This is a genomic window from Streptomyces sp. NPDC048718 (assembly GCF_043198875.1).
GTDB lineage: Bacteria > Actinomycetota > Actinomycetes > Streptomycetales > Streptomycetaceae > Streptomyces.
In genome coordinates, this window is sequence record NZ_JBICVG010000010.1 from 245,255 (window position 1) to 292,210 (window position 46,956).

At 73.3% G+C, this 46,956-nt stretch carries 30 protein-coding genes, 6 tRNA genes and 1 riboswitch; of the genes, 20 read left to right on the forward strand and 16 right to left on the reverse strand.

Features of this window, described 5'->3' with window-relative positions; translation table 11 throughout:
- Nucleotides 1-103: 103 nt before the first annotated feature.
- A tRNA-Asp gene (locus tag ACGFRB_RS21110) sits at nucleotides 104-177 on the reverse strand.
- A gap of 152 nt (nucleotides 178-329) precedes the next feature.
- Nucleotides 330-4,349 carry an ATP-dependent RNA helicase HrpA gene (hrpA, locus tag ACGFRB_RS21115; protein WP_393244876.1) on the reverse strand — a complete coding sequence of 1,340 codons (4,020 nt, stop codon included), beginning with the start codon at nucleotides 4,347-4,349 and terminating at the stop codon, nucleotides 330-332.
- 107 nt (nucleotides 4,350-4,456) lie between these two features.
- On the opposite strand from hrpA, the gene ACGFRB_RS21120 reads away from it, so the two are divergent.
- Nucleotides 4,457-4,906, forward strand: a complete 450-nt coding sequence (locus tag ACGFRB_RS21120; RefSeq protein ID WP_393244878.1) for a hypothetical protein — start codon at nucleotides 4,457-4,459, stop codon at nucleotides 4,904-4,906.
- A gap of 45 nt (nucleotides 4,907-4,951) precedes the next feature.
- On the opposite strand, the gene ACGFRB_RS21125 is transcribed toward ACGFRB_RS21120, so the two are convergent.
- On the reverse strand, nucleotides 4,952-5,092 hold the full coding sequence (locus ACGFRB_RS21125; protein ID WP_393244880.1) for a hypothetical protein: 141 nt from the start codon (nucleotides 5,090-5,092) through the stop codon (nucleotides 4,952-4,954).
- On the opposite strand from ACGFRB_RS21125, the gene ACGFRB_RS21130 reads away from it, so the two are divergent.
- Nucleotides 5,073-5,879, forward strand: a complete 807-nt coding sequence (locus ACGFRB_RS21130; RefSeq protein WP_393244882.1) for a DsbA family protein — start codon at nucleotides 5,073-5,075, stop codon at nucleotides 5,877-5,879. The genes ACGFRB_RS21125 and ACGFRB_RS21130 overlap by 20 nt on opposite strands.
- The gene (locus ACGFRB_RS21135) at nucleotides 5,876-6,754 is read left to right on the forward strand and encodes a cytochrome c biogenesis CcdA family protein (RefSeq protein ID WP_393244884.1); all 879 of its coding nucleotides are present in this window, start codon (nucleotides 5,876-5,878) and stop codon (nucleotides 6,752-6,754) included. The genes ACGFRB_RS21130 and ACGFRB_RS21135 overlap by 4 nt, the downstream gene beginning before the upstream one ends.
- A gap of 147 nt (nucleotides 6,755-6,901) precedes the next feature.
- On the opposite strand, the gene ACGFRB_RS21140 is transcribed toward ACGFRB_RS21135, so the two are convergent.
- From ACGFRB_RS21140 to ACGFRB_RS21155, 4 genes are all read right to left on the reverse strand, one after another.
- Nucleotides 6,902-6,975: transfer RNA gene (locus ACGFRB_RS21140), tRNA-Phe, on the reverse strand.
- Between the two features lie 22 nt (nucleotides 6,976-6,997).
- Nucleotides 6,998-7,071 (reverse strand) — tRNA-Asp (locus tag ACGFRB_RS21145).
- 37 nt (nucleotides 7,072-7,108) lie between these two features.
- Nucleotides 7,109-7,181: transfer RNA gene (locus tag ACGFRB_RS21150), tRNA-Glu, on the reverse strand.
- Nucleotides 7,182-7,534: 353 nt separating this feature from the next.
- Nucleotides 7,535-7,885 carry a metallopeptidase family protein gene (locus tag ACGFRB_RS21155; RefSeq protein WP_363003297.1) on the reverse strand — a complete coding sequence of 117 codons (351 nt, stop codon included), beginning with the start codon at nucleotides 7,883-7,885 and terminating at the stop codon, nucleotides 7,535-7,537.
- 337 nt (nucleotides 7,886-8,222) lie between these two features.
- On the opposite strand from ACGFRB_RS21155, the gene ACGFRB_RS21160 reads away from it, so the two are divergent.
- From ACGFRB_RS21160 to ACGFRB_RS21175, 4 genes are all read left to right on the forward strand, one after another.
- On the forward strand, nucleotides 8,223-8,873 hold the full coding sequence (locus ACGFRB_RS21160; protein ID WP_393244886.1) for a hypothetical protein: 651 nt from the start codon (nucleotides 8,223-8,225) through the stop codon (nucleotides 8,871-8,873).
- Between the two features lie 199 nt (nucleotides 8,874-9,072).
- Nucleotides 9,073-11,373: a DEAD/DEAH box helicase gene (locus ACGFRB_RS21165; RefSeq protein ID WP_393244887.1), complete on the forward strand. Its 2,301-nt coding sequence runs from the start codon at nucleotides 9,073-9,075 to the stop codon at nucleotides 11,371-11,373.
- Between the two features lie 301 nt (nucleotides 11,374-11,674).
- Complete coding sequence (locus ACGFRB_RS21170; RefSeq protein WP_393244889.1) at nucleotides 11,675-13,987, forward strand: FlgD immunoglobulin-like domain containing protein; 2,313 nt, start codon at nucleotides 11,675-11,677, stop codon at nucleotides 13,985-13,987.
- A gap of 325 nt (nucleotides 13,988-14,312) precedes the next feature.
- Nucleotides 14,313-14,388: transfer RNA gene (locus ACGFRB_RS21175), tRNA-Lys, on the forward strand.
- A 425-nt stretch (nucleotides 14,389-14,813) separates the two neighbouring features.
- Here ACGFRB_RS21175 and ACGFRB_RS21180 read toward each other — a convergent pair.
- Nucleotides 14,814-15,896 carry a protein kinase family protein gene (locus ACGFRB_RS21180; protein WP_393244891.1) on the reverse strand — a complete coding sequence of 361 codons (1,083 nt, stop codon included), beginning with the start codon at nucleotides 15,894-15,896 and terminating at the stop codon, nucleotides 14,814-14,816.
- A 258-nt stretch (nucleotides 15,897-16,154) separates the two neighbouring features.
- Here ACGFRB_RS21180 and ACGFRB_RS21185 point away from each other — a divergent pair.
- From ACGFRB_RS21185 to ACGFRB_RS21215, 7 genes are all read left to right on the forward strand, one after another.
- Nucleotides 16,155-16,228 (forward strand) — tRNA-Met (locus ACGFRB_RS21185).
- Nucleotides 16,229-16,467: 239 nt separating this feature from the next.
- Nucleotides 16,468-16,884 (forward strand): hypothetical protein, encoded by a 417-nt coding sequence (locus ACGFRB_RS21190; RefSeq protein ID WP_393244893.1) that lies wholly within the window; start codon nucleotides 16,468-16,470, stop codon nucleotides 16,882-16,884.
- A 269-nt stretch (nucleotides 16,885-17,153) separates the two neighbouring features.
- Nucleotides 17,154-18,311 (forward strand): PLP-dependent cysteine synthase family protein, encoded by a 1,158-nt coding sequence (locus ACGFRB_RS21195; protein ID WP_393244895.1) that lies wholly within the window; start codon nucleotides 17,154-17,156, stop codon nucleotides 18,309-18,311.
- Nucleotides 18,308-19,678 (forward strand): MFS transporter, encoded by a 1,371-nt coding sequence (locus ACGFRB_RS21200; protein ID WP_393244897.1) that lies wholly within the window; start codon nucleotides 18,308-18,310, stop codon nucleotides 19,676-19,678. Before ACGFRB_RS21195 ends, ACGFRB_RS21200 begins: the two co-directional genes overlap by 4 nt.
- Nucleotides 19,679-19,763: 85 nt before the next feature.
- A complete protein-coding gene (locus tag ACGFRB_RS21205; protein WP_393244899.1) occupies nucleotides 19,764-21,152 on the forward strand; it encodes a PP2C family protein-serine/threonine phosphatase in 1,389 nt (462 codons plus the stop codon).
- A 201-nt stretch (nucleotides 21,153-21,353) separates the two neighbouring features.
- Nucleotides 21,354-21,500, forward strand: a riboswitch (cyclic di-AMP (ydaO/yuaA leader).
- An 11-nt stretch (nucleotides 21,501-21,511) separates the two neighbouring features.
- Nucleotides 21,512-22,750 (forward strand): M23 family metallopeptidase, encoded by a 1,239-nt coding sequence (locus tag ACGFRB_RS21210; protein WP_393244901.1) that lies wholly within the window; start codon nucleotides 21,512-21,514, stop codon nucleotides 22,748-22,750.
- 179 nt (nucleotides 22,751-22,929) lie between these two features.
- Nucleotides 22,930-23,874, forward strand: coding sequence for an aldo/keto reductase (locus tag ACGFRB_RS21215; protein WP_393244903.1), 945 nt, complete (start codon nucleotides 22,930-22,932; stop codon nucleotides 23,872-23,874).
- Between the two features lie 139 nt (nucleotides 23,875-24,013).
- On the opposite strand, the gene ACGFRB_RS21220 is transcribed toward ACGFRB_RS21215, so the two are convergent.
- From ACGFRB_RS21220 to ACGFRB_RS21240, 5 genes are all read right to left on the reverse strand, one after another.
- Complete coding sequence (locus ACGFRB_RS21220) at nucleotides 24,014-24,898, reverse strand: hypothetical protein (RefSeq protein ID WP_393244905.1); 885 nt, start codon at nucleotides 24,896-24,898, stop codon at nucleotides 24,014-24,016.
- Between the two features lie 148 nt (nucleotides 24,899-25,046).
- Nucleotides 25,047-26,360 (reverse strand): PrsW family intramembrane metalloprotease, encoded by a 1,314-nt coding sequence (locus tag ACGFRB_RS21225; protein WP_393244941.1) that lies wholly within the window; start codon nucleotides 26,358-26,360, stop codon nucleotides 25,047-25,049.
- A 184-nt stretch (nucleotides 26,361-26,544) separates the two neighbouring features.
- Nucleotides 26,545-27,342 (reverse strand): tRNA (guanosine(46)-N7)-methyltransferase TrmB, encoded by a 798-nt coding sequence (gene trmB / locus ACGFRB_RS21230; protein ID WP_393244907.1) that lies wholly within the window; start codon nucleotides 27,340-27,342, stop codon nucleotides 26,545-26,547.
- A gap of 182 nt (nucleotides 27,343-27,524) precedes the next feature.
- Nucleotides 27,525-28,724 (reverse strand): L-2-hydroxyglutarate oxidase, encoded by a 1,200-nt coding sequence (lhgO, locus tag ACGFRB_RS21235; protein WP_393244909.1) that lies wholly within the window; start codon nucleotides 28,722-28,724, stop codon nucleotides 27,525-27,527.
- 279 nt (nucleotides 28,725-29,003) lie between these two features.
- On the reverse strand, nucleotides 29,004-30,500 hold the full coding sequence (locus tag ACGFRB_RS21240; protein WP_363012407.1) for an MFS transporter: 1,497 nt from the start codon (nucleotides 30,498-30,500) through the stop codon (nucleotides 29,004-29,006).
- A gap of 549 nt (nucleotides 30,501-31,049) precedes the next feature.
- On the opposite strand from ACGFRB_RS21240, the gene ACGFRB_RS21245 reads away from it, so the two are divergent.
- The 3 genes from ACGFRB_RS21245 (at nucleotide 31,050) to ACGFRB_RS21255 (ending at nucleotide 37,452) form a co-directional block, all read left to right on the forward strand.
- Nucleotides 31,050-33,176 (forward strand): asparagine synthase-related protein, encoded by a 2,127-nt coding sequence (locus tag ACGFRB_RS21245; RefSeq protein WP_393244911.1) that lies wholly within the window; start codon nucleotides 31,050-31,052, stop codon nucleotides 33,174-33,176.
- Between the two features lie 115 nt (nucleotides 33,177-33,291).
- Nucleotides 33,292-33,735, forward strand: a complete 444-nt coding sequence (locus tag ACGFRB_RS21250) for a Uma2 family endonuclease (protein ID WP_393244913.1) — start codon at nucleotides 33,292-33,294, stop codon at nucleotides 33,733-33,735.
- Nucleotides 33,736-34,059: 324 nt separating this feature from the next.
- Nucleotides 34,060-37,452, forward strand: a complete 3,393-nt coding sequence (locus tag ACGFRB_RS21255; RefSeq protein ID WP_393244915.1) for an ATP-binding protein — start codon at nucleotides 34,060-34,062, stop codon at nucleotides 37,450-37,452.
- On the opposite strand, the gene ACGFRB_RS21260 is transcribed toward ACGFRB_RS21255, so the two are convergent.
- Together ACGFRB_RS21260 and ACGFRB_RS21265 are read right to left on the reverse strand one after the other, a co-directional pair.
- A complete protein-coding gene (locus ACGFRB_RS21260) occupies nucleotides 37,447-39,576 on the reverse strand; it encodes a sigma-70 family RNA polymerase sigma factor (RefSeq protein WP_393244917.1) in 2,130 nt (709 codons plus the stop codon). The two genes, ACGFRB_RS21255 and ACGFRB_RS21260, sit on opposite strands and share 6 nt — an antisense overlap.
- Before the next feature lie 239 nt (nucleotides 39,577-39,815).
- Entirely contained in the window at nucleotides 39,816-40,583 is a 768-nt protein-coding gene (locus tag ACGFRB_RS21265) for a TetR/AcrR family transcriptional regulator (RefSeq protein WP_393244919.1), read from the reverse strand.
- A gap of 403 nt (nucleotides 40,584-40,986) precedes the next feature.
- Between ACGFRB_RS21265 and ACGFRB_RS21270 the strand changes: the two genes are divergently transcribed.
- Nucleotides 40,987-42,522 carry an NAD(P)/FAD-dependent oxidoreductase gene (locus tag ACGFRB_RS21270; protein WP_393244943.1) on the forward strand — a complete coding sequence of 512 codons (1,536 nt, stop codon included), beginning with the start codon at nucleotides 40,987-40,989 and terminating at the stop codon, nucleotides 42,520-42,522.
- Between the two features lie 106 nt (nucleotides 42,523-42,628).
- Nucleotides 42,629-44,362, forward strand: coding sequence for a SpoIIE family protein phosphatase (locus ACGFRB_RS21275; RefSeq protein WP_393244921.1), 1,734 nt, complete (start codon nucleotides 42,629-42,631; stop codon nucleotides 44,360-44,362).
- 107 nt (nucleotides 44,363-44,469) lie between these two features.
- On the opposite strand, the gene ACGFRB_RS21280 is transcribed toward ACGFRB_RS21275, so the two are convergent.
- Nucleotides 44,470-45,753 carry an MFS transporter gene (locus ACGFRB_RS21280; RefSeq protein WP_393244945.1) on the reverse strand — a complete coding sequence of 428 codons (1,284 nt, stop codon included), beginning with the start codon at nucleotides 45,751-45,753 and terminating at the stop codon, nucleotides 44,470-44,472.
- A gap of 143 nt (nucleotides 45,754-45,896) precedes the next feature.
- Between ACGFRB_RS21280 and ACGFRB_RS21285 the strand changes: the two genes are divergently transcribed.
- On the forward strand, nucleotides 45,897-46,463 hold the full coding sequence (locus ACGFRB_RS21285) for a MarR family winged helix-turn-helix transcriptional regulator (RefSeq protein WP_393244923.1): 567 nt from the start codon (nucleotides 45,897-45,899) through the stop codon (nucleotides 46,461-46,463).
- Nucleotides 46,464-46,956: the final 493 nt, after the last annotated feature.

Consider the following 46,956-nt stretch of genomic DNA (forward strand, 5'->3'; position numbering starts at 1 on the left):
CCGGCCGGCCCCCCCCCCCCCCCCCCGCGCCCCCCCGCCCCCCCCCCCCCCCACCAACCCCCCCCCCCCCCCCCCCCCCCCCCCCCCCCCCCTTCTCTGTCGGCGATCCTGACGGGACTTGAACCCGCGACCTCCACCTTGACAGGGTGGCGAGCTAACCAACTGCTCCACAGGACCCTCGCAGACTCTTGCGAGTGGCTGCGAAGAAAACTGTACAGCAGGTCAGGGGGTGCGGTCGAACCGGCCCCGGGACCGGAGCCGGTCCACGGGCCGGCGGCAGTGGATCCACGGGATGACGGCAGTGGATCCACCGGACGGCCGACGCGGATCTACGGGACGGCCGCGTCGATCGCCTTCACGATCCGCTTGTCCGACACCGGGTACGCGGTGCCCAGCGCGTGGGCGAAGTAGCTGACCCGCAGCTCCTCGATCATCCAGCGGATGTCCGTCACCGAGGACGGCACCGGCCGCCCCTTCGGGAGCTGTTCGAGCAGCCACGCGTACTCGTCCAGCATCTCGTGCACCTTCTCCATCCGGGTGGTGTCCCGCTGCACGCCCGTCGGCATCTGCTGGAGCCGCCGGTCCGCCGCCACCAGATAGCGCATGAGGTCCGGCAGCCGCCCCAGCCCCGTCCGGGTGACGAAGCCGGCGGGCATCAGCCACGACAGCTGCTCGCGCACGTCCTTGAGGTTCGCGAGCAGCGCCGGGCTGGAGGCGGACTTCAGCCGCCGCTCACAGGCCTGCCAGGCCGCCAGGACCTGTTGGACCTGCCCGACCGTACGCACCGTCAGCTCGACGAGATCGGCGCGGACCTTGTCGTACAGCTTCCGGAAGGACTCCTCGTCCCAGGCGGGGCCGCCATGGTCCGCGATCAGCTTGTCGGCGGCGGCGGTCGCGCAGTCGTCGAACAGCGCCTGGACGGAGCCGTGCGGATTCGCGGACAGGGCGAGCTTTTGCTGGTTGGACAGCCGGTCGGAGGCGAACTTCGCCGGGTTCACCGGGATGTTCAGCATGATCAGCTTCCGGGTGCCCCGCCACATCGCGAGCGCCTGCTCCTCCTCGCTGTCGAAGAGCCGTACGGCCACGCTCGCGCCCTCGTCGACCAGCGCCGGGTACGCCTTGACCGGCTGGCCGGCCCGCTTGGTCTCGAAGACCTTCGTCAGGGTGCCGATCGTCCAGTCCGTGAGCCCGGTGCGCTCCAGGGACGGCCCGGAGCCGTCCGGGCCCGCCGTCGCCGCCTTGGCGGCCTGGGAGAGCGCCTGGCGGGCCTTGGGGCGCAGCCGCAGCCGCAGTGTCTCCAGGTCCTTGTCCTCGGCGAGCTTGCGGCGCCGCTCGTCGGTGATCCGGAAGGTGACCTTGAGGTGCTCGGGGACCTTCGCCCAGTCGAAGTCGTCGGGGGTCACGGGGACGCCGACCATCCGCTGGAGCTCGCGCGCCAGCGCCGTCGTCAGCGGCTCCTGCACCGGCACCACCGCGTCGAGGAAGCGGGCGGCGAAGTTCGGCGCCGGGACGTAGTTGCGGCGGATCGGTTTGGGGAGGGAGCGGATCAGCTCCGTCACGACCTCCTCGCGCAGACCCGGGATCTGCCACTCGAAGCCCTCGTCCGTCACCTGGTTGAGCACCTGGAGCGGGATGTGCACGGTCACGCCGTCGGCGTCCGCGCCCGGCTCGAACTGGTACGTCACCCGGAACTTCAGCTGTCCCTGCCGCCACGAGTCCGGGTAGTCGTCCTTGGTGACGGCCCCCGCCTTCTCGTTGATCAGCATCTCGCGCTCGAAGTCGAGGAACTCCGGCGCCTCGTGGCGCTTGTGCTTCCACCACGAGTCGAAGTGCGCGCCCGACACGACGTGTTCGGGCACCCGCTTGTCGTAGAAGTCGAACAGCGTCTCGTCGTCGACCAGGATGTCCCGGCGCCGGGCCCGGTGCTCCAGCTCCTCGACCTCGGTGAGCAGCTTGCGGTTGTCGGCGAAGAACTTGTGGTGGGTGCGCCAGTCGCCCTCGACGAGCGCGTTGCGGATGAACAGCTCGCGCGAGGCCTCCGGGTCGACCCGCCCGTAGTTCACCTTGCGGTCGGCGACGATCGGCACGCCGTAGAGCGTGACCTTCTCGAACGCCATGACCGCCGCCTGGTCCTTCTCCCAGTGCGGCTCGCTGTACGTCTTCTTCACCAGGTGCTGCGCCAGCGGCTCGACCCACTCGGGCTCGATCCGGGCGTTGACCCGCGCCCACAGGCGGGAGGTCTCCACCAGCTCGGCGGACATCAGCATGCGCGGGGGCTTACGGAAGAGCGCGGAGCCCGGGAAGATCGCGAACTTGGCGTTGCGGGCACCCACGTACTCGTTGCGGCTGTTCTCCCGCCGCGAGCCGGCACCGTCCTTCGCCGCGGCCGCCGCGTCCTTCTTGGCGCCTTCCTTGACGTCCTTGAGGCCGATGTGGCTGAGGAGACCGGAGAGCAGCGAGATGTGGACGGACTGCTCGGGGGCGTCCTCTTCGTTGAGATGGATGCCCATCTGCTTCGCCACCGTGCGCAGCTGCGAGTAGATGTCCTGCCACTCGCGGATCCGCAGGAAGTTCAGGTACTCCTGCTTGCACATCCGGCGGAAGGAGCTGGAACCGCGCTCCTTCTGCTGCTCGCGGACATAGCGCCACAGGTTGAGGAAGGCGAGGAAGTCGCTGGTCTCGTCCTTGAACCGGGCGTGCTGCTGGTCGGCCTGGGCCTGCTTCTCGGACGGGCGCTCGCGCGGGTCCTGGATGGACAGGGCCGCAGCGATCACCATGACCTCGCGGACACAGCCGTTCTTGTCGGCCTCCAGCACCATCCGGGCGAGCCGGGGGTCGACCGGGAGCTGCGACAGCTTGCGGCCCTGCTCGGTCAGCCGCTTCTTCGGATCCTTCTGTGTGGGGTCCAGCGCCCCCAGCTCCTGGAGGAGCTGCACGCCGTCGCGGATGTTGCGGTGGTCCGGCGGGTCGATGAACGGGAACTTCTCGATCTCGCCGAGTCCGGCCGCGGTCATCTGGAGGATGACGGACGCCAGGTTCGTCCGGAGGATCTCCGCGTCCGTGAACTCGGGACGGGTGAGGAAGTCGTCCTCCGAGTACAGCCGGACGCAGATGCCGTCCGAGGTACGGCCGCAGCGGCCCTTGCGCTGGTTGGCGCTGGCCTGGCTGACCGGCTCGATCGGCAGCCGCTGCACCTTGGTGCGGTGCGAGTAGCGCGAGATACGGGCGGTGCCCGGGTCGATCACGTACTTGATGCCGGGAACGGTCAGGGAGGTCTCGGCCACGTTGGTGGCGAGGACGATCCGGCGGCCGGAGTGCGCCTGGAAGACGCGGTGCTGCTCGGCGTGCGACAGCCGCGCGTACAGCGGCAGGATCTCCGTGTTACCCCATCCATTAGCGGCTCCGCCGCGGGGTTTCTTCTTCGTCAGCGCGTCCGCCGTGTCACGGATCTCGCGCTCGCCGGAGAGGAAGACCAGGATGTCGCCCGGGCCCTCCTTCTGGAGCTCGTCGACCGCGTCGCAGATCGCTGTGATCTGGTCCCGGTCCGCCTCGTCGCCGTCCTCCTCCAGGAGGGGGCGGTAGCGGACCTCGACCGGGTACGTGCGGCCGGAGACCTCGACGATCGGCGCGTCGCCGAAGTGCCGGGAGAACCGCTCCGGGTCGATGGTCGCGGAGGTGATCACGACCTTGAGGTCGGGCCGGCGCGGCAGCAGCTGGGCCAGATAGCCCAGCAGGAAGTCGATGTTGAGGGACCGTTCGTGGGCCTCGTCGATGATGATCGTGTCGTAGGCGCGCAGTTCGCGGTCCGTCTGGATCTCGGCGAGCAGGATGCCGTCCGTCATCAACTTGATGAAGGTCGCGTCCGGGTCCACCTGGTCGGTGAACCGCACCTTCCAGCCGACCGCCTCGCCGAGCGGCGTCCGCAGCTCCTCCGCCACCCGCTCCGCGACCGTACGGGCCGCGATCCGGCGGGGCTGGGTGTGCCCGATCATGCCGCGCACGCCGCGGCCCAGCTCGACGCAGATCTTCGGGATCTGCGTGGTCTTACCGGAACCGGTCTCACCGGCGACGATGACGACCTGGTGGTCGCGTATCGCCTCCAGGATCTCGTCCTTCTTCTGGGAGACCGGGAGCGCTTCCGGATAGGAGACGGCGGGCACGCGCGCGGCGCGCGCGGCGACGCGGTCCCTGGCCTTGCCGGCCTCGACGGCGATCTCGTCCAGGACGGCCGCGCGGGCCTCGGGCTTGCGGATGCGGCGGGCACCTTCGAGACGGCGGCCGAGCCGGTGGGAGTCCCGCAGCGAGACCTCGGCCAGGACGGACTGGAGGGCGGCGAAGGAAGTAGACATACGGACCCCAGGATCGCACCTGCCGCGAAGAAGCGGCGAACCGATTTACGGGGGCGGCGCGCGTGCGCTGCGTAATATTTCGGGCACGCCGTTCGAAAGGAATCCGTATGTCCCGCACGCTGCGCGCGCCGGCGGTGTTCGCCGCGCTGGCGGGACTGGTGCTGGGGCTGCTGCTGTGCGGGGCCGCGAGGGGCGCCGGGGCCGCCGGGGGCGCCGGGGCCGCCGGGGCGGCGCACCACCGGCAGACGGCGGCCGTCGCGATGGGGACCGGGTCCGGGGCCGTGGCTCCGCAGGCCGCGGTCTTCGACGTACCGGACGGGGAGGACCGTGTGCCGGGCTGCGGCCGGGGACACGGCGCCGGCAAGGGAGCGGTCACCCCCGGCGTGCCGCCGCGTACCCCCGGCCCCGGCGGGCTGCTGTCCGCGCCGTCGGCCGCGGAACGGACGGTGTACGGGTCATGGGCCGCGGGAGCGGACGGACCGGCCCCGGGACCGGGACCGGACCCGCCGGAGCGCGCCGCGCCGTCGCCATTGGAGCTGTCGATCCTGAGGGTCTAGAGAACCGGGAACACCCCACCGTCTCCTTCTCTCCTTCCTCTCTCCTCAGGAGTGCTTCCGCATGTCCTCGTCCACGCCCTCGTCCACGCCCTCGTCCACGCCCCCGCCCTCGTCCACGCCTCCGTCGAAGCCCTCGCCGAAGTCCTCGTCCCGGTCGAAGCCGGTCGTGATCATCAGTGGGGTCACGCTCGCCGCGGTCCTGCTCGGCCTCGCCTCGTACGCCGGCACCAAGCCCGCTTCCCCCGGCGCGGACACGTCCGGTCACCCGTCCTCCGCCCCCGCCGAGGTGTCCGCCGATCCGGCCGACGGTGTCTACCCCGAGCTTGAGGCATATGCCCGCCGGGACAAGGCCGACAAGCTCGCCCTCGGCAGGGCCGACGCGCCCGTCGTCCTCATCGAGTACGCCGACTTCAAGTGCGGCTTCTGCGGCAAGTTCGCCCGGGACACCGAGCCCGCGCTGGTGAAGAAGTACGTCGACGCGGGCACCCTGCGCATCGAGTGGCGCAATTTCCCGATCTTCGGCGAGGAGTCGGAGGCGGCGGCCCGTGCCTCCTGGGCGGCCGGACAGCAGGGCCGGTTCTGGGAGTTCCACAAGGCGGCATATGCCGACGGAGCCAAGGAGAAGGGCTTCGGCAAGGCGCGGCTGACCACCCTCGCGAAGGAGGCGGGCGTGCCGGACCTGGACCGCTTCGCGCGGGACACGGACGGCGAGGAGGCCCGGAACGCGGTGAGCAAGGACCAGGAGCAGGGCTACTCCCTCGGCGCCACCTCCACCCCGTCCTTCCTCGTCAACGGCCGGCCGATCGCGGGCGCGCAGCCGATGGAGGCCTTCACCCAGGCGATCGACGCGGCGGCGGAGGCGGCGAAGACGCGGCCGAGGCCGAAGACGAAGACGAAGCCGGCGGACGAGCAGCGGGACGCCAAGCAGGACGACCAGAGCGAGAAGGACGGCGACGCGAAGGACGCGCGGTGACCTCCGGCATCGGCTACTTCGCCGCCTTCCTGGGCGGACTGCTCGCCCTGCTCAGCCCGTGCAGCGCCCTGCTCCTGCCGGCGTTCTTCGCGTACTCGATCGACTCGCGCGCGAAGCTGGTGGCCCGGACCGGTGTCTTCTACGCCGGTCTGGCCACCACCCTCGTCCCGCTCGGCGCCGCCGGCTCCTTTGCCGGGCGGCTCTTCTACGGTCACCGGGATCTGCTGGTGGCCGCCGGCGGCTGGCTGATCGTGGGCCTCGGGGTGCTCCAGATCCTCGGCCTGGGCTTCGCCTCGCGCCGTCTCGCGGAGGCGAGCGGCCGGATCCGGCCGACCACGGCCTTCTCCGTCTACGCCCTCGGCCTGGTCTACGGCCTCGCCGGGTTCTGCGCGGGCCCCATCCTCGGCAGCGTCCTGACGGTGGCGGCGGTCGGCGGCAATCCGGTCTACGGCGGGCTGCTGCTCGCGGCGTACGCGCTCGGCATGGCCGTCCCGATGTTCCTGCTCGCGCTGCTCTGGGAGCGCTACGACCTGGGGCGGCGGCGCTGGCTGCGGGGCCGCGCGTTCCGGCTGGGCCGAATCGAGCTGCACACGACCTCGCTGCTCTCGGGGCTGTTCTTCATCGCCCTCGGCACGCTGTTCCTGGTCTTCGACGGGGCGACCGCCCTGCCGGGGCTGCTGTCGGTCGACGATTCCTTCGCCGTGGAACAGCGGGTCGGCGCATGGGGCCGTTCGGTTCCGGACTGGGCTCTGCTCGTTTCCGTCGTCGCGGTGGTGGCGGGCACGTTCGCGTGGCGCGGCCGCCGCTCGCGGCGCGAGGGGCGCGTGGGCCGCGAGCGGGAGGTCCGGGAAGGGGCCGAAGCGGAGGAGGGGTGAGCCGAACGCTCCAGGGCCTGTCTGCGGATCTCCGGATCTTCGGATCCTTGGCCAGGCCCTGGGTTCGCCTTCGGAGCCTGGGGCCTGGGGCCCAGGGACGCTCGAACACGACGAAGGCCCCGTCCGTGAGGACGGGGCCTTCTCTTGTGGCTGGGGCCGGGGTCGAACCGGCGACCTATCGCTTTTCAGGCGATCGCTCGTACCAACTGAGCTACCCAGCCACGAGATCGTTTCCGATCTCAGCGATCCTGACGGGACTTGAACCCGCGACCTCCACCTTGACAGGGTGGCGAGCTAACCAACTGCTCCACAGGACCATATGGTGTGCGAGACAAGTCTCGCACAGGTTGTGCGTGCCCCCAACGGGATTCGAACCCGTGCTACCGCCTTGAAAGGGCGGCGTCCTGGGCCACTAGACGATGAGGGCTAAGGCCCGCCTGGGCGCTTTGCAGCGCCTCGGGGACGTGAGAAGCATATGGGATGGCAGGCGGTATCGCCAAAACGGTTTCCCGGGAGGGGGACGGGCGTCGGGGGCGGGGTGCGCGCCGGACCCGTTCCGCCCTTGTCCCGGCAGGGGTTCCGGCTCCGGCGCTGGTCAGCCCCCGGGGTGGCATATGACCGCCCGGGACGGCCCCACGACGGCCCCACGACGGCATCCGGGCGGCCCACGGACGGTCATATGCCGGACGGAAGCCGGGCGTCGGCCGGCCGGAAGTCGGGGGGAGCCGGGGGAAAGCCGGGGGAAAGCCGGGGGAAAGCCGGGTGTGGGCCGTCCGGGTGTCAGCCCCAGCCCAGCGCGTGGAGGCGTTCGTCGTCGATGCCGAAGTGGTGGGCGACCTCGTGGACGACGGTCACGGCGACCTCGTGGACCACCTCCTCCGGGGACGCGCAGTACCGCAGGGTCGGCCCCATGTAGACCGTGATCCGGTCCGGCAGCACCCCGGCGTACCACTCGCCCCGCTCGGTGAGCGGCGTTCCCTCGTACAGCCCCAGGAGATCGGGATCGTCGGCGGGCGGTTCGTCCTCGACGAAGACGGCCACGTTGTCCATGACCCGGGTCAGCTCCGGCGGGATCGTGTCCAGGGCGTCGGACACCAGCTCTTCGAAGGTCTCGCGTGTCATCTCCAGCACACGGCCATTGTCCGGGACGGGCCGGCGGAAGGGGAGCGGGCGGGGCTCCGGCCGCCGGCCGGCGCGGGCGGACGGCGCGGGACGGGAGTCCGCCCGCGCGTACGGGGGGTGGCGGCCGTTCCGTGTGCGGCGCGCCGGGCGGTACGCCGTACGGGGGACCGCCCGGCGTCCCCCGTCGTCCCTTCCATCCGTGTCCTCGGAGCGCCAGGGGAGTTGGGCAGGGCGACGCGCCAGAGCCGCGTCCCCTTCGCGCCCGACGTGTCGCATGCCGCTCGCGTATGCCGCGCGCCGCGGGGGAGCGAGTGTCCGTGTGTCCGAGTGACCTGGAGGTGCCGTCGTGCGCCAATTGCCCACCCCTGTGCGATGGGCCGCCGCCGCGCTGGCGGTCGCCGCCTGCGCGGGTCTGAGCGGCTGTATGAGTGTCGGCGACGAGAGCACGGGCCCGGCGGCGTCCAGCCCGTCCGCCGGGAAGCCGGACGCGGGGGACGGGACGCGGGGCGGTGTCGGCCAGACCGGGGCCCACGGCGGGGGCGGGTACGACCGGGCCGGGCGCGGCGGGCCGGGACCGGACGGCGAGGGCCGGGACCAGCCCGTACCGAGCGGGTCGGCGACCGCGTCGGCCAAGCCGGGCGGCGGCGAGGGGCAGACCGTGCCGAGCGGGGTGCCCCGGCCGCAGCAGCCGCCGGCGGGCCCCGCCGGACCGGAGCCCGGCAGCGGCCCTGGGGTGCCCGGCGGCGGGGCGACCACCCCGCCCGCGCAGCCGCCGTCGCCGCAGCCGACCGCCGCCCCGCAGACCCCCGCCCCCACACAGGAGCCGACACCCGAGCCGACGGTGAGCGAATCGCCGGAGCCGACCACCGGAACCGATACCCACATGGGGGCGATGAGGGTTGCCGACGGAGTCGCTGTGGCCGTGGAACCGGAGGAGTCTTCGCAGGTCGGATCCAGGTTCGGGGCGAGGCCGGGGGTGCGCGTCGGACCGGCGTGAGGGGCTCGATTTGCCAGGGGTGGGGGAGAGTGCGTATGGTGGTAGATCGTTTGATCCCATTTGCCCGGCGCCACGACCGAAGAGCGCCGTGATCTGGCGCGTACTCTCCCTTGCCGTGGCTGACCGCATTGAGGCGGTCCTAGGCGAAACACGGAGTTGACGGGCGCGTGCCGAGACTCCGGAAGGTTTCGCAATTCGCATGTCCATTTTCAGTTCTGACCACGCCGTCCTGCCTGAGGGCGACGAGATCGTCGACGCCGTCGAGGCCATCGAGGCCGACGACGCCGCTGCCGCCGAGGCAGCCGACACCACCACCGTCGTCGACGAGGCCGTCGAGATCCTCGACGCCGCCGACATCGAGGCCCTTGAGGCCGACGACACCGACGCCGACGAGGCCGAGGGCGACGACACCCCGCAGATCACCTTCAGTGACCTGGGTCTCCCCGAGGGCGTCGTGCGCAAGCTCGCCCAGAACGGTGTGACCACCCCCTTCCCGATCCAGGCCGCGACCATCCCGGACGCCCTGGCCGGCAAGGACATCCTGGGCCGTGGCCGTACCGGCTCCGGCAAGACCCTCTCCTTCGGTCTCCCGCTGCTCACCACCCTGGCCGGTGGCAGCACCGAGCGGAAGAAGCCCCGCGGCGTCATCCTCACCCCGACCCGTGAGCTCGCGATGCAGGTCGCGGACGCTCTCCAGCCGTACGGCGACGTGCTCGGCCTGCGCATGAAGGTCGTCTGCGGCGGTACGTCGATGGGCAACCAGATCTACGCCCTGGAGCGCGGCGTCGACATCCTCGTCGCCACCCCGGGCCGTCTGCGCGACATCATCAACCGCGGCGCCTGCTCCCTGGAGCAGGTCCAGATCGCCGTCCTCGACGAGGCCGACCAGATGGCCGACCTGGGCTTCCTGCCCGAGGTCACCGAGCTGCTCGACCAGGTCCCCGTGGGCGGTCAGCGGCTGCTCTTCTCCGCCACGCTGGAGAACGAGATCGACTCCCTCGTGAAGCGCTACCTGGTCGACCCGGTCACCCACGAGGTCGACCCGTCCGCCGGTGCCGTCACGACGATGACCCACCACGTCCTCGTCGTGAAGCCGAAGGACAAGGCGCCGGTCACCTCCGCCATCGCCGCCCGCAAGGGCCGCACCATCATCTTCGTCCGCACCCAGCTGGGCGCCGACCGCGTCGCCGAGCAGCTGCGCGACTCCGGTGTGAAGGCCGACGCGCTGCACGGCGGCATGACCCAGGGCGCCCGTACCCGCACCCTGTCCGACTTCAAGGACGGTTACGTCAACGTCCTCGTCGCCACCGACGTCGCCGCGCGCGGTATCCACGTGGACGGCATCGACCTGGTCCTGAACGTGGACCCGGCCGGCGACCACAAGGACTACCTGCACCGCTCGGGCCGTACCGCCCGGGCCGGCCGCTCCGGCACCGTCGTCTCCCTGGCCCTGCCGCACCAGCGCCGCCAGATCTTCCGCCTCATGGAGGACGCGGGCGTCGACGCCTCGCGTCACATCGTCGGCGGTGCGGGCGCGTTCGACCCCGAGGTCGCCGAGATCACCGGTGCCCGGTCGCTGACCGAGGTCCAGGCCGACTCCGCGAACAACTCGGCCAAGCAGGCCGAGCGCGAGGTCGCCGACCTGACCAAGCAGCTGGAGCGGCTGCAGCGCCGCGCCGTCGAGCTGCGCGACGAGGCCGACCGCCTGGTCGCCCGCGCCGCCCGTGAGCGCGGTGAGGACCCGGAGGCCGCGGTCGCCGAGATGACCGAGGCCGCCGAGGCCGAGGTCGCGGCCGCGATCGCCGCGGCCGAGGTGCCGCAGCAGCGCGACCGCGAGGAGCGCCGCGACTTCGACCGCCGTGACGACCGTGGTGGCGACCGTGGCGGCTTCCGCCGGGATAACGACCGTGGTGGCGACCGCGGTGGTTTCCGTCGCGACAACGACCGTGGTGGCGACCGTGGCGGCTTCCGTCGCGACAACGACCGTCCGTCGTTCAACCGTGACCGCCGTGACGAGCGTCCGTCGTTCAACCGCGACCGTCGTGACGACCGTGGTGGCGAGCGTGGTGGCTTCGAGCGCCGTGACGACCGTGGTGGCGACCGTGGCGGCTTCCGTCGCGACAACGACCGCCCGTCCTTCAACCGCGACCGCCGCGACAACGACCGCCCGTCGTTCAACCGCGACCGCCGCGACAACGACCGTCCGGCGTTCAACCGCGACCGTGGTGGCGAGCGTCCCTCGTTCAACCGTGACCGTGGTGGCGAGCGTGGTGGCTTCGAGCGCCGCGACGACCGTGGTGGCGACCGTGGCGGCTTCCGCCGCGACAACGACCGCCCGGCCGGCGGCCACCGTGGCAGCGACCGTCCGTTCAACCGCGACCGCCGCGACGAGCGTCCGGCGTTCAACCGCGACCGTCGTGACGACCGCGGTGCCGACCGTGGCGGCGAGCGTGGTGGCTTCCGCCGCGACGACAAGCCGCGCTGGAAGCGCAACGGCTGACGCGTACGTCGTGAGGCCGTAAGGCCGTAACGCCTCAAGAGGGCCCGTATCCGCACATCCCCGTGCGGATACGGGCCTTCTTCGTGTCCGGTTCCCGACTCTGCCGAGGGGCCCGAAAATCGGTGGGGAGAGTCCGTGACCCACTGCTACGTTCGGTTGCCGGGGGGACGATACGGCCAGGTCAGGCCAGGTCCGAGGGATGGTGCGCGAGTCGCGCCCGTGCTCCCCGCATGCCTGTTGGCTTCCCAGGGGAGGGACCCGAATGCCTCATCACGCTGTTGTCCGTCATTCCATCGCGGCCGTGGCCGCGGCGACTCTGATCGCCGGTCTCGGCTCGTTCGCACCGCTCGCGGCCGCTGCCGGAAACGCCGATGTCGTGTTCCCGGCGGTCGTCGCGGACCAGCCGCGCCAGGTGATCCCGGTCGCCGCCGGCGAGAGCGGATTCCTGCGGTACGAGCAGGGTCTCGGCCACTTCTGGACCCCGTACTCCGGGCCCGAGCAGCCGCTGAGCTACGACGCGGAGGGGCCGGAGGCCGACGGTACCTACGGCGCGGGCTCCGACTACATCGCCTCCCTCGACGCCGACGCTCCCGGCGGTGGCTGGGTGAGGCTGCTGAACGTGGCCGCGAACACCGCCCGGACCGTGCCGCTGCCGAGCGGTTACCGGTACGTCGGTGCCTTCGGCACCACGGTCGTCGCCACCACCCAGAGCGCCGAGGACGCCCCGCTCGTCTGGCATCTGCTCCGGTCCGCGAGCTCCTCCGCACCCGTCGAGGACACGGTGGTGACCGGCTGGCCGGACGGGGCCGAGCCCGCCGCGAAGGCCGTCACCGGTGACACCAAGGGGATTCTGGCCGGTTACACGGCCGGCGGGGTGACCCGCCCGGTCTGGATCGACCTCGCGACCGCGAAGGTCCGGCCGATCGCCCCCGGCAGCACCACGCCGAGCGCCGGGACCGCGCACACCGCGACCGAGGTCGCCGAGTGGACGAAGGACGGCGTGGTCCACTTCTACGCGAAGGACGCGAAGGACGCGGCGGGTGGGGCCGGTGGCTCCGGTGGCGCCGACGCGTCCGGCCCGCTCGGCGAGACCGCGAGCGCCGAACTGGCCTACCACGAGGGCGATCTGCTGCTCGGCGTGGTGGGCGAACGGCTGATCGTGGCCCGCGTGTCCGGGAAGGGCGGCTCCGCGCCGTACCGCGTCGTCTCCGTCCCCCGGGCCGGCGGCGAGGAGACCGAACTCCTCGCGTACGGCCGCGAGAACGCGCTGCGGACCACGGACGGCGGGCTGCTCGTGGTCGGCGGCACGACGGCGGACCGGCTCGCCGTGACCCGGATCTCCGCGACGGCGGACGGCACGGCGCTGACCGCCCTGACGGACGTCACCCCGCTCCACTCCAAGGCCCGGAGCCTCTCCTTCGACCACGGGCGGATCGCCTCCCTCGACCGCATGCCCGACGAGACGAACGCCGTGCGCTCGCGCACCGTGTCGGTGAGCGGCCCCCTGGCCGCCGGAGAGACGGAGCCGCGGGGCGACCTCGGCCTCGCGCTCGACCACTGCACGGACAGCTCCTGCGACGCCCCGTTCACCGCCGGGGACGGCCGGATGGTGATCAACCAGCCGTGGGGGGTCGACCCGAGCCCCGCGATCGTGGTGGACAAGGGCGCCTCGAAGGGCCGGCCGATCAGCGACGAGTTCACCACCTTCCGGGTCGCCGACGTGTCCGGCCGGTACGCGCTCGGTGCCGGTGAGCTCAAGAGCACCGGGCGGACGCGGACGGCCGTCATCGACCTGGACACCGGCGAGCAGCTCGCCACGCCCGTGAACGGTTACAAGAGCGAGTACCTCGATCTGTACGGCGACACCGTCTGGAGCCCCGGCGCGGGGGGCGCCGTCATCGGATACGACGCCCGCACGGGCACGGTGAAGCGCACGGTCACCGTCAAGGCGGGCTGCGGCACCCCCGAGAACGTCCGGGTGACCGCGCACTGGCTCGGCTGGGAGTGCTCGATCGGCAACAACTGGTACTCCGGGATCTACGACCTCGACACCGACACCAACCGGTCGTACAGCGGTCTCTACTCCGTCCTCGGCGACGGCTACGTGGTCAAGTCCTCCGACGACCTCGTCGTGACGGACATCCGCGGCGCCCAGCCGGTCGAGAAGGGCACGTACCACCCGAGCAACTTCAACTTCGAGGAAGGAGTGTGGGCGGTCGACACGGCCACCGGCCGGCTGGCGTACGAGTCGAACCGCGACGGTGACCTGACCGTCGCCGACCTCGGGGTCCCCGCCTCCCCGCTCGCCCGCGTCGACGCCGACGTGCCGGCCTCGGCGACCGTGTCCGGTGACACGGTCTCCTGGCAGCCGCGCTGGTGGCTCTCCAAGCCCGCCGCCTCCTGGACGCTGACCGTCACGGACAAGTCGACCGGGCAGCCGGTCCGCACCCTGACCGGGGGCGAGGCGCGCGGCATGCTCGCCGCCGCCTGGGACGGCAAGGACGGCACGGGGCAGCAGGCCGCCGCCGGTTCCTACGCGTGGACGCTGACGGCCAAGGCGGCGGACGGCTCCGGCGCGGACCTGGAGCAGCACGGGGAGCTGCGGGTCGGCTAGGGGCTGGGGTTCGGTGGGCGCTCGCGGCTCGGCGGGGTCAGTGGCTCGGCGGGGGCGTGCGGTCTGATGGGGTCTGTGGCTCGGTGGGGCCCGTGCTGTGGCGGGTCCCGTTCGGGTGTGACCGTTCCCGTCCGAACAAGGCGCGGGCCGGACCGCTCCCGTCCGAACGGGGCGTGAACGCGGCGGAGTCCGTCGCCGTCGGCGCGGCCCGCCGCGCGAAGCCGACCCGGGTATCGGACCCGGCACGCCCATGGCGATGCCGGGGCCGATACCCGATCGGTTTGGGGAGGGTCACGGGCTATGCTGCATGGGCGCGCCGGTCCAGGGGCCGTTAGCTCAATTGGCAGAGCAGTGGACTTTTAATCCATTGGTTGTGGGTTCGAGTCCCACACGGCCTACCAGTCGGAGACTTGTTACCGACGTTGTGACCTGCGTGTTCTGCGGCCCGATCGGAGTTTTCCGGTCGGGCCGCAGTGCGTCTGACGGCCTTTCGGGGCGTTTGCGTGCCCGAAGCGTGCCCGGAGCGTGCCCGAGGTGGCCCAGGGCCGGCCGCAGCGGCCCGGGGTGATCGGGATTCAAGGAAACGGTGGCGCGGTCAATGGCGTCTTCTCGCCATGACGTGACCCTCCTCGCGCGCCGCGTGCCGGGCGGAAGTGACGTACTCGGCCGGACCAGTGTCCTGCCCGCGTTCCGTCCGTGTTCCCGGCGGCGAGCCCGGTTGACGAGCCGATGGGCCGCCGCCGGGGATCGGTCGGCGATCGGGGCGCTCTCGCCGGAGGAGACCGACGGGGAGAGCGCGCCCCGGCAACCGGGGCGAGGACGTGGATCAGCCCGGGGTGGTGGTGCCGGCTTCCCACTGCCGCTCGATCTCCTCGGCCGGGAACGGCGTCTGCTTGCTCTTGGTGATCAGGCGGCGGAAGAAGGAGTCCAAGACGACGGCAGGGCGTGCGTGCCGGTCGAGGAGGGCCGTGATCTCGGGCGGGATGTCGCCAGGTCGCCGGTCCGCGATCCAGTCGCGCAGGAAGATTTCGTGTTCCGTGTCACCGCGCACCCTGTCGAGCACGTGGTACTGGAGCAGGTGGTTCGCCGTGTAGAGGCGGTCGTAGGCCAGGTGGTTGGTGAGGAAGCCGGACTCGTCCGCCGTCAGGTCGAAGCGGGAGCTCAAGGCAAGCCCGAAGTCGGCGAAGTAGAGCCGGCAGCCATCTGTCAGGACGTTGTCGAAGTGAGCATCGAAGTGGACGAGTCCGCGAGAACTCATGAAGTCGGCTCCTTCCATCAGAGCTTCCTCCACCCGGCGGAGGGGCGAGCCGTCCCCGCCTTCCGGCACGGCGGATTCGCGGTGGTCGGCCAGCCACCGGGCGAGTGTGTGCGGTATGTGCTCGAGGAAGACCACCAGGCTGCACGAGGACCGGCCGATGGCCTCCAGCCGGTCACGAACGGCGGGTGATCCCTCCCAGTGGGCGACTGCCCCCTCCAGGCCCCCGAATACGTCGGTGAACCCTTCGGGAGGGGCGTCAGGAAGAACCCGCCAGTGATACATCAAGGGGAATCCCGCGTACTCGTCGCCGAGAACCCAGTTCGTGGTCATGGTGTGCACGGCAAGCTCCCGCCAGGCACCGAACCCGGTCGAGCCCACCCCGTACTGGTAGAACATCGGCAGCTCGAAGACGTTCGCTGTCGACCGCACATTTTCCGGGCGCAATTCGAGGTCCGTCAAAGGGATCCGCTTGACGAAGACGCGCGTTCCGTCGACTTCCAGCTCTGCCGACCTGCCGCCGATGCCCGACCCGAGCGGAGTGGCGGCTGCCACGACCTCCCCGAGCCGGTGATCGCTCAGCAAGGAGAGCCGAGTGCTCACGGTCTCGTACCCGGCCAGGCGCGCGGCGCGCTGTGAACCCTGGTCCAGCATCGACGGCTCCTCGGTGCCCGAACCAGGGCTTCGGCAATCCGATGTCGGCACCGACCTTACGTCGACAAGGTCAGCCACTCTCATGAACGACCGGACAGCGGCCGAAGCCGGGTCCGGGGCGTGTTCGCCGTCGAGGTCGCCCCCCCAGCCGGACCGTCCGGATCACCGCCCCCACGCGCCGTCGCCGACGCGTCCCCCGGCTCCCCGGATACGGATTTCGTGTCCGGGCCGGTCATGCCGTAGGGTTGTGTTTACCGACGCGGGGTGGAGCAGCTCGGTAGCTCGCTGGGCTCATAACCCAGAGGTCGCAGGTTCAAATCCTGTCCCCGCTACTCAGTAGCCGAAGGCCCGGATCGTTTCTTACGATCCGGGCCTTCGTCATGTTCGGGATCACGAAAAGGGTGTCCGGGCCGGCCCGGTCGAGTCCGGGCGGGGCGGAGCGGTTCGGGTCGCGTCCTGTCCGGCGTGTATGTCGCGCCCGCGCGCCCCGCTCCCGCCCCGGATGCGCCGTGGCCAAAACTTGTTTGCTCCTTTGCGTCACCCGTGCGCTCCCCGTAACGTCGCGCACACCATGAGTGATCGCGAGAGAGTCGGCGGCGTGCGCGCGGTGGCGCGGGCGGCGGTACGGGCGGGGCGGCGCGTGCCCGCCGTGCTGTTGCTGTTCGCGCTGCTCGCGCTCGTCGCCGGGGTCTGTCATGGAGCCCACGGGCACGCACTGGCCCTGAACGGTCTCGCCGGGGAGAGCGTCTCCGCGCCCGCCTCCTCGCACGGCTGCGAGATGCCGGGGGAAAAGGGCTCCTTCGACGCCCATCTGCCCGCGCAGTCCGGTGGTTCGCAGCTGTCGGCGCCGGACTTCGGCGGCGCCGTCCTCGTTCCGTACGACGAGGTCTTCCCCGAATCCCCGCACACGCGCCGCGTCCATGGCCGGGCCGGACCCGGTCCCGAGTCCCGCAGACTGCTCATCGCTCTGGGCGTGAACCGGAACTGAGCCGACTCGCGTACGCCCTCGCGCCCGGCGCCTTCGCCTCCACGCGCCCGCGTACGCCCTTCCCGGCCCTCTTCCGCGCGCAGGCGCGCCCTCGTACGCCTACGGCACAGGCACAGGCACAGGCACAGGCACAGGCACAGGCATCGGTAGCGGCATGCGTGCCCGCGTACGCGTCGGCATCCGTGCCCGCATATGCCTCGCGGGTGCCTCCGTCTTGGCATATGCCCGCGCCCGCGCATCCCCTCACGCACCCAAGGGACGCAGACCCCATGACGCACCCCGCCACGCTTCTCTCCGTCACCGAGCAGACCGTCGGCCGCACTCCCGTCCTCTGGATGGACGACGGCTACTGGGCCAAGCTCGAAGGCTTCAACTTCGGCGGCATCAAGGACCGGGCCGCCCTCCACATGGTCGAGCAGGCCCGCCGCCGCGGGGAGTTGCGGCCCGGCGCCCCGATCGTCGAGTCGACCTCCGGCACCCTGGGCCTCGGTCTCGCGCTCGCCGGAGTCCTGCACGGCCACCCGGTCCATGTCGTCACCGACCCGGGCCTCGAACCGATCGTCGAGCGGATGCTCACCGCCCACGGCGCGCGGGTCCATGTCGTGGCCGAGCCCGGTCCGTCCGGCGGCTGGCAGCAGGCCCGCCGGGACAAGGTCGCCGAACTGCTGCGCGCCCTGCCCGGTGCCTGGTGGCCCGACCAGTACGGGAACCCCGACAACCCGCGCGCGTACGCCGGACTCGCCGCCGAACTGTCCGAGCAGCTCGACCGGATCGACGTGCTGGTCTGCGCGGTCGGCACCGGCGGCCACTCGGCCGGGATCGCCCGCGCGCTGCGCGCCGGTTCCAGCCCGGCCCTCGAACTCGTCGGCGTCGACTCCATCGACTCCACCGTCTTCGGCCTCCCGGCCGGCGAGCGCCTGATGCGCGGCCTCGGTTCCTCCATCCACCCGGCCAACGTCGACCACCCCGCCTTCGACGAGGTCCACTGGATCGCACCGGCCGAGGCGGTACGCTCCGCGCGGCGGCTCGCGGCCCGGCAGTTCGCGACGGGCGGCTGGAGCGTGGGCGCGGTCGCGCTGGTCGCGGGCTGGCTGGCCCGCACCCGGCCGCGCGGCACCCGGATCGCCGCCGTCTTCCCGGACGGACCGCAGCGCTACTTCGACACGGTCTTCAACGACGAGTACTGCGCCCTGCACGGGCTGCTCGACGGTCCGGTACGCGACGAACCGATGGCATATGTCGAGGATGTACGGGTCGACGGCTGGACCCGCCGGGTCCTGGACCGGGATCCGGGCCGGGCCCCGGGCCGGGACCTCGACCGGGCGCTGGTCCAGGACAGGGCGCGGGCCCAGGAGCGGGTTTTGGATCCGGCCGCCGTCCGGCGGCCGGGCGCCGCCGAGCGCCCCGGGACGGAGCGGACCCGATGACCACGGCGGCGGCCCCGTCCCGGGGCGGGATCTGGAAGCAGAGCCGCACCTTCGATCCGGCCGTGCGGCTGCTCTTCCTCAACCAGCTCACCATCAATCTCGGCTTCTACATGCTGATGCCGTACCTGGCCGCCCATCTCGCCGACGGCCTCGGGATGGCGGCCTGGGCGGTCGGCCTGGTGCTCGGCGCGCGCAACCTCTCCCAGCAGGGCATGTTCCTGGCCGGCGGCGCGCTCGCCGACCGGCTCGGCTTCAAACCGCTGATCGTCGCCGGGTGCGCGCTGCGGACGGCCGGCTTCGGCGCGCTCGCCTTCGCGCAGTCGCTGCCGGCGCTGATCGCCGCCTCGCTCGCGACGGGCCTGGCGGGCGCGCTGTTCAACCCGGCGGTGCGGGCGTATCTCGCGGCCGAGGCGGGGGAGCGGCGGGTGGCGGCGTTCGCGCTGTTCAACACGTACTACCAGGCGGGCATCCTGCTCGGGCCGCTGGTGGGGGTGGCGCTCACCGGGGTGTCGTTCCGGCTGACGTGCGTGGTGGCGGCGGTCCTGTTCGCCGGGCTGACCGTCGTACAGCTGCGGCATCTGCCCGTACGGCACAAGGCGGCGGCGACCCCGGCGGACGGGGACGGCGGGGCGCGGGGGCAGTTCCGTACGGTGCTCACGAACCGTACGTTCTGGCTGTTCTCGCTGGCCATGACCGGTTCGTACGTCCTGTCGTTCCAGGTCTACCTGGCGCTGCCGCTCGCCGCCGGGGGGACGGCGGCGATGACCGCGCTGTTCGTGGTGTCGGCGCTGGTGGCGCTGGCCGGGCAGCTGCGGATCACCGCCTGGTGCGCGGCGCGGCTGACCCGCGAGCGGTGTCTGGTGCTCGGGCTCGCCCTCATGGGGGCGGCCTTCCTCCTTCCGGCGGCGCTGGGCCGGGCCCTGGTGGGGCTGCTGCTGTGCGCGGCGGTGCTGGCGGTGGCGAACGCCGTGCTCTACCCGTACGAGATGGACACCGTCGTCGCGCTGTCCAGGGGCCGCTGGGTGGCCACCCACTACGGGCTCTACAACACCGTCTGCGGGATCGGTATCACCCTGGGGAATCTGGGGACGGGTGTCCTCCTTGACACGACCGGCTGGTCGGCGGCGCCCTGGCTGGTGCTGTGCGCGGTCGGCCTCGGGTGCGCGGCGGCGATGGCGGCGCTCGCGCGCGGCGGACGGTTGACCGCCGCGACCACCGCGACCACCGCGACCGCCGCCACGGAGGTGGAGGCAGGGGCGGACGCCGACGAGGTCAGGGACGCGGAGGCGGTCACGGACCCGGCCGCGGGCCCGGATCCGGCGGTACGCCGTACGGCGGAAGAGGAGTCGCCGGACGCCACCGCCTGACCGCACCCTGGGGAGGAGCACGAGGAGCACGAGGAGCACGAGGAGCGCGGGGAGCCCCGGGAGCCAGGGAGGACGAGGAGCACAGGTGGCGCGAGCGGCGGTGCGGCGCGGGCGAAGCCGGGACCGGGGCGAGGGCCGGCGCCGGGGGAACGGCGGCGACCCCGGCTCGTACGACGGTCCGTACCGCGGTGTCCGGCGTTTTCTGCGGGCGCTCCCGGCGCTGGTGATCGCGGGCGGGGTGGCATATGACCTGCTGACCCCGCCCATGTACACGGCGGCGCCGCTCCTTCCCGCGGCGCCGCTGATCGCCGCCCCGTTCTTCTCGACCCGTACCACCCTGCTGACCGGCCTCGCCGCCGTCATGGCCAGTACGGGCCTGCTCTTCTTCCACAAGGAGACGAACGACGTCGTCTCGATCACGGAGACGCTCACCGTCGCCACGGTCTCCGCGCTCGCGGTGCTGATCAGCCGGGTGGTCCAGCGCAGCGGCGAGCGGCTGGCCTCGGCCCGGGTGGTCGCGGAGGCGGCGCAGCGGGCGGTGCTGCCCGAGCCGGAGGAGCGGATCCGCGGGCTGCGGATCGCGGCCCGGTACGAGGCGGCGCAGGCGGGCGCGTTCATCGGCGGCGACCTGTTCGCGGTCCAGGGCACCCCGCACGGGGTACGGGTGGTGGTCGGCGACGTACGGGGCAAGGGGATGGACGCGGTGGAGGCGGTGGCGGTCGTCATCGGGGCGTTCCGGGAGGCGGCCGAGCAGGAGGCGACGCTGGCGGGGGTCGCGGCGCGGCTCGAACGGGCACTGGCCCGGGAGGGCGAACGGCGCGACGACCTCGACGCGTTCGAGGGCTTCACGACGGCCGTCCTCGCGGAGTTCCCCGGGGCTCCGGCGGACCCGGCGAGGCCGCGCGGGCCCGGGGAATGCGCCGGGTTCGTCCGGGTGATCAACCGGGGGCATCCCGAGCCGCTGCTGCTGTACGCCGACGGGGCGCTGCTGCCGCTCCGGCCGAGCGTGCCGGCGCTGCCACTGGGGCTGGGGGACGTGGCCGCGTGGCCGGACCGGGCCGACGAGACGCCGTATCCGCCGGGCGCGACGCTGCTGTTCTACACGGACGGGCTGTCGGAGGCGCGGGACGCGCACGGGGTCTTCTACGATCCGGCGAAGCGGCTCGCGGGACGGATCTTCCCGGGGCCGGAGGAACTCCTCGACGCCCTGGTGGCGGACGTGCGCCGGCACACGGGCGGCGGGACGACGGACGACATGGCGCTGCTCGCGGTGGCCCGGCCCGGGGTGGGGGAGCCGGAGCGGCGGCGGACGATGCCGGTGGTGCCGGCGGACGGCCCGAGGGCGCATGAGACGCATGAGGCGAATGAGGTGGATGGGGCGGATGGGGTGCGCGGGGCGGGCGAGGCGGGCAGTCTGCCCGGGACCGGCCTACCGGAGGGCGGCGAGGGCGACCAGGGTGATGACAGGGTGTAGTCGAGAGATCTCCCTCAGGTAACGACTGAGGCACCGTCATATGCAAGGTGTTCGTCGAAACCTTTCTGAAGAGGCCTCAACTTGGGCTATTCCCTCCCATTTCAATGAATGATCACAGGGGACGGCTTGGAATCCCTCACCCGCGTCTATTAACGTTCGATAACGCAGCGCGGTCGTCCCAGCCGTCGCAAGAGGCGGCACCGTGCGCACGCGCCGAATCCCGTCAGGGAACCGGGGAACCACCACATGGGGTGAATCGGGCCCCGCCGCACCCGTGCGGCTCGCCCGTAGGAGACCTTCCTGCTCCGAACCCGTCAGCTAACCCGGTAGGCGAGAAGGAAGGAAAGGAGAGCGCCTCCGTGGCGTCCAACCCCCCCACTCCGCAAGCCCCCTTCTCCCCGTATGGCCCGTACGACCCGAATGATTCGTACGACTTGAACGACGCGTACGACCCGAATGGCGCGTACGACCCGAACGACTCGTACAACTCGTACGGTGCCTACGACGGTCCTGGCGGGACCGAGAGCACGGCCGGGGTGACCGGGACGGCCGAGGAGTGGAACCCCACCGAGGACTCCCTGCGGGCCCAGAGCCGTTCCGGCGGCCGGCACCGCGTCGCCAAGCGCTCCAACTTTGCCCGCTCCTCCACCGTGCTCGGCGTCGGTGTGATCGCCGCCGTCGGCGCCGGCGGCCTGGCCTCCGCGCAGCAGAAGCCGCCGGTCTCCATAGCCCTGCCGGACGTCGGCCTGCCGGACGTCAAGCTGCCCGACGTGTCCGAACTCCCGGGCGTCGGACGGCTGATGAACGGTGACGCGAAGAAGGGCGACTCCGCCGCCGTCGCGGGCAACGCCAACACCCAGCCGCTCACCGCGCTCACGTACACCACCCCTGCCGACGAGGCCGCCCCCGCCGGCGGCGCCGAGGCCGGTGCTCAGCCGCAGACGCAGACCGCGGCCGACGCGGGCGAGGCACTGCGCGCCCGCATCCTCCAGCAGGCCGAGCAGCAGCACGCGGCCGCCGACGCCGCCGAGAAGGCCGCGGCGGAGACGGCGGCGGCGGAGAAGGCCGCCGCCGAAGCCGGTGCCAAGGCCGACGCCGCCGAGAAGGCCGCCGCCGAGGCTAAGAAGAAGGCCGAGGCGGAAGCCAAGGCGAAGGCCGCGGCGAAGGCGGAGGCCGAGCGCCTGGCCAAGCTCGCCGCCAGCTTCGCGCTGCCGACCTCGTCGTACGTGCTGACCTCCACCTACGGCGTGCCCGGCTCGATGTGGTCCTCCGGCTATCACACCGGTCTGGACTTCGCCGCGCCCACCGGTACGCCGGTCAAGGCCGTGCACGGCGGCACCGTCAAGTCGGCCGCCTGGTCCGGCGCGTACGGCTACCGCATCGTCCTCGAACTCGAGGACGGCACCGAGATCTGGTACTGCCACCTGTCCTCGATGACCGCGGGCGTCGGGCAGTCCGTCGGCACCGGCGAGACCATCGGCCGGGTCGGCGCCACCGGCAACGTGACCGGCCCGCACCTCCACCTGGAGGTCCACACCGGGGACGGCTCCCGCCTGGACCCGGCGTCCTGGCTTCGCTCCAAGGGCCTGACCGTCTGACCTCCCCGGGGCGCCCCGAGGCCCTCCGAGGTTCCCCGGGCCGCCCGGATTCCTCGGGATTCTTCGGCCTACGCCCCTGTGCGCCTTCCGAGCCGCCCGGCCCCTGTCGGTGTGACAGGGGCCGAAGAGGCGGGCATGGAAACGGAGCGGGCCCGGACGCGCGGGGGGAAGATCGACCCATGACTTCCCTTCGCCGACTGGGCACTTCCGATCTGCACGTCTTCCCGCTCTCCCTCGGGGGCAACGTCTTCGGCTGGACCGCCGACGAGGAGGGCTCCTTCGCCGTCCTCGACGCCTACGCCGCCGCGGGCGGCAACTTCGTCGACACCGCCGACGTCTACTCGCAATGGGTCGAGGGCCACGAGGGCGGCGAGTCCGAGACCGTCATCGGCCACTGGCTGGCCTCGCGCGGCAACCGTTCCGACATCCTCGTCGCCACCAAGGCCGGTTCCCACGCCGACTACAAGGGGCTCCGGCCGGAGACGATCAAGGCCGCCGCCGAGCAGTCCCTGCGCCGTCTCGGCACCGACTACATCGACCTCTACTACACGCACTTCGACGACGAGTCCGTCCCGGTCGAGGACATCGTCACCGCCCTCGACGCGCTGGTGAAGGAGGGCAAGGTCCGGGCCGTCGCCGCCTCCAACATCTCGGCGGAACGGCTGCGCGCCTCCCTCGACTTCGCCGAGGCGGAGAACCTCACCGGGTACGTGGCCCTCCAGCCGCACTACAACCTGGTCTCCCGCGACACCTACGAGGGACCGCTCCAGGACACCGCCGAGGCCGCCGGACTCGCGGCCGTGCCGTACTTCGGGCTCGCGTCGGGCTTCCTCACCGGCAAGTACCGGCCGGGCCGCACCGTCGACAGCGCCCGCTCCCAGCGGCCGCTCGAACTGCTCGGGACGGAACGCGGACAGCGGGTGCTCACCGCGCTCGACAAGGTCGCCGAGGCCCATGACGCCGAGGTCGCCTCCGTGGCCCTGGCCTGGCTGGCCTCCCGGCCGACCGTGGTCGCCCCGATCGCCTCGGCCCGTACGGTCGAGCAGCTTCCGGCGCTTCTCGCGTCCACCGAACTGAAGCTGACGGACGAGGAACTGAGCACGCTGACGGCCGCGTCCGCCTGAGCTGCGTCCGAGCCGTTCCGGGGGCGGGGCCGGGCCTGAACGCGGGCTGAATCCGCTCCGGTACGGGGCCGATGGCCCGCCCGGGCCCTGCCGCCCCGCCCCGGCCGGTCCCGCAGTCCCGCCGTCCCGTTCGGCTCGTTCAGCAGCCGGTGGGTACGGGAGAGCCCGGTCCGGGCCCCGGATCCCGTCGGATCCGGCCCGCCGGCCGGACCGGGAGCAGCGTGGCCGGTGCGGCGAGGGCGGGCACGATCCAGCGCGACAGCTCCAGCACCTGCGCCACGGCGCCCAGGGCGAGGCAGCCGAGGAACACGGCCAGTCCCGTGAGCACGGCGGTCCTCACCAGGGCCGCCGGCCGGTGGTCGAAGGGGTGGGCGTGGTGAGGGCGGTGAGGAAGGTGGTGGTCCGGGCGGGCGCGGAACCACCGCAGACCGAAGCGCAGCGACAGGATCGCGAGCAGGCCCAGTCCGGTGGCGATGCCCGTACTCGTCCGGGTCTCGTCGCGCGGCTCGTCGAGGGTGGCCTGCCGGGCCTCGGCGGTGGCGAGCGCCACGACCCTCCCGCGCCAGAGCGTCCCGGCGACCCGGTCCCCCGGCCGCAGCCGTTCCAGCAGAGGGCCCGGATCCGCGAAGCTCACCGTGGGCCGCAGGACGGGACTGTTCAGCGATGCCTGGTAGCGGCGGCTTCGGGGAACCCGGTCGACCACGATGCCGGCCACCGTGAACGCGACCGCCCGCAGACAGCCTTCCGGCCCGGCGGTGTCGGCGGCGTCGTTGGTGGCGGCGGCCGATCGCGCGCCGGCGGTGACGGGACACGGCTCGGCGGCCCGGTAGTCCGCGTTCCACGACACCGCGCTCGGTATGCGGTGGACGAAGCTGTCGAAGGACACCACCCCGAGCAGCAGCCCCAGCACGATCGCGCCCACCCCGGCGAACCGCGCCAGGCCCCCGCCGTACGGACCGCTCCCGGGCCGCCACCGGACGGGCCCGCCGCCGTCCACCGGATCCTGCGCGTTCCCCACGGCCACCGGAGTCCCCCTCGCGTCCCCGCGCCGGAACTCCCCGCCTCCCCCTGAGACGGCCCCCTCCCGGCCACCCCCGCAGTCTTCAACCCAGGATGATCGTCGGACAAGAGGTCTGCATCGGCCGGATCAGGACGAATATCCAGGGGCGTCCTCAGCTGCGGTACGGGTTGTAGCCGCCGTAGTCCAGGTACTGCGGCGGCGTCCAGACACGACCGGTGGCCCGGGCCGCGTACGACAGCGCGGGCGAGGCGAGCGGCCGGCGCTGCCACAGGTGGTGCAGCAGCTCCTGTTCGCGGGCCGCGAAGTCGGGTACGGCCTGGCCGCGCCGGGCCCGGTGGCGCAGGAACGCCAGGGTCGTGGCGAACGCCTCGTACTCGCCGACGGCCTGCGCCGCCGGTTTGCCGCGGCCCCGGGCGGCGAACGCGCGGGCCATCGAACGGGCCCGCATCGAGGAGAGCGCGAGCGGTTCGTCGGGCGCGAGCCAGCCCGCCGCCGCGTACGCCGGGAGCTCGGCGGATATGGTGCGCAGCTCCCGCTGCCGGCTTCCTATCGCCAGCCAGACCAGCAGGGCGAACACCGGCACCATGAACATGCCGTAGACCACCAGGAACGCCATCGGGTGGAAGGTCGCCGAGCCGTTCCACAGCGCGTGCAAGCTCATCGCGAGGAGCAGTCCGCCGAGCGGCAGCAGTGTCATCCGGACACGGCGGGCCTTGGCGGTGGCCGGGAGCAGGGCGGCGAAGCCGAGCCCGAGGCCGGTGAGCGAGGTGAACAGCGGATGGGCGAACGGGGACAGGACGACCCGCACGACGAACGTGCCCACGGTCACCGCCCCGACGCCCGTCCCGCCGATCTCCTGGTCCTCGCCGAAGGCGTTGCCGAGGTAGAGGATGTTCTCGGTGAAGGCGAAGCCGGTGGCGGTGAATCCGGCGTAGACGAGGCCGTCGACCGGGCCGTTGAAGTCCCTGCGGCGGAAGAGGAAGAGCAGCAGGACGGCGGCTCCCTTCGCGGTCTCCTCCACGAACGGGGCGACGGCGGTCGCGCCGAGGGCGTCCGCCGAGTCGCGGTCGGCGGTGGCGCTGGATATCCACTCCACGGCGAAGGAGTTGGCGAAGATCGCGATCAGCGTGGAGGCGAACGCGCCCCAGGCGAGCGCGAACAGCAGATTCTTCCAGGGGGCCGGCTCGACCCGGTCGAGCCAGCGGAACGCCGACAGCAGCAGGGGCACCGGCAGGACAGCGAGCCCGAGGCCGACGAGGAAGCCCTCGGTGCCGGTCTCCTCCCGTACCAGCGCGAGGATCACCAGGCCGCACAGCGCCAGCACGGTGATCACGGCGATGCCCCGGACCAGCCGGCTGCGCCAGAAGGCCCGGCGGGGTTTGTAGCGCCACTTGGCGCGCGGCGGCACGGCGCCGAAGTCCGGCTGTTCGCCTTCCCACGTGGGTACGGGGGAAGGCGCGGTCAGGCCCGGCGGGCAGGCCGGCGGGGCGGCCGTGCCGCCGGCCGCGCCGAGGGGCGCGGGCGCGGATCCGGTGATCGGGTTCGAGGACACCCGACGACAGTAGCCAGCGTCACCGACAGTAGTCGAGAGGGTTCTTTCGGCCTGTGGAAAACCTGGTGGGAGGTGTCTCGTCCCCCCACCGAGGGGCTCACGCCCTGTGGAAAAGCAGGTCGTGGACGACGTGCCCCTTGTCCAGTCCCTGCCCCTCGAAGCGGGTCAGCGGCCGGAAGCCGGGCCGGGGCGCGTAGCCGCCGTCGGCCTGGGAGTTCTCGAAGTCGGGGTGCGCGGTCAGCACCTCCAGCATCTGCTCCGCGTACGGCTCCCAGTCCGTGGCGCAGTGCAGCAGCCCGCCCTTCGCCAGGCGCGGCGCGAGCAGCGTGAGGAACTCGGGCTGGATCAGCCGCCGCTTGTGGTGGCGGGCCTTCGGCCAGGGGTCCGGGAAGTAGATCCGGCAGCCGGCCAGCGACTCGGGCGAGATCATCTCGCGCAGCAGGATGATCGCGTCGCCGTTGGCGACCCGGACGTTGGCGAGCCCGTTGCGGTCGGCGAGCCCGAGCAGATTGCCCTGGCCGGGGGTGTGCACGTCCACGGCGAGGATGCCCGTGCCGGGGTCGGCGGCGGCCATCTGCGCGGTGGCCTCGCCCATGCCGAAGCCGATCTCCAGGACGACCGGCAGACCGCCGAACATCTCGTCCAGGTCGAGGACGCGGGCGCCGTCGATGTCGATGCCCCAGTCCGGCCAGCGCTTCAGCAGCGCCTCTTCCTGGCTGGTGGTGACGCGGCTGCGACGCGGCTGGAAGCTGCGGATCCGGCGCTCGTGGTGCGAGCCCGCCGGGTCGGGCGAGGGTCCCTCGCCCGGCGCGAACCGTCGGCTGCCCCGCTGCGCGGGCTGCTGGGCGGGGGCCGCCGGTGCGGCGTGCGGGGTGTTCTCTGGCTGCTCAGACACAATGCTTTCGATTCTACGGCGCACCGCGCGGTCGTCGCGGGCCCGAAGAGAGCGACAGCGGGCGGGGAACGGGGCCCTCGCACCGCCACGACTGCCGTGACCGCCAAGGCTCCGTGCCACTCGCCACGACTGCCCGGGCCCCGGGCCCCGGGCCCCGATCCCCCGGCCTCCGCGCCCCCTCGCTACAGCTGAGCCAGCGCCCGGCCCGCCACCTCGCGGCCGATCGGCAGGGACGCCGTCGCCGCCGGCGAGGGCGCGTTGAGGACGTGCACCGCCCGCGCGGTCTCGCGGATGAGGAAGTCGTCCACCAGCGTCCCGTCCTTCAGCACCGCCTGCGCCCGCACCCCCGGCGTCGCCCGCCGCAGGTCGCGCTCTTCCACGACCGGCAGCATCCGCCGTACCGCCTCGGTGAAGGCGCGCTTGGACAGCGAGCGGCGCAGCTCGCCCACCCCGTAGCGCCAGTGCGCGCGGGCCATCGCCCGGGTGCCGGGCCAGGCGAGGGTGTCGGCCAGGTCGCGCGGGCGGACGACCGGCCAGCCGTATCCCTCGCGGGCGAGCGCCGGGACCGCGTTCGGGCCGACGTGGACACCGCCGTCGATGCCCCGGGTGAGATGGACGCCGAGGAACGGGAAGGCCGGGTCGGGGACGGGATAGACCAGGCCGCGCACCAGGGACGGGTCGGTCAGCTCGTAGTACTCCCCCCGGAAGGGGATGATCCGCATCCCCGGGTCGTCGCCGGCGAGCCGGGCCACCCGGTCGCAGTGGAGGCCCGCGCAGTTCACCAGGACCCGCGCGCGCACCACGCGTCCGGCGGCCGTGCGCACCGCGATACCCCAGGGCCGCCGGTCGATCGCGGTGACCGCCGAGCCGTAGCCGATACGGGCCCCGGACTCCTCGGCGAGCCGGGCCGCCACCGCGCCGTAGTCGGTGATCCCGGTGGTGCCGACATGGATCGCGGCCAGGCCCCGCACCCGCGGCTCGTACTCGCTGATCTGGGCCGGCCCCAGCTCGCGCACCGGGATGCCGTTCTCCCGGCCGCGCTGGACGAGCGCGTGCAGCCGGGGCAGCTCCTCGCGCGCGGTGGCGACGATCAGCTTGCCCGTGACCTCGTACGGAATCCCGTGTTCCGCGCAGAACTTGACCATCTCGGCGGCGCCCTCGACCGCGAACCGGGCCTTGAGTGAGCCGGGTCGGTAGTAGATGCCGCTGTGGATCACGCCGCTGTTGCGGCCGGTCTGGTGGCGGGCCGGGGCGTGTTCCTTCTCCAGGACGGTGACCCGGGTGCCGGGAGCCGCGCGGCTGATCGCGTACGCGGTCGACAGGCCGACGATTCCGCCGCCGATCACGAGCACGTCACAGTCAAAGCGGTCCGATTCGGACACCAGCGCCACCTCCCACCCCTGCATACTGCACTGGCCCACTGACACCCGGGCCAAACCGTTCGTTCCATGGGACGTGTGTCACGCCGGCCGCGCGAGGTTGCGCCCGGACCCGCCGTCATGCCCACGACACGGCGTCCGCGACCCCGCGCCCGGACCGGCCGGACCCGGACCGGCCGGACCCGGACCGGCCGGTTCCGCTCACACTGGACGCGCGCGCACCGTTTCCGCCCATGCCGGACCCGCCACTCGCGCCGCACCCGCCGCCCATGCCGCTTCCGCTCACGCCGGTGTCACGAGCAGCGGCCGCGCCCGCTCGCGCAGCTCCATGACGCGCGGCTCGTGCCCGTACGGTTCGAGGCGGTGCAGCAGATCCCGTACGTACTCGGTGGTCCGGGCCGACGAGATCCGCCCCGCGACCTCCACCGCGCGCGTACCGGCGGCGCAGGCCGCGTCCAGGTTGCCGGACTCCAGCTCGGCCACCGCCGAGACCACGAGCCGCAGCCCGTGCGAGCGCACGTACTCCTCGGTGGGCCGGGACAGCGCCTGCGCGGTGAAGCGGCGCATCTCCTGCGGCAGCTTCAGGTCGCGGTAGCACTCGGCGGCGTCGGCGCAGAAGCGGTCGTACGAGTAGAAGCCGAGCCAGGTCGGATCGCCGTCGCCCTCCCGCGAGCGCTCCAGCCACCCCTCGGCGGACTTGAGCGCGCCGGTCGCGGCGCCCTGGTCGCCGGCCTTGGCGTGCGCCCGGGCCTCGACGAGCCGGAAGAAGGACATGGTGCGGGCGGTGGCCAGGCCCCGGTTGCGTTCGAGGGCCGCCTGGGCGAGGTCGACGCCTTCCTCGGCGAAGCCCCGGTAGGTCGCCTGGAGCGACATGGAAGCCAGGACGTAGCCGCCGAGCGGGACGTCGGCGGCGGCGCGGGCGAGCCGCAGCGCCTGGATGTAGTAGCGCTGGGCGGCCTCCTGCTGGCCGGTGTCGAAGGCCATCCAGCCGGCGAGCCGGGTCAGTTCGGCGGTCGCGCCGAATAGGGCGCGGCCCACCTCGTCCGAGTAGGAGCCGAGCAGCAGCGGCGCCGCGTCGACCCGCAGGCACTCGGGGACCATCGAGGAGCGCCAGTCGCCCCCGCCGTACTTGGAGTCCCAGCGGCGGGCGTCCTCGGCCGCCTCGCGGAGTTTGGCGACGTCGCTGTGGCCCACGCGCGCGTGCTCGCCGTTCTCGCCGCCGGCACCGCCGCCGGCGAAGGGGGGAGCGGCCGGAGCCGGCCTTGGGCCGGGCAGGGCGAGCGGACCGGGGGCCGGACGCGTCAGGAGCCGTTCCACCGAAGGGTCGGCGGGCGTGATGAGCCAGCGCTGCGCGGGCGTCGCGTAGGCGCTGACCGAGAACGAGCCGGCGAGCGACTGCCAGATCCCGACCCCGCCCCGCCGGCCGACGCTGTCCAGCCGGTACAGCTCGGTGGCCGAGCGGACCGCGGCCCCGACGTCGCGCGGGAAGGCGAGGCCCACCTCGGGCGCCGGGTCGGCGTCGGCGAGGCCGATCTCGTGCAGCGGCACCGGCCGGCCGAGTTTCTGGCCGATGGCGGCGGCGATCAGATGCGGGGCGGCGCCCTGCGGCACCATGCCCTTCGACACCCACCGGGCCACCGACGTCTTGTCGTAACGAAGCGTCAATCCACGTTGCGCACCGAGGTCGTTGACGCGCCGGGCGAGCCCGGCATTGCTGATTCCCGCGAGGGCGAGAACCGTGCCGAGCTTTTCGTTCGGCCCGCGTTGCTCCCTGGACATGACGCCACCCCTCGACACGACACCCAGAAGCCGCCACGACGCCGGGCATAGGCGTGCGGCATTCGTTAGCACAGCGTAGTTCGCCGGATCCCGACCGTTAAGGGGCGGTGTGCCGTATGGCGAGATTGTTGTGGGATGGAATGACCGGCGGTCTCCTCGACGCGCGCGCGTGCCCCCGCCGTGTGGCCGTGCGCCCGCCCGTGCGCTCTCGTCCCGTGTCGGGCGGGAGCGCTTCCATGAGTGCTGCGTGGGTCGGCCCGCATGGCCGAGGACCGATGTCCCGGACGTGGGCTGGGGGACACCGCCGCCCCACTCCCCGCGGGGTGGCGGGCGGCTCCGGGAGGCGACCGCCTCCCGGACCGCCGTACCGTTTCCGCCGTCCCGGGGTTGTGCGCCCCGACCGAGAATGGCCGAAAGTCGCCGCACCTGCCCGGCGCTCAACAGGCTTATGCCAAGGGCGCGTTCAGTGTGGCCGTGATGCCCCGGTCGCACCCCCCGTGCTCCGTTGTCATGACAGCATGTCTCCACTCGACCTTTGTGGAGGCGGCGATGCGGTGGCTGGTGGGCTGGAGCAGTGTCGCCTCACGCTCCCACGCCCCGTACCCGGCGGCACCCGGCTCCGCCGGAGCCGTCGGCGACCCCGCCGACGGGCTCAGCGTGCAGCCCGTGGGCGCCCAACTCCTGTGGGAGGACCCCGATCCGCTGTGGGCGGTCGGCGACTGGCGCCCCGACGAGGTGCGCCTGGTCGACCTCGACGCGCACACCCGGATCGCCGTGCTCGGCTGCTGCGCGGCGAGCGACGACGAGCTGCGGCGCGGTCTGCTGACCGCGCGCGGGGGCGCACTGCGGCACCTGACGGCATGGCCGGGCAGCTACACCGCCGTCGTCAAGGCGGGCCGCCGCATCACCGTCACCGGCGATCTCGCGGGCGCCCGGCCGGTGTTCCACACCTCCTGGGCGGACGGTACGGCCTACGGCACCGCCGCGCTCCCGCTCGCCGACCTCACCGAGGCTCAGCTCGACATCGGGCACCTCGCCGCCCTCCTCGCCTGCCCCGAGGCCCCCGAGGCGCTGCGCGACTCCACCCCCTACGAGGGCGTCCGCCGGGTGCCGCCCGGACACGCGCTGATCCTGCGCGAGGGCGCCCGCGAGATCACCGGCCACGAACCGGTCGCCTCGCTCGCCGTCGCCGCGCCCGAGACCGACGCCCGCCAGGCGGTGGAGGCCGTCCGGGACGCGCTCGTCGGAGCCGTACGGGCCCGGCTCACCGCCCCGCGCCACGCCCCCGACGTGCCGCCGCCCGATCCCGGCCCCGTACCCGGCATGGGACCCGCCGACCGGCGCGCCGCGCGCGGCGGCGCCCCCACCCCGGGGATCGGCGCCGACCTGTCCGGCGGCAGCGCCTCCGCCACCCTCGCCCTGCTCGCGGCCGGGCTGCCCGGGGTGCCCGGCACGATCCCGGGCCGGGGCGCGGCGGGCGAACGGCTGCTCGCCGTCACCTTCAACGACCTGGCCGCGCCCCCCGGCGCCGAGGGCCGAGGCGAACTCGCCCGCGCCCGCGAGATCGCCGCCAACCCGAGGCTGCGCCACGTCGTCGTCGCGGCCGGCGAGGACGCCTTGCCGTACACGGGCCTCGACGGCCCGCTCACCGACGAACCCGCGCCCTCCCTGGTGGCCGCCGAACGGCACCGCAGACGGCTCGCGGGCGGCAGCGCCGACCACTTCACCGGCTTCGGCGCCCGCCAGGTCCTCGACGCCCACCCGGCCCGCCTCGCCGACCTGCTGATGGACCGCAGACGCCGCTCCCTGGTGCGGCCGGTGACCGCGCTCGCCCGCGCCAGCGGGCCCTCCGCGGGCGCCCTGCTCGTCCCGCTGACCGTGTACCGGGCGGCCCGGCGGCTCGCCCGTACGCCGTACCGCACCGGTCTGGAGACCGCCGCCACGCGCGTGTTGGAGGCCAATCGGGCACCCGCCCCCGCCTACGGGCCCCTGGAGGCGTCACTGTCCGCCCTGGCCTGGTCCCGGCCCGGCCCGGCGGCGCGCTGGCTGACCGGGGAGGCACTGGCGGAAGTATCGGTTCGCCTGGGCCGGGCGGCGACCCTGCCCGCCTCCGTCCAGCGCCCGGGCGAGGCACGCGCGCGTGCCGCCCTCGCCCGCGCCGCCGCCGACCACCGGATCCTGGAACAGGCGGCGGAGATCCGCGGCCAGCGCCTGCACGCGCCCTTCCTCGACAACCAGGTCGTCCGCGCCTGCCGCGACCTCCCCGAGTCGCTGCGGGTCCAGCCCGACGCCCGCGCCACGGTCCTGCGCACCGTCCTCGCGGACACCGGCATCCACGACCTGCCGTCCGGCTGGGGCGCCCCGCACCCGGCCGTCCCGGCCGCCGCCACCCGCGCCGGACTGCGCGCGGCCCTGCCGCACCTGCTCGCCCTCTTCCAGGCGCCGCTCCTGGCCGACGCGGGCCTGGTCGAGGCCCGCGTCGTGCGCCATGCCCTGCGCGCCGCCGCCGACGGCGAACCTGTCCCCCTCGACGGCCTCGCCGACCTGGTCTCCACCGAACTCTGGCTCACCCGGCTGCTGGCCCGCCGAGGCTCCTGCTGGACCGGTACCGCCGCACCCCGGCACCGCGCGGTCCCGGGGCCGCTGGTCCCGGCGGGGCGGGCGCTGCCGGCGTGAACCACGGCCCGCGCCCGGCCGGTTGCCCGTTCCGCGTGACACGGCAGGGAAACGGGCCCGCACGCGTGCGTGGGGCCGGGAGACTCGCCCCGAAGCGCCGCGAGGGAGGACCACGATGACTGGAACCGGAACCGGAACCGGAACCGGAACCGGAACCGGGACGACGGGAGCCGGGGCGACCGGGATGGGGACCGCCGGTGCCGAGGGCGGTCCCGAGGCGGCCGAACTGCTCGACCGCTTCGACCGGCTCAGCGCCGCGTCTCCGGACGGCCGGCGGGTGGAACTCCTCGAAGGCCGGATCCTGGTGACGACCGTCGGCACCGCCGGGCACGCGAAAGGCGTCATGGAACTCGCCGAGGCGCTGTGGGACGAGAGCAGGGTTCGGCGCGGCCACACCGGAATCGGTCTGAGGCTGCCCGACCCGGTGGCCGAGGCCCGGGTGCTGCCCGACCTGGTGGTCGCGCCCCGGGGAAGCTTCCGTGACGAGGACGTCCGGCAGGCGCCCGACCCGGTCCTGCTCGTCGCCGAGGTGGTGGCGCCCGCCACCCGCGTCGCGTGACCACGGCCCGAAGGCACGCGGGTACGCCCGTGCCGGAGGCGAGATCACTGTCCACTGCGCACCCAGGGGTGATCGCTACACGCGCCGCACCGTCCACAGGCTGGGGACAGTCGTTCCGCTTCCCGACCCGCTCGGCTTCGCGATCGACACCGCGGAGTTCTGAACCCGGCCCGTTCGCCCCGCCCCGCCTCGCCCCCTGCTCCGTCCCGCTCCGCCGACCGCCTCCCGGCCGAAGCCGCCGGGGGCGCGCCCCGGACATGCCCGAGCGCCCCTGTCCGGGCAAACCCTGAGGCGTCGGGCGGGCCCGCCCGCGACAATGGCCGAATGCGGTATCTCATCCTCGGCCCCAGCGACGCGCTCGACCCCACCGGCACCTCCCTTCCTCTGGGCGGTGCCCGGCTGCGCGCGCTGCTCGCCGCGCTCGCGCTGCGCGGCGGCCGGAGCGTGACGGTCGCCGAGCTGGTCGACGACGTGTACGAGGACGAGCCGCCGCAGGACGCGCCGGCCGCGCTGCAGGCGCTGGTCGGACGGCTGCGGCGAGTGCTCGGCAAGGACGCCGTCGCGTCGGGGCCAGGCGGCTACCGGCTCGTGGCGGGACCCGAGGACATCGACCTGTACGTGTTCGAGCGCCACGTCCGGGACGCGGGCACCCGGCTCGACGCGGGCGATCCCGAGACCGCCGCCGCGCTGCTGCGGACCGCCCTCGGTCTGTTCCGCGGCCCGGCGCTCGCCGACCTGCCCGAGCACGCGGGCGTCCGCCCCGAGGCCCAGCGGCTCGCCGCGCTCCGCCACCGCGTCGAGGCGGACCTGCGGCGCGGCGCCACCTCCGGACTCGCCCCCGAACTGGCCGAGCTGATCGGCGCGTATCCGTACGACGAGACCTTCCACGCCCAGCTGATCCGCGCCCTGCGCGCCGAGGGCCGCCCGGCCGACGCCCTCGCCGCGTACGAGAACGCCCGCCGTACTCTCGCCGACGGGCTCGGCGCCGACCCCGGGCCGGAACTGACCGCCCTGCACGCCGAACTCCTCGCCGGAACACCGCCCCGTGTACCGCGCCCGGCGCACCCGGCCGCCCGTACGCCCGCCGCCTCGCCCGCGTACGAGTCCGCGTACGGGTCCGCCCTGCCCGCTCCCGCTCCTGTTCCCGCCGTCGAGACCGGAAACATCCGCCCCCGCCTGACCTCGTTCGTCGGCCGCGAGCCCGAACTGGCCGCTCTCCGCGCCGACCTGGAGCACGCCCGTCTCGTCACCCTCACCGGCCCCGGCGGCTCGGGCAAGACCCGGCTCGCCGAGGAGGCCGCCCGAGGGGCCGCCGGGCCCGCCGCCTGGATCGCCGAACTCGCCCCGCTCGACGACCCCGACGCCGTCCCCGGAGCGGTGCTCTCCGCGCTCGGCCTGCGCGAGACCAACCTGATCACCACCCGCGAGGGCGTTCCGCTCCCGGCCGACCCCACCGACCTGCTCGTCGATCATCTGGCCGGCCGCCCACTGCTGCTCGTCCTCGACAACTGCGAGCACGTCGTCGGTGCCGCCGCGACGCTCGCCGAGACCCTGCTCGCGCACTGTCCCGGACTGCGCATCCTCGCCACCAGCCGGGAACCCCTCGGGGTCCCCGGGGAGACCGTCCGCCCCGTCGAGCCCCTCCCGCCCGCGCCCGCCCACCGGCTCTTCGCGGAACGCGCGCGCGCCGTCCGCCCGGGCTTCCGCGCCTGGGCCACCGAACCCACCGGACCCGCCGAACCCACCGGACCCGCCGAGGCCACCGAAGCCGACAGGGCCACCGACGACGACGCGCTCGCCGTCGCGGAGATCTGCCGCCGCCTCGACGGTCTGCCCCTCGCCATCGAACTCGCCGCAGCCCGGCTGCGCCTGCTCACCCCGCGCCAGATCGCCGACCGCCTCGACGACCGCTTCCTTCTCCTCACCTCCGGCTCCCGCACCGTCCTGCCCCGCCAGCAGACCCTGCGCGCCGTCGTCGACTGGTCCTGGGAGCTGCTCGAACCGGCCGAACGCGACCTGCTGCGCCAGGTGTCCGTCTTCGCGGGCGGCTGGGACCTCGCCGCCGCCGAGGCCCTCGCCCCGGCCGCCCCGGGGACGCCCGGCACCGCCGACACGCTCGGCGCCCTCGTCGACAAGTCCCTCGTCGTCGCTACCCCCACAGACGACGGCGAGATGCGCTACCGCCTCCTGGAGACCATCCACGAGTACGCCACCGAGCGCGCCGCCGGAACCCCCGCGCTGCGCGCCGCCGCCGAGGCCGCCCACACCGCCCACTTCACCGCCCTCGCCGAACGGGCCGAACCCCTGCTGCGCTCAGGCGCGCAACTCCCCTGGATAGCCCGGCTCGAACGCGACCTCGACAACATCCGCGCCGCCCTCCACCGCACCGTCGTCACCGCGCCCGACGAGACCACCGCCCTGCGGATCGTCTTCGCCATGGGCTGGTTCTGGTGGCTGCGCAACTACCGCCCCGAGGCGCTGTCCTGGGTCGAGCGCGTCCTCGCCCTCGGCGACGACCCCGAGGACCCGGCCGACCTCCGGCACTGGCCCCGTATGCACCTGCGGATGCTCTCCTTCTTCCTCGCCATGGAGAGCCAGAACATCCGCGGTCTCGACTCCTTCCGCGACGAGGCGGAGGGCATGGCCCTGGTGGCCCGGGTCCGGGCCGCGTTCGCGGAGAATCCCGGCCCCGAGTCGGCGCGCTTCCCCGGGCTGCTGTGGCCGTTCACCGCCTACTTCACCGACGAGACCGGCGACATCCGTCCCCTGCTCGACGGCGCCGTCGCCAACTGCCGCCGCCACGGCGGCGACTGGGAACTCGGCGCCGTCCTGATGTTCCGTACCCATCTGGTCATCGACCGGCCCGGCGACGGACCCGGCATCGCGCAGGACCTCGGCGAGCTGCGGACGCTGTCCCGCCGGGTCGGCGACCGCTGGATGCGGGCCCAGGTCGCCGGGGTCGCGGCGGAGTCCCTGCTGATGCGCGGGCGGTACGAGGAGTCGCGCGCGGAGTACGCCGAGGCGCTGGAGCTCGCCCGCGAGGTCGGCGCGTACGCCGAGGCGCCGTTCCTCATGGCCAGGCTCGCCGAGCTGCACTTCCGGGCGGGCGACACGGTGGCCGCCGAACGGGGCCTCGACCAGGCGGAGGCCGAGGCCCGGCGCTGTCACGTCAAGGACCTGGTGGTCTTCGCCGAGTTCCTGCGGGCCGCGCTCGCCTTTTACGAAGGCGACTGGGCCGCCGCCCGCCGGTATGTCGAGAGAGCGGGGGCCGAGCCCGGCATCGGCACCCCGCCGCCGCATGTCGAGGCCTACCTCATCGGCCTCACCGCCCGTATCGACGCCCAGCAGGGGGCCGGCGCCTCGGCCGTCGACCAGGCGACCGGGGCGCTGCGGATCGCCCGGGAGGGGCAGTGCGCCCTTCAGGTCGTGGCCGGTCTCGCCGAGGCGCTGGCCCTCACGCTCGTGCTCGGCGGACGTGCGGCCGACGCCGTGACCGTCCTCGCCGCCGCCGACACCTGGCGTGCGGACCTGCCCCGCTCCGTGCCGGAGCGGCGGGACGCCGACCGGGTGACCGACCGGGCCCGCGACGCACTCGGCCCGGCGGCCTACGAGGCCGCTCGGGCGGCGGGCCGGGATCTCACCGTGGACGGGGTGCTGGCCCTCGTGGAGTCGTACGGCGCCCGGGCCGGCGGGCCGGACGCCCGCCGGGCGTCATGACGCGCAACTGATCCGGGAGTCCGCCCAGTCCGCGACCAGCACCCGGCCGAACTTGGTGTGCGGCTCCACCACGAGCCGGAGGGTGCTGCGGCCGGTGAGCCCGAGACGCACCGGCACCGGCGTGTCACCGGGGCGGAGCACCGGCGAGCGCCACAGCCGCTCCCCGTCGGCGTACACGGAGAAACGGACCCCGCCGGGATGTTTCAGCGGCTCGGCCAGGTCGTCGATCCCGGCGAGCGCGTCGTACCGGGTGCACCGCCGGTTGAGGTCGATGTGCACCGACGACGAGGCGGCCACGCTCACCCCGCTGTAGCGGACGCCGTTCATCGACAGGTCGTCGTGCTGCCACAGCCAGCTGCTGCGCGCGAGGTCGATCTCCGGCTTGGTGCCGTCGCCCCCGACGCCGTACTCCAGCTGGTTCAGCGGGAAGACGGCCGGCGGCTCCGGCGGCGGAGTGGGCTTCGGCGGTGTCGGCGTCGGTGCCGGCTCCGTCGGTGCCGGCTTCGGCGGAGCGGGCGTGGAGGGGGGCTTCGGGGAAGGCGTCGGCCGCGGGGCGGGCTTCGCGCTCGGCGTGGGCGCCGGCTCCTGCTTCGGCTTCGCCGCGGGCTTCGCGGACGGTGTGGGCTTCGTGGACGGTGTAGGGCTCGGAGCCGGTACGTCCGGGGCCGCCGGCTTCGCGTCCGCCGGCGGGGCCGGGGCGGGCGGGGGCGTCGGCTTCGGTGCGGGCGCCGACGGGGGCACCTTCACCGGCGCGGTGGCCTTCGGCGCGGGCGCGGGCTTCGCGACCGGCTGCGGCTCGGAGCCGGTGAGCGCCCAGACGAGACCGGCGGACGCGGCGACCGCGGCGACCGCCGCGATCCCCGCCTTCGCGGGGACGCCCAGCCCCTCGGCAGCGGCGGCGGACGAGGCCCCGGCCCCGCCGGAGGCACCCGCGCCCGCTCCCGCGCCCGCTCCCGTGGCGGCCGCCGCCGCACCGGCCGCTCCCGCTCCCGCCACTCCGCCCGCGACGACGCCCGCCGCCTTGAGCGTGTACCCGGCGGCGAACCAGCCGATGACCGCGACCGGCAGCAGCGCCGGGATCCCGGCGTTCACCTGAGCCAGTTCACCGGCGGCGAGCCGGCACTGGGCGCACTCGGCGAGATGCTTGCGCAGGCCCCGTTCGGCCCGCGTCCGCAGCCCCCCGCGCGCGTACGCGCCGAGCCGGTCGGCATAGCGGGCACAGTCGCCGCCGGTCGTGAGGGACTGGCTGACATGGGCCTGGAGGTACGCCTGCTTGAGCCCCTCGCGGGCCCGGCCGGCGAGCACGGCGGTGGCGTTCGCGGTCAGCCCGAACAGCGGCGCGATCGCGCTCGGCGACTCCTCCTCGACCGTGGTGTGCCACAGCACGGCCTGCCAGCGTTCCGGCAGTGACCGGAACGCCTGGAGGGCGAGCGAACGTTCGGCGAGGTGCATGGCGCGGACGTCGGCGCCCAGATCGAGGGCGTCGGCCTCGGCCACCTCCGACGAACGGGCGGCGTCCTCGGCGAACAGCGCGAAGTCCTCGATCAGTTGCTCGCGCTTGCGGGTCCGCGTCCAGGACGCGGCGACCCGGCGGACGGAGGTCAACAGATAGGCGCGTACGGCCTGTTCGGGCCCGGCCCCGCGCCGTACCGCCTGAAGGGTGCCGGCGAAGACCTCGGCCGTCAGGTCCTCGGCGGTGTCCGCGTCCCGGCAGCAGGAACGGGCGTAACGGCGGACGGCGTCGTGGTGGCGGCGGTACAGCTCGCCGTACGCGTCGTCGTCGCCCTCCCGCATTCGCCGTACCAAGTCGGCGTCGGACGGCGGCAGATCGGATGCCGAAGCTGACGCAGACGACACCGACGCCGGGGCGGAGCCGGCGCCGGTCCCGCCGTTCGCGCGCTGCTGCGGCACGGTCGGCGCGTCGGATCCCGCGGGTACGGAGGACAGGGGCGCGGAAGACGCAGGTCCAAATCCCGCGGGTACGGAAGGCGCCGGGGCGGTGCCGCCGAGGCCCGGCACGCGGGCCGGGCCGCCCTGGCTCGGCACCTGGCCGGTCGCGGGGGCCGCCGCGCCGTCCGGGCGGCCGGTGGCGCCCAGGGTCTCGTCCCGACTGTCACCGCTCATCGCCGAAGCCCCCGTACGCACGCTCGACCGACATACCGGCCAAGCCTGCCACAGAGCCCGGGCACGCCGAAGTCCCGCGTCCACTTACCACTCGTTGGGGGCGACTTCAGGCCTAGGACCGTGACTCTTCGGCCGCCCGTGCCATGATCGCGCGGCTCGCGCCACCCACCGGGGGGACGCGAGCCCACGCGTGCGTACGAGTGAGGACGCGGTGGTCGCCGTGACCGCCGCCGCCGCGACTACCGCGAGCGCAGCCCCTCCAGAAGGATGTCCAGAAGCCGTGCCGAGGCCGCCGCCTGCTGGGCGGCGTCCGGCAGGGCCGGCGCCGCGGTGGCGATCACCAGCAGGACGTCGGCCACGGTCACGTCCGTCCGCAGCTCACCCGCCTCCCGTGCCCGCTCCACCAGCCGGCCCACGACCTCCAGCAGCTCCGAGGCGCCCGCGTCGTCCTGCTCCGCCGCCGGCATCGCGCGCGGCGCGACCACCCGCTGCTCGGCCTGCTGGGCGTAGTCGGCCCCGCCACCCGCGCCGCCGCCCGGCACCGCCCCGGCCAGGGCGGACGCGCGCTGCTGCGGCACCCGGATCCCGGCCTCCGGCTGCGCCGTGTCGTCGACGCCGACCCGCAGCACCTGCGGCGGCAGCAGCCGCCCGGCACCCGAGGCGACCGACGTCCGCAGGAAGCGGGACAGCGCCGACCACGGCTCGTCCTCCTGACCGAGAGCGGTCCGCGCCTGCTCGGTGAGCCGCGCCGTCTCCTCCTCGGCTATCCGCCGGACCAGCACGTCCTTGCTGGGAAAGCGGCGGTAGACGGTGCCGACACCGACCCGGGCGCGGCGTGCCACGTCCTCCATCGGGGCCCCGTAACCCAGCTCCCCGAACACCTCGCGCGCGGCCCGCAGCACGTGCTCCAGATTGCGCTGGGCGTCCACCCGCAGCGGCGCGGATCGCGCGCCCGCCACCGGCTGTTGTGCCGTACGGACCTGTCCGTACGAATCCTGAATCTGCATAAGCGTTCCCCCGCTCATGATGTCTCCCCCCGGAGACTCCCCGCCCTGACACAGGGGTCCGGTTCCAGTCGCGCATGCGGCTCCGCGCGTGGCGATCCGGCACCCCGACGAAGTACGAACATAGTTGAGTCGACGTCAATTCAGAAGGGGCAGTTCCGTACGGTGCGCCCCCCGATCGGAGCAAGGACCGGGACACTCCCGATTCCGCTTCCGGGCCCCACTCGCCCCTACCCCTCTGACCTGCGAACTTCCCAATCCAATACGGCCGTTCGGTATCTCCCGGGGCCCCTTCCCCCCAGTCACACAATTTGCTGGGCCTGTGGACAAACCCCGAACGGCGTTGCCTCATGGGACGGTGACCGAACCTGTGCGCGTTCTCGTTGTCGGCGGTGGCTACGTCGGGATGTACACGGCGCTGCGCCTCCAGCGGCGGCTCAAGGCGGAGCTGCGCGAGGGCCGCGCCGAGATCACGGTGGTCACCCCGGAGCCGTACATGACGTACCAGCCCTTCCTTCCCGAGGCGGCGGCCGGATCGATCTCCCCGCGCCATGTCGTCGTCCCGTTGCGCCGCGTCCTTCGCCGCTGCCGGATCATCGCCGGCGAGGTCCACGCCATCGACCACGCCGCGCGCACCGCGACCCTCGCCACCCTCGCCACCGAGGAGGCAGGCGCCCCGGACACCCGACTTCGGTACGACGAACTCGTCCTCGCCCCCGGTTCCGTCTCCCGCGTCCTGCCGATCCCCGGCCTCGCCGAGCACGGCGCCGGCTTCAAGACGGTCGAGGAGGCCATCGGGCTGCGCAACCACGTCATCGAGCAGATGGACCTCGCCTCCTCCACCCGCGATCCGGCCCTGCGCGACGCCGCTCTCACCTTCGTCTTCGTCGGCGGCGGCTACGCGGGCGTGGAGGCGCTCGCCGAACTCGAGGACATGGCCCGTTACGCCGCGCGGTACTACCACAATCTCCGGCCGGAGGACCTGCGCTGGATGCTCGTCGAGGCGAGCGATCGGATCCTGCCCGAGGTCGGCGCGGACCTCGGCCGCTACGCCGTACGCGAGCTGCGCGCCCGCAACGTCGACATCCGTCTCGGCACCCGGCTGGTCTCCTGCGAGAACCGTGTGGCCGTGCTCGACGACGGCACCCGCAGGCCCACCCGTACGGTCGTCTGGACCGCCGGCGTCACCCCCGCGCCCCTGGTCGCCGCCTCCGGTCTGCCCCGCACCGCGCGCGGGCGGCTGCGCTGCACCACCCAGCTGCGGATCGCCGGGGTCGACCACGCGTGGGCGGCCGGTGACGCCGCCGCCGTCCCCGATCTCACCGCGGCGCGGGAGGCGGCCGCCCGCAGCGGTTCGGTGCACGGCGGTCCGGTGCACGGCGGGACGGCGGGGGCCGAGGGCGCGCGGCTCCCCGACTGCGCCCCCAACGCCCAGCACGCCGTACGCCAGGCCAGACTGCTCGCCGACAATCTCACCGCCGCCCTGCGCGGCACGCCGCTGCGGGACTACGCGCACGCGAACGCCGGTTCCGTCGCCTCCCTCGGCCTCCACAAGGGCGTCGCCCACGTCTACGGCCGCAAGGTCAAGGGTTATCCGGCCTGGCTGCTGCACCGCGCCTATCACCTCGGCCGGGTGCCGACCTTCAACCGCAAGGCCCGCGTACTGGCCGAGTGGACGCTGTCCGGCCTGTTCAAGCGCGAGATCGTCTCGCTCGGCTCGCTGGAACATCCCCGGGCCGAATTCGAACTCGCCGCCGCGCCGCCACCTCCGCCGGAGCCCGGCGGCCCTTCCGGTGGCCCCTCCGGTGGCGACGGCCCCGGCTCCGATCACGGCCCCCATCACGGTCCTCGGCAAGGCCCCGGTCGTGGTTCTGGCGAGGGGTCCGGCGACGGCCCCGGCCACCGCGGGGACGACCGGCTCGACGACGGGCCCGGGAACTGACATCACTGTCAGTGCACTCCTCCACACTGGACGTGTGACCATAGGTGGGCCCACACCTGCACAGAGTGACTCCGCACGGCAACGACACCACGAGGCATACAGATCCGTGAACTTCACCCGTTGGAGCGCCCGGCTCCCGCGTACGCAGCGTCGCACCGCGGCTCGCGGGCCCGAGGGCTCCGTGCCCGCGGCCCGCGGTGAGCACGGGCCCCGGCCGGACCACTTCGCCGCCGAGTCCGGCCGGTCACCCCGAATGGACCAGTCCGCCCGGCCCGGCGAGCCCGCTGAGCCCGCCGAGTCCACCGAGCCGGCCGAGGCGCCCGCGCCGGAGGACTTCACCGTGCGGGAGATCGTCGGCCGCCTTCCCGGCCTGGTCGCGCTCGTGTACGGCCCCGAGCACCGCATCGCGTACGTCAACGAGGCATATGCCAGCGCCTTCGGTCCCCGTCCGGCGGGCGCCACCGTCGCCGACACCTGCCCCGAGGCATCTGAACTCGGTCTGCTGCCGCTCCTCGACCAGGTCCTGCGCAGCGGCAAGCTCCGCACCGTGAAGTCCCGCCGCACCAAGAGCGGCGGCTTCTACACCGTCACCTGTCTGCCCGTGGACAGCCCGCGGCTGCCCGACGGCGGTGTCCTCATCCACGCCTCCGACGTCACCGACCACGCCGAGGCCGCCGAACGGCTGCGCGCCAGCGAGCGCCGCCACCGCGAGACCGCCGTCACCCTCCAGCGCTCCCTGCTCCCGCAGGAGCTGGAACAGCCCGACGATCTGCGGATCGCCGCGACCTACCAGCCCGGCGTCGCCGACGCCGCCGTCGGCGGCGACTGGTACGACGTGATCACCCTCGGCGCCGGCCGCACGGCCCTGGTCATCGGCGACGTCATGGGCCGGGGCGTGCGCGCCGCCGCCGTCATGGGGCAGCTTCGCACCGCCGTCCGGGCATATGCCCGTCTCGACCTGCCCCCGCACGAGGTGCTCCAGCTGCTCGACGGGCTCGCCGCCGAGATCGACGCCAGCCAGATCGCCACCTGCGTCTACGCCGTCCACGACCCCAACGAGGGCAGGCTCGTCTACGCCTCCGCCGGACACCTCCCGATGCTCGTACGGGACGAGGACGGCACCGTCCGCCGCGCCGAGGACCCCACCGGGCCGCCGCTCGGCACCGGCGGCTGGCAGCACAGCTCCGCCACCATCGACCTGCCGCCCGGCTCCACCGCCGTCCTCTATACGGACGGCCTGGTCGAACGCCGCCGCGAGGACATCGACGAGGGCGTCAGCGCCCTGGAACGCGCCCTCTCCGGCGCCACCGGCAGCCCCCAGGTCGTCTGCGACCGGCTGCTACGCGCCCTCGGGGTCACCGCCGACCACGACGACGACGTCGCCGTCCTCGTCGTCCAGCACCCGGCCCGCGAGGGCTCCGACGCCGAGCTGTTCCACAACGCCGCCCTGGAGCTGCTCGGCGGGGTCGAGGCCGCTCCCCGCGCGCGTGCCTTCGCCTCCGGTGTCCTGGCCAGCTGGCGCTTCCCCGTCGAGCTGTGCGACCTCGGCGTCCTCGCCACCAGCGAGCTGGTCGCCAACTCGCTCCAGCACGGCACTCCGCCCATGCGCCTGCGGCTGCGCCGTACCGACCGCCGGCTGATCATCGAGGTCACCGACGGCGACGACCATCTGCCGCGCCGCCGCCGCGCCGAGTCGGAGGACGAGGCGGGCCGGGGGATCTCGATCATCGCCACGATCGCCTCGTCCTGGGGAAGCCGCCGCACCCCGGGCGGCGGCAAGGCGGTGTGGTGCGAGTTCGCCCTTCCCACGCCGCCCCGGGCCACCGGATCACGCCCTTAATAAGGGGCCCGGTAAGAACGACCCCCATATAGGCATATGACTGAAGGGGCCCAGAGGACCCCTTCAGTCATATGCGCGGATAGCCGCGCTCAGGACGATCGGAACGATCAGGCGGCGGCCGTCTCGCGCCGCTCCGGCTCGTGCCGCGCGACGATCATCGACGGCTTGGCGACCAGCGACGGCTGGTTCTGCTCCGGCGTGAGCCGCTTGCCGAGCCGGACCGCGAGCACCGTGATGCCGAGCGAGAACAGGACGAAGGTCACGATGTACGGACCGTGCAGCGAGGCCCCCATGGGACCGCCGACCGCCGGGCCGACCGCCAGCGCGAGCTGCTTCACCAGGGCGAAGGCCGAGTTGTACGTACCGACCATCGACTCCGGCGCCAGGTCCGCCACCAGCGGGGCCACCGTCGGCGACAGCATCGCCTCACCGAGCCCGAACAGCGCGTACGTGGAGATGAACGCCGCCGTCGCCATCGCCTGGCTGCCGGCACCCAGACCCGCGTACCCGGCGATCAGCCACGCCACGGTCCAGATCAGACCGACGGCCGCGATCATCCGCGTCCGCTTGCGGCGCTCGACGAACTTCAGGACCAGGAACTGCGCGGCCACGATGACCGCCGTGTTGGCGGCCAGGGCGATGCCCAGCGTGGCCGGCGCGATCCCGGCGGCCTCGGTGCCGTACGCGGCGAGACCCGACTCGAACTGGCCGTAGCAGGCGAAGAACAGCACGAAGCCCAGGACGCACAGCTGCACCATGGCCTTGTGGCCGAGCAGCGCCCGCATCGCGCCACCGCCCCGCGCACCGGCCGGCCGGGCCCCGGGGAGGGTGGCGGTGTCCGGCATCTTCACGGTCAGCGCGATCGCGGCGAGGACGAGGAACATCACCGCCTCGATCGAGAACAGCAGCAGGAAGCTGCCCGGACGGCTGGTGTCGACCAGCTGGCCGCCGATCAGACCACCGACGCCGAGACCGAGGTTCTGCAGGAAGAACTGCATGGCGAAGGAACGGGTGCGGGTGACCGGGGTCGAGCACCACACGATCATCGTGGCGAGCGCCGGCTGCATCACGGCCGTACCGGCGCCCAGCAGCGCCGCCGAGCCGATGGCCGCGGGCACCGTGGACGCGAGACCGAGGCCGATCGCGCCCACCGCGGCGACCAGCGACGCCACCACCAGCACGGGCACCGGCCCGCGCCGGTCGATCGCCCGGCCGCTGAAGGGCAGCACCATGAGCGCGGCCATGGCGAAGACGGCAAGGACGACACCGGCCGTGCTCGCACCCAGCTCGCGCACCTGAGCGACGTACACATAGAGGTACGGCACGGTGAAGCCGAGCCCGAACGCGCTCAGCGCGCTGCCTGCCTGAATCCGGCGCATCGCGGCGCCCATCGCCTTGGTCACACTCACCCACTTCGGTCACGGGTTCAGGCCTGTAGGCCTGAACCCTGAAGACTTCAACACTAAAATTAGATCCTTAACAATACACACCGAAGGACTTCAATGCCAACGGAGCCCGTGGAATACTCGGCGGCATGTCCGACACCACCGAGCCCTCCGGCCTCCAGGGCCTGCAGGAGCCGACCCTCGACGAGCAGATCGCCGCGTATCAGCGCGAGTTCCGCGACCTCGACCCCCAGGTCGAGAAGGTGGTCTCCGCGCTGGGCCGGCTGAACCGCCGGATGAACGTGGCGTACGGCCGCCAGGTCGCCGACCTCGGCATCAGCAACGCCGAGTGGGAGGTCCTGAAGACCCTGGTCCTCTCCGGAGCCCCCTACCGGCTGGGCCCGGGGGAGCTGGCCAAGCGCCTCGGCCTGACCCCGGCCGCGATGACCCACCGCATCGACCGCATGGCGGGCGAGGGCCTGGTCACCCGCGACCGCGACGAGAACAACCGCGTGCGCGTGATCGTCGAGCTGACGGACGAGGGCCGCCAGAAGTGGCTGGAGGCGATGCGCATGGCCACGGACTTCGAGCAGGACCTCCTCCAGGACCTGTCGCCCGACGAGCGCGGGGCCCTCGGCGAGATGCTGATCCGCCTGCTGCGCCGGGTGGAGCTGACCCAGCCCGACGCGGGCGGCCGGCTCACCGACCTGGACTGAGAGCTCGGGCCGAGAGGTCGGGGCGGGCCTCGGAACAGGGGCTGGGGAGGAGACGGGAAGGCCCGTCGCGAGACCGCCGGCGAGGCCCCTCCGAGAGCCTTGACACGGCCTTCGTGGATGCGTAAAGTTCTCCGAGTTGCCACGGAGCCTGAAAGTTCCCGGCAGCCATCCCGCCGCGATAGCGGCACCTCAACTCCGCACGATCTCCCCACCGGGACGAATTTCGGCACGCCGAAATTCATTTCGAAAGACTCGATTATGGGTCGCCGGGGAAATCCGCTAGAGTTCAGGACGTCGGAACGGCCCAGCGGCCGGGAAGACGAAATCCCGCCGACCGGGAATCGGAGCCGAAAGGGTCTGATAAAGTCGGAAAGCGCCGAAAGGGCCCGAGGGTGAAAGCCTGAAGGAACGGAAAGCGCGGAGCGGATCGGATCGAAAAGGTCTGATAAGCTCGAAACGCCGGAAGGGAACGGAAGCGAAAGCGACCGGGACC

Coding starts and splice junctions, on each gene's coding strand:
- ACGFRB_RS21180 (WP_393244891.1), bottom strand. CDS start 15,896: ATGCTGGACCAGGGTTCACAGCGCGCCGCGCGCCTGGCCGGGTACGAG.
- ACGFRB_RS21165 (WP_393244887.1), top strand. CDS start 9,073: ATGTCCATTTTCAGTTCTGACCACGCCGTCCTGCCTGAGGGCGACGAG.
- ACGFRB_RS21255 (WP_393244915.1), top strand. CDS start 34,060: ATGCGGTATCTCATCCTCGGCCCCAGCGACGCGCTCGACCCCACCGGC.
- ACGFRB_RS21250 (WP_393244913.1), top strand. CDS start 33,292: ATGACTGGAACCGGAACCGGAACCGGAACCGGAACCGGAACCGGGACG.
- ACGFRB_RS21270 (WP_393244943.1), top strand. CDS start 40,987: ATGTACACGGCGCTGCGCCTCCAGCGGCGGCTCAAGGCGGAGCTGCGC.
- ACGFRB_RS21280 (WP_393244945.1), bottom strand. CDS start 45,753: ATGGGCGCCGCGATGCGCCGGATTCAGGCAGGCAGCGCGCTGAGCGCG.
- ACGFRB_RS21195 (WP_393244895.1), top strand. CDS start 17,154: ATGACGCACCCCGCCACGCTTCTCTCCGTCACCGAGCAGACCGTCGGC.
- ACGFRB_RS21120 (WP_393244878.1), top strand. CDS start 4,457: ATGTCCCGCACGCTGCGCGCGCCGGCGGTGTTCGCCGCGCTGGCGGGA.
- ACGFRB_RS21265 (WP_393244919.1), bottom strand. CDS start 40,583: ATGCAGATTCAGGATTCGTACGGACAGGTCCGTACGGCACAACAGCCG.
- ACGFRB_RS21215 (WP_393244903.1), top strand. CDS start 22,930: ATGACTTCCCTTCGCCGACTGGGCACTTCCGATCTGCACGTCTTCCCG.
- ACGFRB_RS21245 (WP_393244911.1), top strand. CDS start 31,050: ATGCGGTGGCTGGTGGGCTGGAGCAGTGTCGCCTCACGCTCCCACGCC.
- ACGFRB_RS21200 (WP_393244897.1), top strand. CDS start 18,308: ATGACCACGGCGGCGGCCCCGTCCCGGGGCGGGATCTGGAAGCAGAGC.
- ACGFRB_RS21190 (WP_393244893.1), top strand. CDS start 16,468: ATGAGTGATCGCGAGAGAGTCGGCGGCGTGCGCGCGGTGGCGCGGGCG.
- ACGFRB_RS21240 (WP_363012407.1), bottom strand. CDS start 30,500: ATGTCCAGGGAGCAACGCGGGCCGAACGAAAAGCTCGGCACGGTTCTC.
- hrpA (WP_393244876.1), bottom strand. CDS start 4,349: ATGTCTACTTCCTTCGCCGCCCTCCAGTCCGTCCTGGCCGAGGTCTCG.
- ACGFRB_RS21260 (WP_393244917.1), bottom strand. CDS start 39,576: ATGAGCGGTGACAGTCGGGACGAGACCCTGGGCGCCACCGGCCGCCCG.
- ACGFRB_RS21285 (WP_393244923.1), top strand. CDS start 45,897: ATGTCCGACACCACCGAGCCCTCCGGCCTCCAGGGCCTGCAGGAGCCG.